Source organism: Saccharopolyspora sp. NPDC000995 (assembly GCF_053599315.1).
Map to the genome: position 1 here is coordinate 56,044 of NZ_JBSFLZ010000002.1, position 56,595 is coordinate 112,638.

Below are 56,595 nucleotides of genomic sequence, written 5' to 3' on the forward strand. Positions count from 1 at the left end.
ACCCGCCTGCCCCCCGCCGACGTCGAGGGCTCCGACGTGCGCGCGCTGCGCTTCCAGCAGGTCTTCCGCGGCTACAAGGCGTCGGAGGTGGACTGGGCGTTGGAGCGCCTCGCCGGGGAGCTCGACGAACTGCACGGCCGGATCGCGGTGCTGGAGCGGCAGCTCGACGCGGCCGGCGAGCAGCTGCAGGAAGCCCGCGCCGGGCGTCCCGACGAGCCGGAGGACTGACCGGTGCGCCCGGTCGAGCTGCGGTTGAGCGTGCCGGTCGACGCGCCGCCCGAGGTGGTGTGGGCGGCGGCGACGGACTGGGCGCGGCAGGGCGAGTGGATGCTGGGCACCGAGGTGCATGCGCTCGGCGGTCCCGGCGGGCCGGGGGCGCAGCTGGTGGCGGTGACCGGCTACCGCGGGTTTGGCGTCGTGGACCGGATGGAGATCGTCGAATGGCGGCCGCCGCAGAGCTGCCGGGTGCGCCACCACGGGCAGCTGATCGTCGGGGACGGCGGATTCGATGTGGTCCGCTGCGGGAACGAGGCATCGACGTTCCTGTGGTGGGAACGGCTGACCCTGCCATTCGGCGGCGCGCTGGTCTGGCCGGTGGTGCGACCGCTGTTCGTCTGGGGCATGCGCCGGTCGCTGAGCGCCTTCGCGGTGTTCTGCCGCGACTACGCGGGTGGTGGGGAACGTGGCTGAGTCCGATGCGGTGGTCGGGGCGGACGGCTGGGCGCGCTGCCCATGGGGCGTGGGGCCCGCCGACTACACCGAGTACCACGACCGCGAGTGGGGAATCCCGCTGCACGGCGGTCCGGAGCTGTTCGAGCGGATCACCTTGGAGGCGTTCCAGTCCGGGCTGTCCTGGCTGACGATCCTGCGCAAGCGGGCGGCGTTCCGGCTGGCGTTCGCCGGGTTCGACCCGGAGCGGGTGGCGGCCTTCGGCGACGCCGACCGGCACCGGTTACTGGCCGACGCGGGCATCGTCCGGAACCGGGCGAAGATCGACGCGGCGATCCGCAACGCCGGCGCTGTGCTCCGCCTGGACCGCCCGCTGGACGAGCTGCTCTGGTCGTTCGCCCCCGAACGCCGCGAGCGGCGTCCGGCCACGGCCGGCGACATCCCGGCCACCACCCCGGAGTCGACGGCGATGGCGAAGGAGCTCAAGCGCCGCGGCTTCGCCTTCGTAGGCCCCACCACCTGCTATGCGCTGATGCAGGCCACGGGCATGGTCGACGACCATTTGGCCGACTGCTGGCGCGCGAACTGATGAGAATTGCTAGCGCGCCCCGCGCAGCGGTGCAGGTAGCGCTCCAGCGCCCGCCGGGTGGACGCCCAGGAATTTCTTCTGGGCGCTGTGGCCCGCACGTACCCACGGGCGCTGAACTGCGAAAATGGCTGGCTCAGCGGCCGGTGAAGCGGGGGGTGCGCTTCTCGACGAAGGCCGCGACAGCCTCCCGGTGGTCGGCCGTCGCCCCGGCCTCCGCCTGCGCGCCAGCCTCCACCGCCAGCGCCTCGGCCAGGCCTTCGGCCGCCGCCGCCAGCATCGCCTCCTTGATGCGGGCGTAGGCGCTGGTCGGCCCGGCTGCCATCCGGGTGGCCAGTTCGGTGGCCGCCGCAACGGCTTCGCCGGCGTCCACGACCCGGTTCACCATGCCGATCCGCAGCGCGTCCTCGGCGGCCACCGGCTCAGCAAGCAGCAGCATCTCCATCGCCCGGCCGTAGCCGATCAACCGGGGCAGCGTCCAGGACGCGCCGGAGTCCGTGGACAGCCCGACGTTGGCGAAGGCCATCAGGAACTTCGCGTTCGTCGCGGCCACCCGCAGATCGCACGCGTAGGCCAGCGATGCGCCCGCCCCGGCCGCGGTGCCGTTGACCGCGGCGATCACCGGCTTCGGCATGCTCGTCACGGCCCGGATGATCGGGTTGTAGTGCTCCTCGACCGTGTTCAGCGGTGCCGGGTGGCCGGAGTTCAGCAGCGCGACGTGCTCCTTGAGGTCCTGCCCCGCGCAGAATGCCTTCCCCGCACCCGTGATCACCACCGCCCGCACCGAGTCGTCGGCGGCCGCCTCCCGCAGCGCGGCGATCAGCGCCTGCTTGAGGGCGACGTCGAACGAGTTGAACGACTCCGGCCGGTTCAGCGTGAGCAGACGCACACCATCGGTGTCCTGGGTCAGCAGTACGTCGGTCACTTCGCACTCCTTGCCTTGGGGTCCGTTGTGGCGGGTCGCCGGACTGCTACTCGATGTTTCCAAAGTGGACGCCGCGGATCTCGCGAAGTCCCGAGTAGACAGTGTTCTGGCTGGTCCCCCGGGTTTTGGTCGAGCGCCACCGGGACCGGTCGGCGACCACGGAGGGCCCGCCGACCCCGGCCCGCAGCGGGGTCGCTGCCAGGTCGTGGGCGCTCGCGCCGGAACGCACCGAAACAGCCCGCACGGGCGGTGAGTCTGCCAGCCCTCGCGGGCATTCGACCAGCGCACGGGCGACACGAGTTGATCGGCTCGGTTTCGTCCGCGCCTCGGGATGGGGGAGAATGGGGAGGACCCGAGCTGGTTGTGGCGATCAGCGGGGGATGAGTTCACGGAGGGAGCACGCTATGGCGGCCATGAAGCCCCGGACCGGTGACGGTCCCCTCGAGGTGACTAAGGAGGGACGCGGCATCGTGATGCGCGTCCCGCTTGAGGGTGGTGGGCGGCTCGTCGTCGAGATGTCGGTCGAGGAGGCCAAGAACCTGGGCGACGCCCTGGAGTCGGCCACCGGCTGAGGCCGCCAGCTGGCGATCGGGGAAACACCGCGAGCCGGTGCACCCAGCGTCCGAGGCGACAACGTAATCAAGTCGACGGCGAGTGGCGAGCGTTCTTCGCCGCGGTCGGGCCCCGGTGCCGTGGTGGCGCCGGGGCCGTCGTCGGCAGCAGGCGACTCCTTGGACCGCCCCGTGATCACCCGGCATGCCGCCCCTGCGGCCCGGACCGGGTGCGCATCGTGCCCGGGCCTGCGAGAACGGTAGCTTCGGAGCTGTCGTTGAACCCGTTGTGCGGGCCGCACGAGCCGACCGGCCGTTTCAAGGACAGACAGTCGAGTGCGCGCGGCGAGCCCGTGCAGGAAGGTCTTCTCGTGTCCGGTGCTTCAGTGTTCCGTTCCGCCCAGCCGGCCCGCGACGCGGACCCGGCACTGCCCGTGATCCCGACGTCACTGGTCGAAGTGGACGTCGTGCAGCGGTGGCAAGACGGCGTGCACGGCGCGGTCCCCGTCTTCGATGGCGAGGCGGGGCCGGACCTGGCCGCCGCGGCCGAATCGTTCGATGTGGACATCGCAGTGCTGCAGGCCGTCGGCGCGACCGCCGCCGCCGGTGACGTCCGCGCGCTTCCGCTGCCGACGGGCGGCGTCGGCTGGGTCGTGGGCGTCGGCTCCGGGGAGGCCATGAAATGGCGCAGCGCCGGGGCGGCGCTGGCGCGCGCGTTGCGCGAGAAGCTGGGCGAGGCAGCGGAGTCAGAGGACGAGATCGGCGATTTCGGGGACGCCTCCGACGCGGACTACCTCCAGATCCGGCTGCCCGACAACGTCGACGGCAACGCGGTATCGGCGCTGACGCTGGGGCTGGCGCTGGGCGGATACCGGTTCCGGGTAACCGCCAAGCCGGCGCCGCCGCGCCTGCGGAAGGTCTTGCTCGTGGCGCCGGAGGGTGCCGACCAGGCCGCGCTGGGCGAGCAGGTCCGGTGGACTCGCGAGCTGGCGGCGGCCACCGCTCTGGCCCGCGACCTCGCCAACGCGCCCTCGAACATCAAGGACCCGGCCTGGTTCACTGGGGTCGCCGCTGAACTTGCCGCCGACGTCGAGAACCTGACCGCCGCGGTGCGCGACGAGAAGTGGCTCGCCGACAACGGTTTCGGCGGGATCCTCGCGGTCGGCGGCGGCTCGTCGCGGCCGCCCAGGCTGCTGGAGCTGACCTACCGGCCGCAGGATGCCCGGGGTCCGCACCTGGTGCTGGTCGGCAAGGGCATCACCTTTGACACCGGCGGCATCTCGATCAAGCCCGCCGAGGGCATGCATCTGATGCGCACCGACATGTCCGGCGGCGCGTCGGTGATCAGCGCGCTGCTGACCATCGCGCGGCTGGGGTTGCCGGTCCGGGTGACCGGCCTGGTGCCGTCGGCGGAGAATCACGTTTCCGGCAGCGCCTACCGGCCCGGCGACGTCGTCCGGCACTACGGCGGCACCACCACTGAGGTCGCCAACACCGATGCCGAAGGCCGGATGGTGCTCGCCGACGCCATGGCCTACGCCGTGGACCGGCTCGAGCCCGATCTGCTGGTGGACGTCGCGACGCTGACCGGGGCGATGAAGGTCGCCTTGGGGTTGCGCACCGGCGGGCTGTTCGCCACGGACGACGAGCTGGCCGACCGCATCCGCGAGGCCGGGGAGCGGGTCGGGGAGGCCTGGTGGCGGATGCCCCTGCTGGAGGACCACGCCGAGGACGTGAAGGGCCAGCTGGCCGACGTGAAGCAGGCCCCACCGGGGCCCGGCGGAATCACTGCTGCGCTGTTCCTGCGCGAGTTCACCGGCGGTCTGCGGTGGGCGCACCTGGACATCGCGGGCCCGGCCCGGGCCGACAAGGACTACGCCGAGGTGGTGCCGGGCGGTACTGGTTTCGCGGCTCGCAGCCTCGTCGAACTGGCCGCGAACCTCTCGGAGTGACCCCGGCGAGTTGAGGCACGATTTCAATGGAAATCGGACCTTCCATTTCCATTGAAATTGCGCTGGCCCAGGACGAAATCGCGAAACGTGCGGACCGCTGGAGGCAGAGTTCGGCCGGCCGGCCAGGCGAGTCCGATCGTGCGGTGCGCCGGCGGATCCAGCGGTATCTCGCCGGTGCCCGGTGCCGGGCCGTTGTCCCCCGGCGGCAGCAGCGCCACGCCGAGCCCGGCGGCGACCAAACCCCGCACCGTGTCGACCTCTTCGCTCTCGAACGCCAGTCGCGGCTCGAAGCCGGCGCGCTCGGCCAGGCCCGTGAAGATCTGCCGCAAGCCGTAGTCGGGGCGGGTCGCGACGAAGTCGTCCTCGGCGAGTTCGGCCAGCCGCAGCTTGCTTCGCCGGGCCAGCCGGTGCCGCATGAACAGCACCGCGACCAGCGGTTCCTCCCACAGCGGTGCGGTTTCCCAGCGCGGATCGCCCTCCGGTAGGGGTGAGGTGAGGCAGAGGTCGACCTCGCCCGACCAGGCCCGCGAGAGCATGGCGTCCCGCGGGCCCTGCACGAGCCCGAACCGCACGTGCGGGTGCTCGTCGCGGAAGTCGCGCAGCAGCGGCGGCACCAGGGTGCTGCCCATCGTGTGCTGGAACCCGAAGGTGACGTGCCCGCGATCGGGGTCGACTTCCTCGATTACGGCGCGGCAGCCCGCCTCCAGCCCGCGCATCGCGTCTTCGGCGGCCTCCGCGAGCAGGGCGCCGGCGCGGGTCAGGTGGATGCCGCGACCCTGCCGCACGATCACCGGGGTGCCGAGTCGCTCTCCCAGCTTCGCCAGAGTGCGGCTGACAGTCGGCTGCGGGACCCCGAGGGACTCGGCCGCTCGTGTGAGATGGCCCTCGGCGGCGACCGCCCGCAGCACGGCGAGCGCCGGGGCGAGATGGGCCGCGAGCTGCGGCGCGTCGTCCGGCACGGCTGATTGATTCATCATCGCATCAATGATGCTGCAAAGCTGAATTGGACGCATTAATTAGGCCTGCTTACGTTCGAGCTCGTGAATCTCGTCGATCCGGCCCGAATCCGCAAGATCCGCATCGCCCTGCTGCTCGGCGCATTGGCGATGTTCGCCCTGCTCTACGCGCCGCAACCGGTGCTTCCGCAGCTGGCCGACGTCTTCGCGCTGGACCCGGGCACGGCGGCGCTGCTGGTTTCGGCGAGCACGCTCGGGCTGGCGGTCGCGGCGATTCCGCTCGGCACGCTGTCGGAGGCGGTCGGCCGCCGCCGCACCATGATCGTGGCGCTGCTGATCGCCGAAGTCCTGGGCCTGCTGCTGCCGTGGGTGCCGTTCTTCCCGGTGCTCGTGGCCGTCCGGCTGGTCCAGGGCGCGGCGATCGCGGGCCTGGCCGCGGTCGCGGTCGCCTACCTGGCCGACGAGACCGGCGGCCAGCACCTGGGCACGACGATGGGCCTCTACGTCGCGGGCACCACCATCGGAGGCATGTCCGGTCGGCTGCTGGGCGGAGTGGTCGGCGACTTCGCCGGCTGGCACGGCGGGATGTTCGCGGTGGCGCTGCTCGCTGGGGTGTGCACGGTGCTGTTCGTGGTGCTGCTCCCCGCCGAACGCAACCACCACCGGCAACCGTTGCGCTGGCGACCGCTGCTCGGCGGCTTGCGCGCCGCTGTCAACGACCCGGTGCTTTACGCGCCGTATCTGGTCGCTGCGCTAGGCATGGGCGCATTCGTCACCGTCTACAACGTGCTCGGCTTCCGCCTCACCGCTGCGCCATTGCTAGTGCCTCCGGCGTTCGCTGCGCTCGCGTTCCTCTCCTATGCGGCCGGAACGGTCACCTCTGCGCTCGCCGGTCGCGCCGCGGATCGCTGGGGACGCAAGCGGGCTGTGTTCACCAGCTTGGCGGTGACTGCGGTGGGATTGCTGCTGATGCTTACCGGCAACCTGTTCGTGATCGTGGTGGGCCTGGTCGTGTTCACCGGCGGGTTCTTCGCCGCGCACTCGGTGGCCAGCGGCTGGGTCGGGGCGCGGGCATCGGCGTCTGCCCGAGGCCAGGCGTCCGCGCTGTACCAGTTCGCCTACTACGGCGGCAGCAGCGTGGGAGGGGTGGTGGGCGGTGCCGCCTACGGCGCGTGGGGCTGGTCTGGCATGACGGTCCTGCTGTGCTGCTGGTTGGCGGTGGCCGCGCTCGCCGTCGGCCTCGCGGTTCCCGCGCGCAGGCGCGTGCCGTCACGCAGGCTTCGTGAAGCCACGATCGGCAAAACGTGAAGGGCTGCCCGGTCAGGTCGCGTCGGAGTCGTACGGGGGGCGCTCGCCTGGGGCGAGCGGACGCTGCTCGGGCTTCGCCGGGTCCGCCGGCTTCGGCTGGTAGCCGCTGCCGTTCGTGCTGCCGTTGGTGTTGGTGATGCCGTCGAGCGGGTTCTCTCCGTCGAAGAGGTGCTTGGTCACCGCCGTGCGCGGGTTGAAGTTGCGGATGCCGCGCAGGTCCTCCAGCGGCTTGCGCAGCTCGTCGAACTCCGGGCCGAGCTCGGACTTGATCTGCTCGCGGGCGCCGGTCGCGTACTCCTTGACCTGGCGGACCGTCTTGCCCAGCCACGCCGCGCCCTGCGGCAGGCGCTCCGGGCCGAGGATGAACAGCCCGACCACGACGAGAACCAGGAGTTCGGGCCAGCCGATGCTATCGAACACCTCTCGACTACCTCCGGGGCTTCGCGGGCTCGCGGACCAGCACCGCATGAGCTGGCAACGCCCCCAGAGTACCGACCGGGTGGTAGCCGCAGGAGGGGGAAGTAGCCCAGCCACTGGCCTTAACGAACTGTTAGCTGCGCGTTCGGCGGGGAACCAGCGCTGGAGGCCGGAACCTCGGAGGTCGTCCAGCCCGCGAAATTTCCTCGAGGGCCTCCGTCGGCGGACCCGTGGCGGTGGCCGGGGCGCGGATGTGGCGATTTCGCGCTGCGACCCGTTCTCCGCGCCTGGCGGGCGGCGATTTCGTTCGTAATCGCCACCTGGGCGCGCCCACTCGCGCGGTCCCGCGCACCGGGTGTGCCCATCCGAGAACCGGGCGACCCGTGCGCTCATTTCAGGGTCACGTCAAGGACCAGTTCGCGGCCCTGCCGGACCACGGTCACCGGCACGCGCTCGCCGACCGGGTGCCGGTCGACGGCCACGATCAGCTCGTCGGCGCCAGCGACCTTGCGCTCGCCGACCTTGATGATCACGTCGCCTTCGGCGATCCCGGCCGCCGCCGCGGCACTGCCGTCCTGCACGTTCTGCACCTGGGCGCCGTCGGCGAGCCCGTCGCTGACCGACTTGGCGTTGACACCAAGGTTGGCGTGCTGCACGTTGCCGGTACGGATCAACTCCTGGGCGATGCGCCGGACGTCGTCGATCGGGATCGCGAAACCCAGCCCGATCGAACCGCCCTCACCGCCAGCACCGAGGGTGCGGATCGCGCTGTTGATGCCGACCACCGCGCCGTTGCCGTCGACCAGGGCACCGCCGGAGTTGCCGGGGTTGATCGCGGCATCGGTCTGGATCGCGTCGATAACCGCGTTGGTGTCGGTGCCCTCACCGGCCAGCCGCATCGGGCGGTGCACCGAGCTGACGATGCCGGTGGTCACGGTGCCGGCCAGGCCCAGCGGCGAGCCGATGGCGATCACCTCGTCGCCGACCGCCAACCCGTCGGAGCCGCCGAGCTGGGCCACCGTCGGGTTGGATACCTCGACCTTGATCACCGCCAGGTCGGTCTTCACGTCCCGCCCGACGATCCGCGCCGGGGCCCGGGTGCCATCGTGGAAGACCGTGGAGACCTGCGCGTTCGGGGTGTCGGCGGCCATCGAGATGACGTGGTTGTTGGTGACCACGTATCCGTTGCCATCGATGACCACCCCAGATCCGCTGCCGCCCTGCGCGCCGACGCGCACCTCGATCGACACGACGGCCGGAACGACGCGTTGCGCGACCGCGGCTACGGTGCCCTTCGGTCGATCCTTGCCCTGCTCCACCTCGGCGAGGGTGACGTCGGGGTTGGTGAGCGGGTTGCCCTCCTCGGCGGTGATCCGGCCGAGGAGGCCGCCGGCTACGCCGACGAGCAGGGCGACCGCGGCGAGGATCGCGAGCGCGCGCGGGTGCACCCGGCGACCGAACAGGACCTCGCGGGCGCTCAGCAGCGGACCGGTTTCGGTGCTGTCGGGCTTGTCCGCTGGTTCTTCGACGAGGGCGGGCGGGCCGATCATGGCGGCCGCGGCCGGGTCGCGCCACGGATCGCGCTCGCCTGAGTTCCACAGCGCCGGCTCGTCGGCCGGCTCGGGCGTCATAGGCTGCTCGCCCGGCGCCCGCTGGAGGCGTTCGCCGCTGCGCGGCGGGCGGCTGAATGCTTGGGCCAGGGCTTCAGGCGGGGGCGGGGTCTGCTCGATGCCGCGCACCGGCAGCTCGCGCCGGTTCGAGTCGAAGCTGCCGGCCACGCCCTTCGGACGGCCGAACGCTGAGCTCTGCGACGGGTCGACCGAGGGGCGGCGCAGCGGGCGCGGGGCGAGGCGGGGCGGTGAGGCGTGCTGCCCGGGGTGCGGTGGTTCGGCCGGCCTGCCGTGCACGGCGGTGCTGTCCGGGTCGGCTTGCTCGCCGTGAGCGACGTGGGGTGGTTCGGCCTGTCCGTTCTGCACGGCTGGGGGCGGGGTGACCGGTCCGGCGGGCATTCCCCGGGTGGGGTTCGTCGCGCCCTGCCACGGATGCACGGGTTGGGCGGGTCGCCCGTGGGGCTCCTGCTGGCCTGCGTGGGGTTGATCCCGACGTCCCTGGTCGGCGTCGGAGCCCTGCGCGGGCCTTCCTGGCTGATCGCTCATCGCTCCCCGGGCATGCGGTCGGGACTCGTCCGTTCGAGTGGATCACACGGGCGGTGTGCCCGTGCCACCGGCATGTGAGCCCACTGCCGGCACGCCCATTTTGCCGGGCGACCGGTGAAGTTCGTGTGGGAGCGGGCGAAGTCGCTGTCTTCGCCGGGAGGAGCGCTCAGTTCCTCGGTGGGGCGGGGGCCGCCCTCGTCGGTGCCGGGGGCACGGACGAGGGCGGATGGGCCGCGGCGACGTGCGGAGATGCCGGATGGTCAGCGCTCGGCTCGGCGGGCAGCGCTTCGCGCGACGAAGCCGGTACGACGGCCTTCGTGAACGCCCCGCCGGGTAGCGGGTCTGGTGCGCTCGGGATCGGCTGCCCGTTTTCGTCGGTCGGCAGGTTCATGAAGGCGAGGGCGCCCAGCACCAGGCCGGAGAACACCACGCCGGCGCCCTGCCGGGTGCGGCGGCCGACCCGCCGCGACGGGGCGTCGTCGTCATGTGCAAAAGGGGACGCGCTGCCGAAGGGCTGTTGGGTGCCGCCCAACGGCCTGCTGGACCCGAGCGCGACCCCGTCGCCGAACCGCTTCGCCCGGTCCGGGCGGGCCACGGCGACCAGTTGGCCGTCGTCGGTCAGCGCCAAGCCGTCCGGCTGACTCGGCAGTTCCGCGTGTGTGGGAATGGCCTGCAGGGCCTGCAGGAACTTCGGTGAGATCGACGGTGTCTGGGCCGCCTGGACCGCGGCGCGGGCCTGCCGCTGCGCGGCAGCGTCCGCGGTGCACGCGGGGCAGTGGGCCAAGTGCGCTACGGCGCGATCGTGGGCGCTCGGTCTGAGCTCCCCGTCCACCAACGCGACGATCGCGTCCAGCGCGAGGTGCTGCTCCGGCAGCCCCCACCCACGCAAAACCGTCATTCGTCAAACCTCCCGGGGATGCTCGCGGCGAGCTTCCAAGGTGGCTTTCAACATCTGGCGCCCGCGGTGGATCCTGCTCCGCACAGTACCGAGCTTCACGCTCAAGGTGGCGCCGATCTCCTCGTAGGAGAGCCCCTCGACGTCGCAGAGCACGACCGCCGCCCGGAACTCCGGCGGCAGCTCGTCCAGCGCCGCCTGCAGGTCGGGGTCGAGGTGGGTGTCGTTGAAGACCTGCTCCGGACTCGGACCACCGCCGGGCAGCCGGTCGGTGTCCTCGGGCAGGCCCTCCATGTGCAGGCGGGACCTGCGGCGGGCCATGTCCAGGAACAAATTCGTGGTGATCCGATGTAGCCACCCCTCGAACGTTCCCGGCTTGTACGACGCGAGCGACCGGAACACCCGGATGAAGGTCTCCTGGGTCAGGTCTTCGGCATCGTGCTGGTTGCCGGTCAGGCGGTACGCCAGCCGGTAGACCCTGTCGGCGTGCTGCCGGACCACCTCGTCCCACGTCGGCGGGGTCCAGGCGATCTCTTCCGCGGTGGGCGAGACGGTGCTCTGCTGGACGCTTGGGGCCACACTCATCGGCTGTGTTGCCATTGGGCGAAAAGCCACCTCCTGTGCGGTTGCATCTCCAAGAACGGACATGTCGCCTCCGTTGTTCCCGGCGTTGTCGTCGAGGAGACGCCGATGGGTGTCGGTTGTGACGTGCTTACTCTCGTATGCCCTGGTGAGGTAGCGATTAAAGACGCCTGAGAACTGGCTGAGAACTCGATGTGATCCAGGTCTCATCGCGGCCTGCCGGGAACGGCCCCCTAACGAATTCGGGCGCGCGGAACATCGACTTGGGCAACGCCGATAACCTTTCGCGTTGTGATACCCGAGACGCCCGTGGGTGCCGGGCCCGTGGGCCGCGAGCAGGCGCGATCCCGCTTGTCCGGTGCGCCGACCGGCGGTCCGACGGACACATCAGTCGGGGCGTCGCCGCTGCACGTGCTGCGGTTCCTGGCGGCGGCGTTGCGGGCCAAGGCCGTGGTGGAGGTCGGCACCGGGTCGGGCGAGAGCGCGTTGTGGCTGCTCCAGGGAATGGTCCCGGACGGCGTGCTGACCTCGATCGACGCCGACGCGGCGGCCCAACGCGCGGCCCGCGCCACGCTGCGGGAGGCGGGCGTGCCGCCGGGCCGGACCCGATTGATCGCCGGCCGGGCGGTCGACCTGATGCCGCGGCTGACCGAAGGTGGCTACGACCTGGTGTCGGTGGGCATCGCGACCACGGACTACCCGAGGTACCTGGAGCTCGGCGTTCGGCTGCTGCGCCCAGGCGGGGTGATCGTGTTCGCGGGTGTTCAGCTGGCCAGCCCGGACACCCGGAGCGCCCTGGCCCTGGCCCTGCGAGACCTGGTCCGCTCCATCCAGGAGGATGACGACCTCATCCCGGTCACACTCCCCACCGGCCCGGGCCTCCTCGCGGTAGCGAAGCACACATAAACCCCAACCGAGTAATTTTTTCGAGGTGAGGGGCACCCTTGAGCGGCATAGTCATCGGCATAGTCGCCCAAGGGTGCCCCTCACCTCTCACCCGGAAGCGTGGTGATCAGGCGGGGGAAACGCTGAGGAGCTTGCCCGCGAGGCCGCGCGCTCGCGTGGACAGGCGCTTTGCGATGTCGTTGAGGACCACCGCCGCCGGCGAGTCCGGGGCCTCCAGGACCAGCGGGGTGCCGTTGTCGCCCGCTTCGCGCAGCCGCGGGTCCAGCGGCACCTGGCCGAGCAGCGGCACGTCCGAGCCGATCGAACGGCTCAGCGACTCCGCTACCAGTTGGCCGCCGCCCGAGCCGAAGACCTCCATCCGCTGGCCGTCCGGCAACTCCATCCAGGACATGTTCTCCACCACGCCGGCCAGCCGCTGCCGGGTCTGCATGGCGATCGCCCCGGCCCGCTCCGCGACCTCGGCCGCCGCCTGCTGTGGGGTCGTGACCACCAGGATCTCCGCGTTCGGGATGAGCTGGGCGGTGGACAGCGCGACGTCGCCGGTGCCGGGTGGTAGGTCGAGCAGCAGGACGTCGAGGTCGCCCCAGAAGACGTCGGACAGGAACTGCTGCAGCGCCCGGTGCAGCATCGGCCCGCGCCAGACCACCGGCGTGTTGCCGGGGGTGAACATGCCGATGGAAATGACCTTCACACCGTGCGCCTGCGGAGGCATGATCATCTTCTCCACCTGGGTGGGCTTGCCGCCCGCACCGAGCATCCGCGGCACCGAGTGGCCGTAGATGTCCGCGTCGACCACGCCGACCGACAGGCCGCGCTTGGCCATCGCGGCCGCGAGGTTGACCGTCACGCTGGACTTGCCGACCCCGCCCTTGCCCGAGGCCACGCAGTACACCCGGGTCATCGAGCCGGGTTCGGCGAACGGGATGCGCGGTTCCTCGGCGCTGCCGCGCAGCATCTTGCGCAGTTCGGTGCGCTGCTCGTCGCTCATCACGTCGAGTTCGACCTGGACCGAGCTGACGCCCTCGACGGCGGACACGGCGCTGGTGACCCGCTGCGTGATCGTCTCCCGCATCGGGCAGCCCTGGACCGTCAGGTACACCTCGACCGCCACGGCGCCGCCAGCGCCGATGGACACGCTCTTGACCATGCCCAGGTCGGTGATCGGCCGGCGGATCTCCGGGTCCTCTACCTGGCTGAGGGCCTTCCGAACGGCGTCCTCGGTGGGCGCGGACTGCGTACTGGTCACGGTTACCTCGGCAAGCTGAAGTTGCGGACGTGGTCGGTGGTCGCTTCGGACGACGCCGTGCGCCGACCTCGAAGACTCTCACACCGGCTGTTGGCAATCCCAATGCTACGGACCGGTAGCCCGTCGGGGACAGGGTCGCCCGCGCTGGTCAGGTGGGGCTCGCCGAGCAGAAGGCGATTCTTGTTCGGGGGCACTGCGCAGTCGAGTGAACGCGTTCCGTAATATCAATCTTCGTGGCGGAGACGGCGCTTGATCGATTACCGACTCGAAGTGAGTTGTTGGCTTACCGCAGTTTCCTCCGCGCGCACGCCAGGGTAACGCGCTGCCTGGAAGGCGACCTGATCGCCGAGCAACGGCTCACGCTCGCCGCCTACGACGTCCTCGAGGCGCTGGCAGAAGCCCCCGAACAGCGGCTGCGGATGACCGAACTCGCGGACGTCGTGCTGCTGTCCCGTTCCGGGGTGACCCGGTTGGTCGACCGCCTCGAACGGCTCGGGCTGGTGCGCCGGGTCCGGGTCGATTCGGACGGGCGCGGTGTGCAGGCCGTGATCACCGAACGGGGCGAAGCGCGGTTGCAGCTCGCGGCGGCGACGCACCGCACCGGGGTGGCGCGGTACTTCCTTTCCGCGACCGCGGGCGAGCTGGAGGCGCTGATGCGCACCTGCGAGAGGCTGGCCGACGGGGGTGTGCCGTCGCCGCCGGGGCAGCGTGCGCAAGCATGAGGTCGTGCACGATGCGAACTCCACCGCTCCCGAACAGCTGATCCAGGCAGTCGGCCTGGTCCGGTTCGTGAACCGGCGATTGCTGCTGGTCCGCGCCGACTACCAGGCCGCGTTCTACCTGCCCGGCGGCAAGATCGATCCCGGCGAAACCGAGGTGCAGGCCCTGTGCCGGGAGGTACGCGAGGAGCTCGGCGTCGGGCTGTTGGGGGCGGACTTCTTCGGACGCTACGTCACCGACGCCGTCGGTCAGGGAGATGGCGTGCAGGTCGAGCTCAGCTGCTACACGGGCGAACTCGATGGGGTCCCCGAGCCGGCCGCCGAGATCGCCGAACTCGCCTGGTGCACCCGCGAGGAGTACGCGGCCCACGAGGTCACGGCCCCGGCGATCGTCGCCCTCTTCGCCGACCTCGACGGCGGTTTCAATGGAGAACAGCGTGCTGGTTCCCGTTGAACGTTCTCCAACCTCTTCTTGCGTTGCGGTGCCAGCGGAACCTCAGCGGGCTTCTCGACTCCGGGGACCAATCGCGGCGTCCGGGCTGTCCTCACGACAAGGCCGCTGAGAACCCGCGGCGGTGCAAGCTGCGCGGGCGGGCCAAGGCGGCTACGCCGCTTGCGGCAGCCTGGTGGGACTTCCAGCATCGCGGCGCGGATCGGCCAGGACGAAAATGGCTCAATGGAAATCGCACTGGGTTCAGATGTCGTCGGCGTCTCGGAAGCTGGTGCGGATTCGGCGTTTCTCGACTTCGCTGCGCAGGCCGGGGACTTCCTCGCGGAGCCGATCCAACTCGGTGCGCAGGTAGTCGCGGGTGGCCACCTCGCCGATCGCCAGCCGCAGCGCGGCGAGTTCGCGGGCGAGGTAGTCCGTGTCCGCCTTGGTCTGCGCCGCCCGCACTCGGTCTTCTTCCAGCGAGACCCGGTCCCGGTCGTCCTGCCGGTTCTGCGCGAGCAGGATCAGCGGGGCGGCGTAGGAGGCCTGGGTGGAGAAGGCCAGATTGAGCAAGATGAACGGGTAGGGGTCCCACTGCAGGCTGACCGCGAACAGGTTGACTGCGATCCAGACGACCACGAACACCGTCATCCAGAAAAGGAACTTGCCGGTGCCGAGGAACCGGGCGATCCGCTCCGAGATCTGCCCGAACAGCTCCGGGTCGAACGAGACGGTGAAGTGGTGCGGCGGGCGGGGTTGGTCGAGTCGGCGGTGGGTCAGCAGCTCGGGCATCAGAGCATCTCCTGGTCCGTCGGGCCGGTCTCCGGTTCGGGAAGTCCGCTTTCCCGCCAGTTCTCCGGCAGCAAGTGGTCGAGCACGTCGTCAACGGTGACCGCGCCGATGAGGTGCTCCCCGTCGTCCAGCACCGGCCCGCACACGAGGTTGTAGGCGGCGAAGTAGCGGGTGACGTCGGCCAGCGACGCCCCGGCGGGGAGGCTCGCGAGATCGGTGTCCAGCGCGCCGGCGACCAAAGTGGACGGTGGTTCGCGGAGCAGCCGCTGGATGTGCACGCAACCCAGGTAGCGGCCGGTCGGGGTGGCCGACGGCGGGCGGCAGACGAACACCAGGCTGGCCAGCGCGACCGGCAGGTCCGGGTTGCGCACCATCGCCAGCGCTTCGGCGATGGTCGCGTCCGGTCCGACCACGATCGGTTCCGGTGTCATCAGGCCGCCTGCAGTGTCGAAGGAGTACGCCATCAGCCGCTTGACCGGTGCCGATTCCTCCGGTGCCATCAGCCCGAGCAGCCGCTCCTTGTCCACTTCGGACAGCTCGGTGAGCACGTCGGCCGCGTCGTCGGGGTTCATCGCCTCCAGCACGGCCGCCGCTCGCTTCTCGTCCAGGTATGCCAGCAGGTCCTTCTGGTCCTCGTCGGGCAGTTCCTCGACGACGTCGGCGAGACGCTCGTTGTCCAGCGCCTCCGCGACTTCGTAGCGGCGCTTGGACGGCAGCTCGTGCAGGGTGCTCGCGACGTCGACCGCGCGCATCGTTTCGAACATGGCGAGCAGCTGCTGCACGCCCTGCGGGTGACCGCTGAGCTCCGCGACCGCCAGCCCGGTGACCTGGTCCCAGTCCAGCACCTGGGTCGGGCCGCGGCGGCCGAGCCGCCCGGTGCGCTCCCGAACCGCGAGCTTGGCCAGCTGCCAGTCGCGGGTGCGGATCTGCTCCATCGCGACGTCGACCAGGACCGCGGGCGCGGCGGTGGAGTCGATGACGACCCGGGCGTCGAGTAGCTGGCCGAGCACGAGCAGTTCGTTGGGGCGCTGGTGGAACTGGCGGAGGTTCACCTTGCCGGTCGCCAGCGTCACGGCGCTCGGTTCGACGCGGGTGACCCGCAGCATCGGCACGAAGATCCGGCGCCGGGTTGGCAGCTCGACGACCAGTCCGAGGACGCGCGGAGGCTGCCGCCGGACGCTGAGCCCGGCGACGAGGTCGCGCACCCGGCCGATCGATTCGCCGTCCGGCCCGAACACCGACAGGCCGGCCATCCGGGCCGCGAAAACCCTGGTAGCGGCTGCCACGTGGATCAGGCTAGGCACTTGCCGTGCCCTCCGCTGCCCGGGTGCAAAGGCGCGGCGCTGCCGCTCGGGAACGCCGACTGTGCCGCCGGGCACTTGTCCGGCCCACGCGGCGGCGGGCGTGGTACACACGCAGCGACTCGCGATGCCAGAGGAGGACAACGTGGACGGTCGACGTGCCCGGCGGAGCTGCCTGGCGGTGCCGGGGTCCAGCGCGAAGATGATCGACAAGGCACGCGGGCTGGCCGCCGACCAGTTCTTCCTGGACCTCGAGGACGCGGTGGCGCCGCTGGCGAAGGCGGAGGCGCGCGACCAGATCGTACGCGCGCTCAACGAGGGCGGCTGGGGCGAGAAGATCCGCTCTGTGCGGGTCAACGCGCTGGACACCGAGTGGACCTACCGGGACGTGGTGACCGTCGTGGAGGGCGCGGGCGCCGAGCTCGACACGATCATCCTGCCGAAGGTGAGCACCCCCGAGCACGTGCGCTGGCTGGACCTGATGCTGACCCAGATCGAGCGGGCCGTCGGGCTGGAGCTCGGCCGGATCGGCATCGAGCCGCAGATCGAGGACGCTCGCGGCCTGGTCGAGGTGGATGCCATCGCCGCCGCTTCTGGGCGGGTGGCGGCGCTGGTCTACGGGCCCGCCGATTTCATGGCCTCGATCAACATGCGGTCGCTGATCGTCGGTCACCAGCCGCCGGGCTACGACGTCGGAGACGCCTACCACTACATCCTGATGCGCATCCTGACCGCGGCCCGCGCGGCCGGGGTGCAGGCGATCGACGGGCCGTACCTGCAGATCAAGGACGTCGAGGGACTGCGCCGGGTGGGTGGCCGGTCGGCGGCGCTGGGCTTCGACGGCAAGTGGGTGCTGCACCCGGCGCAGGTGGACGCGGTCAACGAGCTGTTCTCGCCGCGCCAGCAGGATTACGACCACGCGGAGAACATCCTGGACGCCTACGAGTGGCACACCTCGGCGGCCGGTGGCAAGCGGGGTGCGGCGATGCTCGGTGACGAGATGATCGACGAGGCGTCCCGCAAGATGGCGCTGGTGATCGCGGGCAAGGGCCGCGCGGCGGGCATGACCAGAACCGACCGCTGGACACCACCGGAATGAGGGCTTCGGGGCTGTTCTCGCCAGGCGATGTCTGAGCACCCGCGCCGGTGCGAGTTGCGGGTGCGCCAAGCGCCAGCGCCGCCGGTGTCAAAGGCGAAAGCGTGAACCGAGGGATTTTCGCTTGTCAGCGCCCGTGAGTGGCTTTTGGGGCTTTAGCGCCCGAAACCACTCGCGGGCTTTTGTTCGCGGAAACGGAGTTTCCGGTGCCGTTGGCGTGGTGGCGTTGCACCGTCGGGGTTCGGTTCGTTGGCGGAAGGGTTGAGTTCACCCTGTTGCGGCTCGGTAGCGCTGATCCGCGCGGTAGGTTTCGGATGATCCTCAGACGTCGATCGAGAGGGCGGGCTCCGAGGTGGCCACCGCGGCAGGAGCGGAGAACGAGCAGGAACTGCGCTTGGCGCTGGCGATGCGCGGCGGCGCGAGCATGGCAGTGTGGATCGGCGGCGCGGTCGCCGAGATCAACCGGGTCCGCGAGGCGGTGGCGGACTCCCGGGCACAGGCGGACGGCGATTCGGCCGATACCCATCCGTGGGCGGCGCTGGCGAAGCTGTCCGGCTACGACTCCGTCGCGGTGGACGTGCTCGCCGGGGCCTCGGCCGGTGGCCTCAACGCGACGCTGCTGTCGGCGACGCTTGTCTACGGCATGCCCTTCGACCGGATGCGCGAGGTGTGGGTGCGGCTGGGTGACGTGGAGGCCATGTCCCGGCCGGTGCCGAAGTTCTGGCAGCATCGCCCGCCGTCGTTGCTGGAGGGCGATCGCTACTTCCGCGCCGAGCTCGCCGACGTCATCACCGACAACGTGCCAGTGGCGGCGGAGTGCCCCGGCAACCAAGCCGACCTGTTGCTGACCGCCACGCTGCTGGACCCGATGCTGGAGCAGCGCTTCGACGGCCGCTCCGGGCCGATGCTGCAGGAGCGGCGCACGGCGTCGTTCCGGTTCCACCATCGGGGGAAAGCCGGCGATCCGCTGTCGGATTTCGGCGCGGGCGACGACTTCGCGGCCACGGTGCTGCGGCTCGCCCACGCCGCCCGCTCGACGTCGTCGTTCCCGTTCGCCTTCGAGCCCGCGCAGGTGCGCTCGTCGCTCGGCGAGCCGCCGGACGGTGAGCCGAACATGATCGGGTTGTTCTCCGAGACCGCCGCCGATCCGTTGCTCCCGCCGTTCCGGGTCATCGACGGCGGCGTGCTGGACAACATCCCGGTGACGGCGGCGATCGATGCGATCACGGCCGCGCCCGCGGACCGGCCGACCCACCGTTGGCTGCTCTACCTGAACCCGGACCCCGTCGCTTCGCACGGCCAACGCCGCGAGCCCGGGCTGGCCGTGCCGGTGACCGCGACGGCCCTGAAGGCCCGGCTGTTCCAGGAATCGTTGCTCGCCGACCTCGACGCGCTGGACGAGCACAACCGTATAGTCGAGCGAACAGCGTTGCGCCGCAAGGCGTTGTTCGCCCCGTTGCGCGCCGCGCCGGACGACGAGCGGGCGTCGGTGCTGGCGCAGCACGTCGACGCGGTTGCGCCGGACAACGCGGTAGTGCGCGCGGAACTGGACGCCCAGGCGGTGTACCGGCTGCTCACCGAGCCCTCGGGCACCGAGGACGGCAAGCTGCTGCCGCCCGTGGTCGGCGATCCGCTCGCGGAGTGGTCGGCGCAGGCGAGGACGCAGCTCGCGCGACGCCTTTCGGCTGGGCTCGGGAGCGACGCCAGCACGCGGGTCTTCGACGATGCGCGCGGCCTGCTCACCGCAGTGCAGGAATGCCTCGGCTGGGCGTGGGACATCGAACGTTGGGCGCGGTGCAGGCGCGAGATCGGGCGTTGCAAGTCCGTGCTGTACCGGCTGCGGAGCTTCGGCGAGGTGCTGGAGGGACATGCCGACCGGTACTGGATCAACGGCGCGAAGCTGGAACCGATCGTCGATACCGCCGAACTCGACGAGTGGGTGCAGCGCGTGCTGCGCCGCCGGACCAGGTTGCAGCACCGGTTGCCGTCCCCGATCCAGCCGCTGCTGGCCGCGGTCCTGCGCGCCGTTGAGGAAGGCGAGGACTTCCAGCGGGAACTCGCGGAGTTCGCAAGCGAGCTGATGTCCATCGTGGAATCGTCGGGTGCGGACGCGGTTCCGGACGACGCCGGGGTGGACGCGGTCGCCGAGGCGCGCACGGTGCTGCACCGGGTCGTGGACCGGCTGGCCGCCGCGGCGCCACCGCGCGAGCGCGTCGACGAACCCCAGCAGATCGGCTACTCGCTGCTGGAGCGCAGCGACCGGCGACCGGCGACGTTGCGGCAGCTGGTGGTCCTCACCGCTCCGCTGGATGTCGGCCGGGTCCCGGGAACGCGGATCAACCTGCTGCGCGTGGTCAGCGACGAGCAAAGTCCGCTGCCGTTCACCGCGCTCCGGCGCGACGAAGCTGCGCCGCTGCGGATCGCGGACAAGATCCGCGGCCTGGACGTGGGCAACTTCGGCGCGTTCCTGTCCGCGAAGTGGCGGGCGAACGACTGGATGTGGGGGCGGATGGACTCCGCCGCCGCGCTGGTCCGGTTGCTCGCCGACCCGACGCGGTTGGCGCAGCGCCACGGCGGCTCGGAGGAGCTCGGCGACGCGCTGCAGGCGATCGTCTCCCGCCCGACGGAGGCGGAACTCGGGGAGCTTGGCGAGGAGCAGGCCAAGCAGTGGCGCGGGTTCCTGGCCGAGGTGTGGGCGAGGCACGCGGGGGAGGTGCGCGCCGAACTCGACGCGCTGTTCGCCAACCCGGACGACGAGCACGCGCTGACCGAGACCCGGCGGCTGCTCACCGAACGTCTGCAGTGGACCATTGCCGCAGCGGAAGTCCCTTTCGTGGCAAGTGTTTCGCCCGGGGCCGACCCGGACGGCGGTCGCAAGCCGCCGTTGCCCGCGCCTGCACAGCTGTCCAGCCAGGTGGAGCGCTACGACGTCGGCCGCCAGCGGTTCGCCGACCTCGGCGAGCCGCGGGCGCTGTCGATGGCGACGCGCTTCGGACTGCTCGCCTACCGCGCCGCCCGCCCCTCCGGGCGCGGCGTGCTGCCGTGGTTCGGGCGTCGGGCGATGACGCTGATCAAGCCGCTGCTGATGGCGATCTTGTACGCCGTCGCCGCCCCGCGCCGCGCGGCGCTGCTGGGCTTCCTGGCGGCCAGCGCCGTGACGTTCACCGGCATCGGGCTGGGGTCGCTACCCGGGGCGCAGATCCTTTCCGCCGAGCAGCACGAGTCGGCGTTCCAGAGCTCGTTCGTCGTATCAGCCGGTCCGTTCGCGCCAGGTGCGGCGGAAGCGCCGATGCTCGCCCCGGCCGTCGCCTGTCCGGAATCCGGCACCGGCTCGGATGTCGCGTGCGCGGACAGCTTCGGTTGGTTCGGCGGAGTGCCCGGGAACTGGCTGGTCGTGGCCGACTTCTCCGGTACGTCCTTCGGCGCCGGCGCACTGCTGGCGATGCTGTTCACCGTGGTCTTCGCCGTGTGGTCGGGGTGGCGCCTGGCGCACCGGTTCGGCCGCGGCTTGGCGCGCTGGCTGCCCTCGGCGTTCATCGCGGCGGCGCTGCTGGCGGCCGAGTTCTGGCTGTTCACCACCGGATTCCGGCTCGGCCCCCTCGGGCTGGCGCTGGTCGCAGCGCTGCTGACCTGGCCCGCAGCGGTGGCCTACCGCAGCGTCGCGCGCGTCGGTGCATCGGTGCTGACGCTGCTGGTGTTCGTCGGCGTCCTGTGGCTGTGCGAGCCGAACGCCTTCAGCGGCGGGGGCTGGATCGTCCTGTCGACGGGCTTCACTGCCTACGCCCACATCGTCCTGGTCGGCACCGTCGACGTCCTCGCGCCGCGGCCCAGGCGACGTGCCGATTTCGCGCCGAAGGCGCCGCCACGGACGATGGCGCCCAAAGCGGAGCTCTCCGACCTCGCCTGAGCTTGAGTTTTAAGGCCTTCGGTACGTGGTGTGATCTTGGTGCTGATCGTGCAGCATTGCGGGTGGCGGAATCTCAGATAACTCGACCGGGATCCGCAGGGCTTTGATGGTGCCGACGCGATCTACGGCTCGGCGGGCGACTACACCTGGGGTTTCGTGGTCCTGGCGTTGGCCGCTGCGCGGTGTGCGGCGCTGACGTTCGCAGTCGTCCGCCGGGAAGGAGCCGAGTGACCTCCCGGACTTCGAATGCGCGCGATCGTGCGGACGGACATGATCTCCGGGAGAACCCCACGGGGTAGCCTGATGGGGTAGGGGACAATACGCCGGAATCGGGCTCGCCCGCCTCCCCGCGGTCCCCGCCATGGCAGCAATCAACGGAGGTGTCAGCGGTGTCCAACCCGTTCACCGGCTCCGGCCGGCAGGCGCCGGGCACACCCAACCTGCCCACCCCGCCGAGCGGCTGGCCGATCGGCTCCTACGGCACCTACGAAGAGGCGCAACGCGCGGTCGACCACCTGGCGGACAGCGACTTCCCGGTCCAGGAGGTGACCATCGTCGGCGTCGACCTGATGCTCGTCGAACGGGTGACCGGGCGGCTCACCTGGGGCAGGGTGCTTGGCGGCGGCGCGGCGTCGGGAGCCTGGTTCGGCCTGTTCGTCGGCCTGATCCTGGGTCTGTTCACGCCACAGGGCAACTGGTTCGGCCCGGTGCTGGTGGGCCTGGGCGTGGGCATCGTGTTCGGTCTGCTCTTCGCGGTGCTCGGCTACGCCTTCACCCGGGGACGCCGGGACTTCTCCTCGGCCAGCCAACTGGTCGCGGGCCGCTACGACGTGCTGGCCCAACCCCGCCACGCAGAACAGGGCCGGGACCTGCTCGCCAAACTCGCCATGCGCCCGCCGCCGGCGCAGTGAGCCAACGAACGAGACGCGGACCCGGGATCCAGCAGGAGCCAGGGTCCGCTTTGCGTTCTCCCGGAATTCGCGCTGCCGGGGTCCTGCGCGTCGGAAGGACGCGTCAACCAGGCGATATGCGGCGATCGGCGCAGCGCGGTGGGGCTTTCGGCGGAGATCGCGGGTGTCCGGTTTCATCGACTTTCACGTGTTGGCAACAAGGCTTGCCGTGACTGATCAAGAGGCTTAGCTTGCCACCACTGGCTCAACGCCGGTGGTGGCAGGCGACAAAGCGTGGGCACCCCAATGCTTGGTCGTGGCTGTGACCGGCAATTGGAAGGACCGACCGTGAGAGTTCGCCGCACCCGTAGAGCGGCAGTGCTGGGCGCGTCGTTGGTGTGCGCGTCCGTGCTGACCGCATGCGCACCGGTCTCCGGCGCGAACACTGTGAACCTCTACAGCGCCCCCGAGGAGAACCTGCAGCAGAACGTGGACCGCTGCAACGCCCAGGCAGGTGGGTGGTACCAGATCGTCTACCACAAGCTGCCCCGCGACGCCGACGGCCAACGGGAGCAGATGGTGCGCAGACTGGCCGCCGGGGACACCGGCATGGACATCCTCTACCTGGACGTCACGTGGACAGGCGAGTTCGCCGAGGCGAACTGGATCCGGGAGTGGACGGGGGAGAACAAGGCCGAGGCGGAGCGCGGCACGCTGCATGGGCCGCTCGAAACGGCCACCTGGGAGGGCAAGCTCTACGCGGCACCGAAGAACACCAACGTGCAGCTGCTCTGGTACCGCAAGGACCTGGTGCCCGAGCCGCCGAAGACCTGGGCCGAGATGATCTCGACCGCCCAGCGGCTCAAGCAGGAGGGCAAGCCGCACTGGATCTCGTTCACCGGCGCGCAGTACGAGGGCCTGTACGTGCACTTCAACACGCTCGTTCAGTCGGCGGGCGGGCAGCTCATCTCCGATGACGGCAAGCGCGCGGTGGTCGACGCCAGCGCGGTGCGGGCGCTGCAGGCGTTGCGCGACCTCGGCACGGCGGGCGTCACCAGCGCGTCGATGAACAACGCGAAGGAGGACGACGCCCGGCAGGAGTTCGAGACCGGGCAGTCCGCGTTCGAGGTGAACTGGCCGTTCGTCTACCCGTCGATGCAGGAGAAGAAGCCCGACCTCGCCCGCAACGTCGGCTGGGCGCGGCTGCCCGGCCTGCTGCCGGGGGTGCCGAGCAAGTCCACCATCGGCGGCGCCAACTACGCGATCAGCAGCTATTCGACCAAGCCGGGCCTGGCCTTCGACGCCGCCAAGTGCCTGCGCAGCCCGCAGAACCAGAAGTTCTCCGCCATCAACGACGGCGTGCCACCCACGATCGAGTCCGTCTACTCGGATCCCGAGGTCGCCGCCGCGTACCCGATGCGGGACACCATCCTGGAAGCGCTCAAGGACCCGGGTGTGCGATCGGTGACGCCGGCCGCGCAGAACGTCTCCACGGTGCTGTCCAACATGCTGTCCCCGATCGCGGAGATCGACCCGCAGAGGACTGCGGACCGGATGCGCACCGAGGTGCAGAACGCCTTGGACTCCAAGGGAGTGATGCCGTGATGGTGCGGAGGAGCCAAGCGGAACCGGTAGCGGTGTCCGACGGCAAGGGGGCGATCAGCGAGGGCAAGAAGGCCGAACGCAAGCTCGGCTGGCTGCTGTGCGCCCCGGCCGCGCTGGTGATGATCGCCGTCACCGGCTGGCCGATCCTCTACGCGCTGTGGCTGTCGTTCCAGCGCTTCGACCTGAAATACCCGGACCAGCGCGAGTTCGTCGGGCTAAACAACTACATCACGGTCTTGGGCAACGGCTACTGGTGGAGCGCGTTCTGGGTGACAGTGCTGGTCACCGTGGTCTCCGTGGCGATCGAGTTCGCACTCGGCATGGGGTTGGCGCTGATCATGCACCGGGCGCTGGTCGGCCGCGGCATCGTGCGCACCGTCAGCCTGATCCCGTACGGCATCGTCACCGTCGTCGCGGCTTTCAGCTGGCGCTACGCCTGGACGCCGGACACCGGCTACCTGGCCAACGCGATCACCCCGGACGGCGCGCCGCTGACCGAGCACGCCAGCGCGCTGGCCATCGTGATCGTGGCCGAGATCTGGAAGACGACGCCGTTCATGGCGCTGCTGCTGATGGCGGGCCTGGCGCTGGTGCCCGACGACCTGCTCAAGGCGGCGGCGATGGACGGCGCCGGACCGTGGCAGCGGTTCGTGAAGGTGATGCTGCCGGTGATGAAGCCGGCCATCCTCGTCGCGCTGCTGTTCCGCACCCTCGACGCGTTCCGCGTTTTCGACAACATCGTGGTGCTCACCTCCGGCGCGCAGGACACCTCGTCGGTGTCCGTCCTCGCCTACAACAACCTGATCAAGGGGCTGAACCTCGGCATCGGCTCGACCATGTCGGTGCTGATCTTCATCGCGGTCGCGCTCATCGCGTGGATCTTCGTCAAGCTCTTCGGTGCGGCCGCACCCGGTAGCGACGACAAGGGGAGGCGTTGATGGCCGGCGTCGGCGGGGCGGAGACCCCCGCGCGGAAGACCAAGTGGGCGCTGCTCAACATCATCGTGATGGTGTACGCGCTGGTGCCGGTGCTGTGGATCCTGTCGCTGTCGTTCAAGAGCCCGGCGACGCTCTCGGACGGCAACCTGATCCCGCGCGAATGGACCCTGGAGAACTACGCGGCGATCTTCCGCACCACCGAGTTCACCCGCGCGCTGCTGAATTCGATCGGCATCGCGCTGATCGCCACCGCGATCGCCGTGGTGCTGGGCACCATGGCCGCCTACGCGATCGCCCGGCTGGACTTCCCAGGCAAGCGGCTGCTGGTCGGCGCGTCGCTGCTGATCGCCATGTTCCCGCAGGTGTCGCTGGTGTCCCCGCTGTTTGAGATCGAGCGGACGCTGGGCCTGTTCGACACCTGGCCCGGCCTGATCCTGCCGTACATCACCTTCTCGCTGCCGCTGGCGATCTACACGCTGTCGGCGTTCTTCCGGGAGATCCCGTGGGAGCTGGAGAAGGCGGCCAAGATGGACGGCGCCACGCCCGGGCAGGCCTTCGCGAAGGTGATCGCGCCGCTGGCCGCGCCGGGCGTGTTCACCACCGCCATCTTGGTGTTCATCTTCTGCTGGAACGACTTCCTGTTCGCGATCTCGCTGACCTCGACGGAGAATTCCCGCACCGTGCCGGTGGCGCTGAAGTTCTTCACCGGCGACTCCCAGTTCGAGGACCCGACGGGGTCGATCTCCGCGGCCGCGGTGGTGATCACCATTCCGATCATCCTGTTCGTGCTGTTCTTCCAGCGACGCATCGTGTCCGGACTGACCTCCGGCGCAGTGAAGGGGTAACCGAAGTGGCCGAGATCGTGCTGGACAAGGTGACCAAGCGATACCCGGACGGGGCGCTGGCGGTCAACGAGGTGAACCTGGAGATCGCGGACGGCGAGTTCGTGATCCTGGTCGGCCCCTCCGGCTGCGGGAAGTCCACCACGCTGAACATGATCGCGGGGCTGGAGGACATCAGCGGCGGCGAGCTGCGCATCGGCGGGGAGCGGATGAACGAGCGTGCGCCCAAGGATCGCGACATCGCGATGGTGTTCCAGTCCTACGCGCTGTACCCGCACATGACGGTGTTCGAGAACATGGCTTTCCCGCTGCGGCTGGCCAAGGTCGATTCGCCGACGGTGAAGTCGAAGGTCGAGGAGGCGGCGAAGATCCTCGACCTATCGCAGCACCTGGACCGCAGGCCCGCCAACCTCTCCGGTGGGCAGCGGCAGCGGGTGGCGATGGGACGGGCGATCGTCCGCAGCCCCAAGGCGTTCCTGATGGACGAGCCGCTGTCCAATTTGGACGCGAAGCTGCGGGTGCAGATGCGGACCTCGGTGTCGAAGCTGCAGAAGCGGCTGGGCGCCACGACGGTCTACGTCACGCACGACCAGACCGAGGCGATGACCCTCGGCGACCGCGTGGTGGTCCTGCGCGGCGGGGTGGTGCAGCAGGTCGGCGCCCCGCAGCACCTCTACGAGCACCCGGCGAACTTGTTCGTCGCGGGCTTCATCGGTTCGCCGGCGATGAACTTCGTCCCGGTTGAGCTCGCAGACGGCGCCCTGCACAGCGCGCTGGGCGACGTGCCGCTGGGCGACCGGATCCGCACCGCGCTGGAGTCGGCGGACGCACCGCGCGAACTGGTGCTCGGCATCCGCCCGGAGCACTTCGAGGACGCGGCGTTGCTCGACGACACCGCCCGTGCGGCGGGCGCGACGTTCGCCGGCGAGGTGGACGTGGTGGAGGAGATGGGCTCGGACAAGTACGTGTACTTCACCCTCCACGGGGGACGGGCGAGCACGGCGGAACTCGACGAGCTCGCGGCCGACAGCGGCAGCGCGGAGGTCCCGACCGACGAGGGCCAGGTCGTCACCCGCCTCTCGGTCGAATCGGCGGCCCGAGAGAACCAGTCCCTCACGGTCTGGTTCGACCCGGACAAGATCCACCTCTTTGACCCCGCCACCGGCCGAACCCTCACCTGACCTACCGATCGAGGTGAGGGACACATCTGACCGGCCCAGTCGGTCGGAGGTGCCCTTCACCCGTCGTTACCCGATGGGGATCAGGGGCGGCCGAGCTCCTGGGTCCAGTAGTGGCGGTAGCGGCTGTGGGGGGTGGCTGCGTGCCCGACGCCGAGGTCGGTGAAGGCGCAGTCGAGGATGTTGTCCCGGTGTGGCTCCGCTTCCATCCACTGGCGGAACGTTTCGTCGGCGGTTTCGCCGCCCGCAGCGATGTTCTCGCCGACGTAGTCGCTCGAGAATCCCGCGGATCGGGCGCGCTCCGCGGGGGTGCGACCATCGCTTCCGCTGTGCCCGAAGAAGTCCTGGTGCGCCATGTCCACGCTGTGCCCGGCAGCCGCCTCGCTCAGGTCACCGTTGAGGCGCATCGCCGGGCATCCCGCACGGGCCCGTTCGGCATTGGTCAGTTCGAGTATTCGCTGCTCCGGCGAAGGCTTCTGGGCCGCCAAAAGTGGCGACCCAGCGCACAGCAGCGCCAGCGGTACGGCCATCCCGCACATCATCATCCGTTCGACCAGCGACATCTGTGATCACTTCCCAGCATCGCGACGATTGGCTGGGGAGTTTGTAACGGCGTCGCGGCGTCGGCACCCGGCGGTGTCGCCGGAACCGGTTACCGGCCAGGCGTACCGAATTCAGCCGAAGTGGACGGTTGGGAAACGGCGGGGTTCCGAGTCAGATCTGGTTCGCGATGAGCACGAACAGGATGACGATCCACCCCATGATCAGCGCGACGAGCAGGGTGAGCTTGTTGGCGGCCAAGCGAGTCATGGCGGTGCCTCCCAACGTGAAAGAAACGAAGATCTAAAAGAGATTCGCTTTCACGATGTGGCCCGCGGTGCTTCCCAGCAGGCGTCAGCGCGCGACGGCGCGCGGCGCGGCGGGAACCGCGTCCCACATCGCGCCGGGTTTTCGCTGCACCCATGCAGTGTGCCGGAACAACTGCTCGGCGATCTCCCGGCGCGTCACGGGACTTCGCCGCGGGAAGACCGGACCGGTGAGGAGCCGATGCCGGATCCGCCCCTGGTGCTGTGGAAGACGGTGCATGACAACCTCCTCACGCGTTCGCGCCGCCCAAAGGGAAAGGGCGGTGGTCGATGAAAAGTGGAACGGCACCCGGCTGACGGCCGGGTGCGAAGCAACCCCGCACGGCATATCGCTGGCGGCATCGGAATCGTTACAACGCGCGATCACAGCCACTTGTTCCGCCGGAAGATCTTGAACAGGGTGATGCAGGCGCTGAGCATCACCATGAGGGCCAGCGGATACCCGAAGGTCCAATCCAGCTCGGGCATGTGCGTGAAGTTCATGCCGTAGATCCCGGCGATCATGGTCGGCGTCGAGACGATCGCGACCCACGCCGAGATCTTGCGCATGTCGGTGTTCTGCTGGAGCGTGATCTTGGCCAGCGTGGCATCCACCAGAGTGGTCAGCAGCTCATCGAAGGAGCCGACCATTTCGGCGACCTTCGCCAGGTGGTCGTCGACGTTGCGGAAGTAGGACCGAACTTCGTCGGCCACCATCGGCGTGTAGCCCTCCGCGAGCCGCTGCATCGGCTTGGTCAGCGGCAGCACCGCCCGCCGCAGCTCCATGACCTCGCGTTTCATCAGATAGATCTGCTCGGCGTCGATCTTGGTGCGCGGCTCGAAGACCTCGGCCTCGATCTCGTCGATGTCGTCCTGGATTGCCTCGGTGACCTCCAGGTAGGTGTCCACCACGTGGTCGGCGACGCCGTGCAGCACCGCCGACGGTCCCAGCGCGAGCTGCTCCGGGTCGGCCTCCAGTTGGCTGCGCACAACTCCCAGCCCCGCGTGCTTCCCGTGCCGCACCGTGATGACGAAGTCGCGCCCGAGGAACACCATCAGCTCGCCGGTGTCGACGATCTCGCTGGTCGCCGACCGCGTCTCGGTATCGGTGTAGCGGACCGTCTTCAGCACCATGAACAGCGTGTTGTCGTAGCGCTCCAGCTTCGGGCGCTGGTGCGCGTGCACGGCGTCCTCGACGGACAGCTCGTGCAGGCCGAAGGTGTCGGCGATACCGTTGATCTGCTTCTCGGTGGGTTCGTGCAGCCCGATCCAGACGAAGCCGGAGCCGCGCTGCCGCACCTCTTCGATGGCGTCGACGTGGTTCCACGAGCCTTCGACGCGGTGCCCGTCGACGTAGATGGCGCAGTCGACGACGTACGCGGAAACCGGTGCGGGCGGGCGGCTGGCCGGTCGCGGACCGCGACCGTTGCGGTTGCGCAGGCCGAGCGAGGGCAGGTTGGGCACGGCGACCTCCAAGGGTCCTGGGCGCAGCACCCCGGGGGTGGAAGATCCGGGTGAACGCCGCGCGGATGGCGTGCTGAGCGGACTTTGCTCGCTGCTCGCGCATCCCGGCCGGCTTGGCGGGCGGTGCCTAGCGGCTGGCCCTTCCGGCGAGGATGCGGTTGGTACTGCACGGAAGCGCGCTATCGGCACTGCTGTCCACGATCCCTCACCTCCCGAAGGTCATCCACCGATGCGGTGGTCCCTGAGTCAGCCAACCGGAGACGATACTCCGTCCGAGTGGATCGTTGGCAACGGCTCGCGTTCGACGTCACAACTGGCCGGAACATGCTGCATGAAATGGGCGAATTGGCCGGATTAGCCGAATCGAATCGGGATTCGCGTTCGGCTCGGACCGGGCATGCGAACGTGCCTCGGTCAAGCCGTCGACCGGGTCTTTGACGGATTGCCCCGATCGCATTTTTTCGCCGTCACTCGTTGCGGGGTAAACTACCCCAGGAGCGCAAGGTCTCCGCCAAGCTTTCGGTCAGCGCGTCATTTCGCTCAAGTGTGGCGAAAGTCGCATGATCGGCCCAGATTGCGTCCGCGGCGTCGTCACCAGCGGAAAGATTCTGTTCAGTACTCCGACAGGAGTAATCCAGGATCTCGTAGGTGCCGAGCGGCGCGGGGCGGAAGATGCGGCCGACGAGGGCGCCGATGGTGACGGAGAGTCCCGTTTCTTCGCGGACTTCGCGTTGTACCGCCGAATGGTCGGTCTCGCCGGGCTCGACCCGGCCACCCGGCAGGGACCACTTCCCCTTTCCGGGTTCATGTGCGCGTTTGACCAGTAGCAACCGGCCACCAGGATCGTGAATTATCGCGCCGACGCAGCGGATCACGGGATTTTCCGATACCATCATCGACACGGAGGGTAGTTGATCCGGGGCTGCCCGGAAACAACTGACCCAAGTGCGGTACAAAGCTGCCGTAAAGCGGCGGAGTGCGGTACAACGGATCAGCAGGCGCCTGCGCTACTCAAAGGCATTTGGACGGGGTGCGTCACAGTGAACATGAAGAAAATCCTCACGTGGGCCGGGGTTGCGTTCCTCCTGTTCTTCCTGTTTTCCGCGCCAGTGGAAGCCAGCGGTGTCATCAACGGCATCCTGGAGAGTTTGCGGGGAGCAGCTGAGGCCGTCATCACCTTCATGCAGAACCTCTTCCAGTAAAGCGCGAGCCGCGGGAGGCGGGTGCCTTGTTCGCTCCGAGGGATCCCGATGAGTACCTGCTGGACACCGAACGCCGGGTGATCCGCGTTCGGCGGCACTGGGCGACCCTGGTGTGGGACCTCTTCGAGGCGACCGGCTTGCTCGTGGGCCTGGTGATGGTGTCCTACCTGGTGCCCGAAGGCGCCGGTGGGCTGGTCCAGAACATCCTCTGGTACGCGGGGCTGATCACCCTGATCCGCTTCGCCTACCAGGTCCTGGACTGGTACGTGGAACGCGTCGTCGTGACCGACAAGCGGTTTCTGATCACCTCCGGCATCTTCACCACCAACGTGGCGATGATGCCGATCACCAAGGTCACGGACCTGACGTTCGCCCGCACGATGATGGGCCGCATCCTCGGGTACGGCACGCTCGTGGTCGAGTCGGCTGGACAGATCCAGGCGCTCAACCGTATCGAGTACGTGCCGAACCCGACCGAGGTCGAGGACGCGATCTCGGCGCTCGTCTTCGGGGACAAGAAGGGACAGCAGCAGGACCGCTTCTCGATGCTCAAGGCGCGGCGCGCCGCGGTGGGCAAGAGGAAGGCCGCCAAGCTCTGACGGGCTGGTCGACCGGGGTGTGCAGGCGTACCCGGGCCGACCGGTCGGGTGTCGCTCGGGCCTGGCTCAGAACCATCGGTCACACTGGTGGGTGTGCGAATCGACCTGCACACGCATTCCAACGAGTCCGACGGGACCGACACTCCGGCCGAGCTGGTGGCGACCGCGGTCGCGGCTGGCTTGGACGCGATAGCGATCACCGATCACGACACCACCGCTGGATGGGCGGCGGCCGAGCAGGCCGTGCGCGATCTCGCGGAGCCTGGTCGGTTCCGGCTGGTACCGGGCGCGGAGCTGTCCTGTGCGTGCCCGGACGGCAACGGTCGGAACATCACCGTGCACCTGCTGGCGTACCTCTTCGACCCCAACTCCGCCGCACTCGCGCAGGAGCAGTCGCGGCTGCGCGCGGAGCGGCGGGAGCGTCTCCACGAGATGGCGCGGCACATGGCCGCGGACGGGTTCCCGGTTGACCCCGACGAGATCATGGCGGGACTTCCGCCGGACTCGCCCGGCGGCCGTCCGCACCTGGCCCGCGCGCTCGTCAACGCCGGCACGGTGGTCAGCGTCGACGAGGCCTTTGCCAAGTTCCTCGGTGGTAGCGGTCGCTACTACCTGCCACGCACCGACACTCCCGTGCGCCGTGCTATCGACATGATCACCGAGGCTGGCGGTACGACCGTGCTTGCGCACCCCTTCGCGACCGCGCGCGGCCCGGTGGTCACCGCCGACGTCGTCGCCGAGCTCACCGAGCACGGGCTGGCCGGGATCGAGATCGACCACCCCGACCACGAACCGGAGACACGGGTGCGGTTGCGCGGGCTGGCCGCGGAACTGGACCTGATCCCCACCGGCAGCAGCGACTACCACGGCACCAACAAGACGATCCGGATCGGCCAGGAAACCACCCCTCCCGATTCGCTGGATCGCCTGGTGGCGCGGTGCAGCGGCAGCAAGGTCATCGGCTGACGGGGCGGATCATCTTGGGAACGGGAAAACTGCGTACTGTAGGGGCGTGCAGGGGCAGCTCGGTCTAGAAGGTATTCCCAGCAAGCTGGTGCGGGTCACTCCGGCCAGACTCGCGACCTGGGCGCAGTGCCCCCGGAAGTACCGCATGACGTACCTGGACCGGCCGACACCGACGCGCGGTGGTGCCTGGGCGAACGCCACTTTGGGCGCCGTGGTGCACAACGCGCTGCGCGCGTACTTCGAGTTGCGAGCCGATCAGCGCACCCCGGAACGCGCTGCCGCGTTGGTGCGAGAGCACTGGAAGGCCGACGGTTTCGCGAGTCCGGAGCAGGCCGGTGACTACCGGCGCCGGGCGCAGGAGTGGGTGGGCTCCTATATCGAGCAGTTGGCGCCCGACGTCGTGCCGCTCGCCGTCGAGCGGTGGGTGTCGGCGCCGATGGGATCGATCATCGCCGAAGGGCGGGTGGACCGGATCGACGAACGGCACGGCGAACTCGTCGTCGTCGACTACAAGACCGGGCGGCACGGGCTGCGCGTGGACGATGCGCGGCAGTCCCTGGCGCTCGGGCTGTACGCGTTGGCAGTGGGCAAGAACCTGCGCCAGCCGTGTCGTCGGGTCGAGCTGCACCACCTGCCGACCGGGACGGTTGCGGGTTGGGACCACACCGCGGAATCGATTGCGGTGCTGCAGGATCGAGCCGAGCAGCTCGCCGGGGAGCTCCAGGCCGCGACGGACGCCTTCGACCTCGGGGCCGACCCGCAGGCGATGTTCCCGACGAGGGCCGGGCGGCATTGCTCGTGGTGCGACTTCCGGGCTCACTGCGAGGAAGGCCGGCAGGCCGCGCCGAGCCTGCCGCGTTGGGCTTTGCTGGGGGAGTGACGACATGCGACCGGAGGACAGGCCGATGCGCACGCCCGCATCGCAACGAGCGCGGCCACCCCGCACGCGACGGCTGCTGGAAGCGGGTGATCTTCCGCAGCAGCGGCGCCGCCGTCACGCGCTGAGCCAGCCGAAGCCAGCCAGCCGCGCCGGAGCTGCTTTCCGAGGCCTCACCGGCGCTTTGGCGGTCGGCATGCTGCTGCTCGCGCTCGGGCTGGTGGCCGTGCAGTTCTGGGCGACGAGCCACGGGCAGCAAGGCCCCGGGCTGGCGGCGGTGATCGCTCAGCTGGTGGCGTCGCTGGTGGCCTTGGCACTGCAGGCGGTCGCGGACCGCCGCCGCGACGCGCGGGCAGGCCTGGCGGCCTTGGGCGCGTTCGTGGTCGTGATCGGCTCGCTGTGGTTCTGGTGGTGGGCTTGATCCAGGAGTTCTGAGATGCAAACAGGAATTTGCGTCGAGACCTGCTGGTCCTGGGGGTTTCAGCGGAGGGCGACCAGGGTGTCGCCGCGTTGTTCCAGGAGCATCGGGCCGACGGTCGCGAGCTGGATCGGGCCGGTGTAGCCGCCGCGGCCCACCGGGATCACTCGTTCGGGGTGCCCGGTGGCGGCATCCAGGACCGCGAGGCCGCCCGGCACCGGCACCAGCAGCTTCCCGCCGAAACCGACGCCCGGGCCGAGCGTGTCCGGTGCGGTCCACAGTGGAGTGAGGGTGCTCGGGTCCAGGGCGATCGTGTCGACGCCGGTGTGCCAGTAGATGCGGCGACCCTTCACGGTCGACTCGACTTGCACGTTCGCCCGGAGGTCGGGGGTGCCGACGCGCACCGGGAAGGTGGTCACCACCGAGCCGTTGTTGTTGTAGACGACGACCTGTGAGCGGTCTCGGAGAACCACGGCGACGTGCTTGTCGTTGACCGCGACGATCCCGGCGGACATGCTGCCGAGGATCACGCTGAAGATTTCCTCGGGCTTCTCGTCGTCCTGGGGGTGGGTCTTCAGGACGGTGATCCGGCCCTGCTCACCAGGGCAGGACTCGACGGCCCCGATCCGCTCGTCGCCGACCCCGATCGAGGAGTATGTGCATTCCGGGCGGGTCAGGTTGTTGCCTGGGTTCTTCACCGCGGGCGGCATGCCGAACTGCTGGGTGCGCACAAGGTCCGAGCGCCAGGACTCGAAGGAGCGTTGCCCGGTGGCCGTCACGTAGGGGCCGTCGGCGAGCAGCTGCGTGCCGAATTCGGCGTCGGCATTGCGCTGCGGCCCGCGGACTCCGGTCGGCCCGCGCAGCGAGGTGACCTCGCTGCAGTTCGCCGACTTGCGGAAGACCGCGATCGCGCGGTCCCACTCCGCGCCGACCGTGCACAGTGGGATGTCGCGGGCGTAGCGCCAGACGACCTGGCCGGTCAGCGGGTCATGGCCGAGCACCTCGTTGCCGGATCCGGTGACCACGGCGGGCCCGGCGACCACCGGGATCGGGGTGGCGAGGCTGGTAGCGCGCCAAGCCTCGGTCAGCGTCGGCGGAACCCCGGTGGCTGCGGGAGGTTCCGGGATCGGCTGGGCAGCCGTTTCGGAAACGGTGGCGCGCGCATCGCTGTTGAACCAGAGCACGGCACTGCCGACGAGCACGGCCACGGCGATCAACGCCACCACGGCGAGGTCGGTTCTCGTGCGCCGCTCCGGCCGGACCAAAATCACTCCTTGATCGCCCTGGCTGTTACCGGGTCGAGCTTACGGTGCACGGCACCGCGTCGGTCAGCTCGAACAACGCATCCGCCCGCCCGGTCAGACACTCGTAGAACCGTTGGCGGAACCCGGACAGCTCCCCGAGCACATCAGCTTGGCTGGTGTCGTGCCCACTCATCATCGAAGCCCTTGGTTGTGATCTTCCGTCTGTCGCAAGAGCCATGATCAACCAATAGCTTCATCCATGATCAACCTGGACCCCACCACGGTGCTACCTGGTTAAAGAACAAGCTTTCGTCTTGCGTGGCGGTGCGGGTGGCGGATCCTCAGACGGCGCTGGTTCGCGCGGCTTCAGGGCTTCTGCTCAAAGCTCGACCCGCGAGCCGTCGGAGCGCTTCGCGCTCCATCCGGCTCACGGGTCTCGACTCGTGGCTACGCGGCGCCGCCTTCGGCGTTGCCGCTGCGCGCGGCATCGCCGATGTCGCCGGTCAGCTCGCCTGGGCGGCGCCTGCGGCGCCTGCGGCGGGGGCGTTCGCCAGCGTCGGCTTCGCCTCCTGGGGCGGGCGTTTCCGCCTGCGGCGGGGCGGCTTCAGCACCGCTGCGGGTGCGGCGGCGCTGCCGCCGCCGGGCGGGCCGGGTTTCGGCGTCGCTGTCCTGCCGGGCACCGGTTTCGGCGTCGCCGGTGCGCTGGTCCGCTCCGCCGCGGGTGCGGCGCCGGTTGCGGCGGGGCCGCTTGGCTTCGCCCTGCGTTTCGGGTTCGGCGTCCAGGCCCGCGCGGGTGCGCCTGGCCAGCGGCAGCCGGCCGGTGACGTCCGCCGGGATGTCGAGGTCGCTGAACAGATGCGGCGAGGTCGAGTAGGTCTCGACAGGCTCGGGCTTGTCGAGGCCGAGCGTGTCGCTGATCAGCTTCCAGCGGGACTCGTCGTCCCAGTCGACCAGCGTGATCGCGACGCCTTCGCGCCCGGCGCGGCCGGTGCGGCCGATGCGGTGCACGTAGGTCTTCTCGTCGTCCGGGCACTGCAGGTTGATCACGTGGGTCACGCCGGCGACATCGATGCCGCGGGCCGCGACGTCGGTGGCCACCAGGATGTCGACCTTGCCGGAGCGGAACGCGCGCAGCGCCTTCTCGCGCGCGCCCTGCCCGAGGTCGCCGTGCACCGCGCCGGCCGCGAAGCCGCGCTCGGTGAGTTCGTCGGCGAGCTTCTGGGCGGTCCGCTTGGTCCGGCTGAAGATCATCGCCAGGCCGCGATCGGTGGCCTGGAGGGCCTTCGCGATCAGCTCGACCTTGTCCATGGCGTGCGCCCGGTAGATGAACTGCCGGGTGCGCTCGTGCACCGCGCTCTCGTCGGCCTGCTCGGCCCGGATGTGCGTGGGCTGCGTCATGAACGTGCGGGCCAGGGTCAGGATCGGGCCCGGCATGGTGGCCGAGAACAGCATCGTCTGCCGCTGCTCGGGGACCATGTGCAGGATGCGCTCGATGTCTGGCAGGAACCCGAGGTCGAGCATCTCGTCGGCCTCGTCGAGCACCAGCCCGCGGACCTTGCCGAGCACCAGGTGGCGCTGTTCGGCCAGGTCGAGCAGGCGGCCCGGGGTGCCGATGACCACGTCGACGCCCTTGCGCAGCACGGAGATCTGCTCTTCGTAGGGGCGGCCGCCGTAGACGGCGACGGTGCGCACCCCCAGGTGCTTGCCAGCGTCGGTGAGGTCGCGGGTGACCTGCAAACACAGTTCGCGGGTCGGCACCACGACGAGCGCCTGCGGGGTGCCGTCGCCGGGCAGCTGCAGGCGGTGCAGCAGCGGGACACCGAAGCCAAGGGTCTTGCCGGTGCCCGTGCGGGCCTGGCCGATCAGGTCTTCGCCCTGCATAGCCAGCGGCAGGGTCAGCTCCTGGATGGCGAAGGTGCGCTCGATGCCGGCTTCGCGCAGCGCGCGAACGATGTCCGGGTGCACGTCCAGCTCGGCGAAGGTCGGGGTGTCAGGGTCGACGGCGGTGCCGGCCTTCAGGGGTGCGGCATCTCCGCCTTCGGGGGCACCGGACTCGCGGTGCTCCAGGTTCGTGATGTCGGGGCTTCCGCCCCCGCTGTGATCTTCGAGGCCGTCGGGGGCCTGGCTGTTGGTGAACGTCAGAATGATCGCCTCTCTCGGTACCTGCGCGCACGCGTCCCGGTCAGGGCCGATCCGTGGCGACGTCCTCCAAGCACGGCGGCTCGCTGGTCGCGGCCGCTTTTCGTGCTCGTGGTCACCGACGTGATGGTGCGCGCCCCTATTCGCTCAGCGGTTATCCGCTGTTGGTTCGTTCTTCTTGGCGTCGCATGCGCGCCAATGCCGACGAGCGGATCGCTCGGGCCGCGTTCGCGCCGGCAGTGGTTCGGGGGCCGTCCCGCTCGGGCGCGAATCGCCCAGATCGTGACGTTCGGGGAGCCAGCCCCACGGTGTACGACCGGATCGTCGACCGCGCCGCCGGACGCCGATGCTCCTCCGAGCCCAAGGATACCTGGTCGCCAGCCGTTCTCGCCGTGGTGCGTATTACTCGGGCGTGCCGCCGGTTAGGCTCGCAGCCATGAATGAGGCTGACCAGCGCGCCACGTTGCCCGGTGAAAGTGACGAGCGTTACGAGGAAGGCGTCGTGGATCTGCTCGCCGCGCTGGCCTACGGAGAGCTGTCGGCCTTCGACCGCCTTGCCGAGGACGCGCGCACCGCGCCCACGCTGACCGGCCGCGCGGCGCTGGCTAGCATGGCCGCCGCGGAGATCGGCCACTACCGGCTGCTCGAAGAGCACCTGGCCGGGCGTGGCGTGGCGATCGACGAGGTGATGCAGCCGTTCGCGGCGCCGTTCGCGGCGTTCAACGAGTCGACCGCGCCGCATTCGTGGTTGGAATCACTGGTCAAGGCCTACGTCGGGGATGGCTTGGCGGCCGATTTCTACCGTGAGGTCGCGGAGTGGCTGGACTCGACCTCGCGGGGGCTGGTGCTGACGGTGCTCGCCGACACCGGTCACTCGGCGTTCGCCGAGCGCGAGGTGCAGGCGGCCTGCGCGAAGAACCGCAAGCTGCGCGACAAGCTGACCCTGTGGGGGCGGCGGCTGCTGGGCGAGGCCATGACGCAGGCGCAGCGGGTGGTCGCGGAGCGCGACGCGCTGGCAGAGCTGATCATCAAAGGATCCGGAGACCTCACGGGAATAGCGGCGATGTTCCGGCGGCTGCAGAACAACCACACCAAGCGGATGGCTCGGCTCGGTCTGGGCTGACGAACCCCACTTCCAGGCCCGCCTTGCGTGGCCGTGCGGGTGGCGGAACCGCGGACGCCGTCTGGTCTCCGGGGATTCCCGGAGACCAGCCGGAGGAGTACGCGGCTTCGGGGCTGTCCTCGCCAGACGCCATCTGAGAACCCGCGGCGGTGCCGTTCGCGCAGGTGGGCTGAGCGGCTACGCCGCTTCGAAGGCAAGACCAGGTTCTGGGACATGCGCTAGAACTGCCGGCCCTCGGGGCTGACCTCGTTCGGAGGTGCGCGCTGGATCCGCAGCGGAACATCTGCTCGCCGGGCTTCGTTGCCCGAACGCGACGGGACCTGGGATAGCCTTGCCGCATCCCATTGGATACGAGTGCAAACGGAGGTTCGGCGTGGAGGTCAAGATCGGCGTCGTGGACAGCCCGCGCGAGCTGACGGTCGTCAGCGGACAGTCCCAGGAAGAGGTCGAGTCGCTGGTCGCCGACGCGCTGAAGAACGCTGACGGCGTGCTTGCGCTGACCGATGAGAAGGGGCGTCGCATCATCATCCCATCCACCAAGGTCGCCTACGTCGAGATCGGCCCGGCGGCGTTGCCGCGCGTCGGCTTCGGCGTCAGTTAACCTGGTTCTTTCCGCGTGAGGGACACCCTCGGCCGAGGGTGTCCCTCACGCGTCACCTGACCGGCGGTCAGTCCAGGTCTGTGGGGTTCGGGGAGGGCGGGCAACCGGTGCCGGTGATCCGGAAGCGGCACCGTCGTCTTCGTTTTCGGAGGGGCCGGTGGTGTTCGCCGGGCACTCGATAGGCGGCATGATGATCATGGCCCTTGCCGAGCAGCACCCGGCAGGCGTTGGCCGGGCATGAACGGCACGGCGCGCTCGCGGCGATGCGGTCCATCCCGACGGTCGTGCAGTCCGGGCTGTCCGACCGCTTACCAGGGGCCAAGCCGCTGATCTACGCGGGGCGGGGCACATGCCGCCGCTGGAGCGGTCCGATGAGGTCACCGATACCAATACGCGGCGTCCGGTTGTCCTAGCGAGAGGACCGCTCCAGAACCCGCGGCGGTGCCGGTTGCGCGGCCCGCCGGGGTCAGGGGTTCTGCAGGGGGAAGCCCGCCAGACCCTTCCAGGCGAGGGTGGACATCAGGCTCACCGCTTCGTCGCGGGAGATCGTCTCCCGCGCGTCCAGCCAGTACCGCGCGGTCACCTGGCTGAGGCCGACCAGGCCCACCGCCAGCAGCCGCGCCCGCTCCGCGTCCAGCCCCGCGTCCGCCGTGACCGCCTCGGTGATCGCGTCGATGCACCCGGACAGGGCGCCCTCCACCGCCTTCTCCACAGCCGGTTCGCCGCGCAGGTCCGATTCGAAGACCAGCCGGAACGCCTGCCCCCCGCCGGCCACGAACTCGTACAGCGCACCGATCGCGGCCCGCACCCGCAGCTTGTTGTCCGGGGTGGACTCGATTGCTTCGCGGACCCGGCGCACCAGCTCGTTCCCGTGCGTCTCCAGCAGCGCGAGGTACAGCTCCAGCTTGCCCGGGAAGTGCTGGTAGAGGACCGGCTTGCTGACCCCCGCGCGCTCCGCGATGTCGTCCATCGCCGCCGCGTGGTAGCCGTTGTGCACGAAAACGTACTGAGCCGCTTCGAGCAGCTGTGCGCGGCGTGCGTCACGGGGCAACCGGACGCCTCGGCTCGGCTGCGCGGTCTCGGTCATCCTCGCCTCCACCCAATTCCTTCCACTCGCTCGGCGGCCTTCCGGCCACCCAGTGGGGCCTGACTCTACTCGCCGGTAGAGGTAGGTCGCGAAATCCGGGCTCGCGCGGACCGCCATGCTGTAGGTGTGACCACGACGACACCTGCTGCTTGGCCGCACCGGCGAGCCCTGCCAGACCGATACGACCTGACGAGGGTGCCGCTGGTGGCGGACGGCATCCCGCCGATCGACCTGGCCGCGAAGCCAGCGCCCGGCCGGCACGTCGAACTGGACACTCGCTGGGGTCCGATGCGCCTGCACCTGCGGGAGACGCCGGGGCCGTCGCGGAAGGCCGCGACCGCCGTGCACCTGCACGGGCTGGCCGGGTCGTCGACGAATTGGACCGATCTGGCCGGGCTGCTCGCCGGGCACCTGCGCAGCATCGCCCTGGACCTGCCGGGCTTCGGGCGTTCCGAGCCGCCGCCCGGGTTCGGCTTCACCCGGCAGGCCAACGCCGACGTGGTGATCCGCGTCCTGGAACAGGTCGGTGCCGCGCCGGTGCACCTGTCCGGGAACTCCTTCGGCGCCGCAGTGGCCATCGAGGTGGCGGCGCTGCGCCCCGACCTGGTCGCGTCCCTGACGCTGATCTCGCCCGCCATGCCGGACCTGCGGCTGGACCCGCGGCGGCTTTCCGACCCGCGGATCGCGGTGGCCATGGTGCCGGTCCTCGGGGCCCGCACACGGCGGGGGCTGGCGGCGGTGACGCCGGCCGCCCGGACCGAACAGCTGCTTCGGTTGTGCTTCGCCGAGCCGGACGCGGTGCCGCCGCACCGGCTCGCGGAGGCGGTCGCGGAGTTCGAGGAACGCAGCCGGCTGCCGTGGTCCGGTCCGGCGCTGGGGCGGACCACGACGGAGTTGCTACGTTCGTGGCTTGTCCCGCCCGCGCGCTCGCTGTGGCGCCGGCTTCCCGAGATCGCCGCGCCGTCCCTGGTCGTGTGGGGCAGCGAAGACCGGGTGGTGACGGTCCGCAAGGCGCCGCGCACCGCGACGCTGCTGCCGCGTGGCCGACTGCTCGTGCTGCCCCGAACGGGGCACGTTGCCCAGATGGAGAGGCCACGGATGGTCGCCCGGGCGCTGCTCGGACTGGTCCAGGCCGACTCCTGGTAGTGACCAGTCTGCGTCACTTCGTGTGGTCCTCGGTGCTTCGGTCACCCGGAGTGGCCAGTGGTGGTCTAGGGTGCCATGGGCCCTGTGGCACGCTTAGGGCGTGAACCGCCCGCCGCAGCGATCTCGTGCGTCCGCGTCCGACCGCCGACCGGCGGGGCGGACGAGTGTCCACGCAGGCTCCGGAGATCGCCGCCGAGGCGAGCCGCTGGCCGCGTCGTGGCACCCCGTCTCCGAGTCGCCGGAGTCCGAGCACGTCGACGACGCTGCAGAACCCGACGAGGACGTCAAGCCCCGGCCGCGCCGCCGCCGGGGGGCGCACTACCGCTACGGCTGGCGGATCTACGCGGTGCCGCTGCTGATCGTGGTCAGCGCACTCGCAGTCTTCCAGACTCTCCGCCCCTCCGAACGCAGCTCGGCCAGCGGACTCCTCGACCCGATCACCTCCGACGCCCCGGAGGAGCCGATCGTCACCGAGGCGCCGCCCGGGCAGACCTTCGGGCCCTCGCTTTTCTCCGCCGACCTGCCGCCCGGCGGGCAGATCCCGGAGACCGGCGCGCGCACCTACCAGGTGCTGCCCGGCACCTCCCCGGTGATCGGCTCCGGCCAGCTGTACCGGTACACCGTCGAGGTCGAGGTCGGGATCGAGGCCCAAATCGGAAACCCGAACACCGAGTTCGGCAACCTCGTGCAGGCCACGCTGTCCGATCCGCGCAGCTGGACGAACCCGCAGGCCGGCGGGATCTCGTTGCAGCGGGTGGACGCCAGCGGCCCGCGCCCGGACTTCCGGGTCATCCTGGTCAGCCAGCAGACCGCCCGCGAAGCCTGCGACTACCGCAACGGCGTGCCCTACGACAGCTCGTGCCGCAAGGGCGACATGGTCTACCTCAACGGGGCCCGCTGGGTTCGCGGCGCGGTGTCGTTCGAAGGTGACATCGGCAACTACCAGCGCTACGCGATCAACCACGAGGTCGGGCACGTCTTCGGCAACAGGCACGTCGGCTGCCCCTCTCAGGGCGGGCTGGCGCCGGTGATGATGCAGCAGTCCTTCAGCGTGTCGAACAACGAACTGCACGAGCTGAACAAGATCGCCGACCAGGGGACGGAGATCCCGGCCGACGGCTTCGTCTGCAAGTACAACGCCTGGCCGTTCCCCACGGCCGGTGCCGGCGGCTCGTGATCCCGCGGTCGAGGCGCCTGTTCGTCCCGGATCGTGGGAGTAGTTTGGGTTGCGGAAGTCCATCGGGGAGTCTTGCGTTGCAGATTCCGTGAGGTCCCGTTCGGGTGTCCTCCGGGGACGCTTGAGGTGCCGCTGCCACGCTCCGAGCGCAGCCGGCACCGACCATTGAGGAGGAGCTGGGAATGTCCGGCGCATCGTCGCTGCCGCCGCTGGTCGAACCGGCGTCGGAGCTGACCAAGGAAGAGGTCGCGCGCTACAGCCGCCACCTGATCATCCCGGATGTCGGGATGGAGGGGCAGAAGCGGCTGAAGAACGCCAAGGTGCTGGTGGTCGGCGCGGGTGGGCTTGGCAGCCCGGCATTGCTGTACCTGGCCGCGGCCGGGGTGGGCACGCTCGGCATCGTGGAGTTCGACGAGGTCGACGAGTCCAACCTGCACCGCCAGGTCATCCACGGCCAGTCCGATCTCGGGCGGCCCAAGGCGGAATCGGCCCGCGACTCCATCGCCGAGGTCAACCCGTTCGTCAAGGTCAACCTGCACCAGACGCACCTGACCTCGGAGAACGCGCTCGACATCTTCCGCGACTACGACCTGATCCTGGACGGCACGGACAACTTCGCCACCCGGTACCTGGTGAACGACGCCGCCGTGCTGCTCGGCAAGCCGTACGTGTGGGGCTCGATCTTCCGCTTCGAGGGCCAGGCCAGCGTCTTCTGGGACCAGCACGGGCCGAACTACCGCGACCTGTACCCGGAGCCGCCGCCGCCCGGCATGGTGCCGTCCTGCGCCGAGGGCGGCGTCCTGGGTGTGCTGTGCGCGTCGATCGGTTCGATCATGGTCAACGAGGCCATCAAGCTGATCACCGGCATCGGGGAGACCCTGCTTGGCCGCCTGATGATTTACGACGCGCTGGAGATGACCTACCGCACGGTCAAGATCCGCAAGGACCCAAACCCGACGCCGATCACCGAGCTGATCGACTACGAGGCGTTCTGCGGCGTGGTGTCAGACGAAGCCCAGCAGGCGGCGGTGAACAGCACGATCACCCCGCGCGAGCTGAAGGAGATGTTCGACCGGGGCGAGAAGTTCGAGCTCATCGACGTCCGGGAGCCGCACGAGTACGAGATCGTCAAGATCGAGGGCTCGAAGCTGATCCCGAAGGACCGCATCCTCTCCGGCGAGGCACTGGCCGAGTTGCCGCAGGACCGCAAGATCGTCCTGCACTGCAAGTCCGGTGGCCGTTCCGCGGAGGCGCTGGCGGCGCTGCACCGGGCGGGCTTCGCCGACGCGGTGCATGTCGGCGGCGGCGTCCTGGGCTGGGCCAACCAGGTCGATCCCAGCCTGCCGACGTACTGATCTCCGGTCGTTGATCGGTTTTCGAGGGCCGGTGGACGGTGTATCCGCCCACCGGCCCGTGGTACGTCGGCATGTCGTGTTCGCGGCGCACGGAGTGGCCTGCTGCGGAAAGCGCAATCATCGAGGTAGCGTCTCGCCCGTGAGTCATACGCCGGAGCCGCCACCGCCGCACGTGCGCGCGGCATTCGGCGCGCGCGTCGAAGAACCCGAGCCGCTGGACGGTGCGGTTGCCTGGCGGTGCGGCGAGATCGTACTCAAGCCCGCCGTCAACACGGCCGAGGCCGCATGGGTGGCGCAGACGCTGGACCTGCTGGAGCCCGACGAGGTGCGGGTGTCCCGCCCGGTGCGGTCCACCGACGGGCGCTGGGTGGTGTCCGGCTGGTCGGCCAGCCGGAACCTCGCCGGGCAGGCGGAGCCCCGGCACGACGACGTGGTGGCCATGTCGCTGCGGCTGCACTCGGCGAGCCGGTTCCTGGCCCGGCCGAGGTTCCTGCAGGCGCGCCAGGACATCTACGCCTTGGCCGATCGGATGGCCTGGGGCGAAGAGGAATACGTGCTGCCACAGGAGAAGGGCGGCCGGCTCTACGACGTGCTCGCCGGGTCCCGGCGGGAGGTCCAGCTGCGGCCGCAGGTGGTGCACGGGGACCTGTTCGGCAACGTGCTGTTCACAGAGGACGCGTCGCCCGGCATCATCGATTTCAACCCGTACTGGCGGTCGGCGGAGTGGGCCGCGGCGGTGGTGGTGATCGACGCTTTGGCGTGGGGTGGTGCCGACCCGGCCATAGTGGAGCGCTGGTCGCACCTCGCCGATTGGCCGCAGGCGCTTTTGCGGGCCCTGCTGTTCCGGCTCGCGGTGCACGCCCTGCACCCTCGCGCGTCCTCGCAGACCCTCACCGGGCTCGAGCGCGCGTCCCAGATGGTTCTCGAAGTTCTCTGAACCCCTGCTCTTCTCGCGCTGTGTGAGGATTGGGGCGTGCAGGGATTGTTGAGCGGCTTCACCGTCGGCGTGACGGCGGAGCGCAAGGCCGCTGAGATCGGGGCGTTGTTCACCCGGCGCGGTGCCCGCGTGCTCTTCGCGGCGGCGATGCACACGGTGCCGTTGCCCGAGGATGGCGAGTTGGCCGCAGCGACCGAGGACGTCCTGGCCGCGCCGGTCGATCACGTCGTCGCGGTCACCGGAGTCGGGTTCCGGGGCTGGTTCGAGGCGGCGCAAGCCAACGGCGTCGGCGACCGGTTGTTGGCGCATCTGCGCTCGGCCGAGGTCCTGGCGCGTGGTGCGAAGGCGCGGGGCGCGGTTCGCGGCGCCGGTTTAATGGAGTCGTGGACCTCGCAGTCGGAGGAGTCGGCCGCGGTCTTGGAGCACTTGCTGGCACGCGATCTCAGCGGGAAGCGGGTCGTGCTCCAGGTGCACGGCGATCCGATGTTGCGGTTCCGCGAGGCCTTGCGGGCGGCCGGTGCCGAGGTGGTGCCGGTGACCGTATACCGGTGGACGGATCCGGTGGACCTGCCCGCGCTGGACCGGTTGATCGACGCGGTGGTGCGGGGCGACGTGGATGCGCTGCCGTTCACCAGCGCTCCGGCCGCGACGAACCTGCTGGCACGTGCGGATCGCACCGGGCGGGGCGAGTCTTTCCGAGAAGCGTTGCGCAGCAGGGTGTTCATCGCCTGCGTCGGACCAGTCACGGCAGCGCCGATCGACGCCGCGGGCCTGCCGTACGCCATGCCGGACCGCGCCCGCACTGCCTCCCTGGTGCGGTTGGTGGCCGACGAATTGCCGAAGCGCAAGGGGAAGTAGTTTGTCCAAAAAGGACAGTTGTGTGCTTGCGGTTCGGGGTCAGGCGCCCCAGCGGTAGTGGCACATGTCGATGCGGGCTCCGTCGGCGAGAACGCCTTCGGCTCGCAGGAGTTCCAGTTGGCGGCGGCGCAGGTGGTCGGCGACCGTGCCGTTGGAGCGCAGGACGCGATGCCACGGCAGATCGCCGCCGTCCTCGGCGAGGATGCGGCCCACCAGTCGCGCCGAGCGCAGGCCCGCGAGCTCGGCCACGTCGCCGTAGGACAGCACCGATCCGGGCGGGATCGACGCCACCACGGCCCGCACCTGCTCCACAGTCTCCTCGTCCACTTGCCCGAAGGTACTCCAGCCGCAGGGGTGCGCCGACGGGCCGCGTCGGCCCGGCGAAAACGGCGTTTGTGCAGGTAGACCACGAGTGCGTTGCGCCCGCCATGGCCCCAGCAGCACTCGCGGGCCCTGACCAGCGAGAACGTTCGATCCTCGGCGACGATCAGCGCTGGAAGCCCGCCACGATCTTGGTGAACTCCCACGGCTGCTGGTCGATGCCGCTGCAGGCGTCCGCGCCGCCCCCGTCGCACGGGCGGTCCCGGTTGAGCGACCAGAAGGTGAAGCGGCCGAGGCCCTTCTCCTTGGCGTAGTCGGCCATCTTCTCAAACGCGGCCTGATCGACGGTCTCGCCGGCGTCGGTCTTGCCGTTCATCGACGAGATGCCCGCGTGCGCGTAGGCCTCCGCGTCGCTGTAGCCGAAGGTGCTCTTGAGCACCGCCTTCAGGCCTTCGGTGGCTTTGATCGTGTCGGCCGCCATGTCCGAACCGCCGAAGTTGAACGGCATCTGCGTCCACACGTCGACGTTCGAGCCGATCTCGTTGGCCCTGCTGATCATCCGCTTGCCCACGTCGTTCGGACCGGTGTTCAGCGTCGGGAAGGTGACCACGGTCTGCAGGCCCGGGTTGGCCTTCTTGGCGATCTTCAGCGCCTCCAGCACCCGGTCCTGCACACCCGGGGTCTCGAACTCGCTGGCCTCGATGTCGATGTCGATGGCCTTGAGCCCGTGGGCGTCGATGACCTTCTGGTAGGCGCTGGCCAGCGACTGCGGGTCCTTGCATAACTCGCCGAGCTTGTTGCCGGCCCAGCCGCCGATTGACGGGACGACGTCGCCGCCGCCTGCGCGGATCTCGTCGATGACGGCCTTCTCTGCGTCCAGTGGGCGGGTACCGTCCCAGGCCGGGTTGCAACTGCCGTCGGAGAGGATGAAGGCCAGGGTGAAGTCCTTGATGCCGGTGGCGCTCATCACCCCGCCGGGCTTGGGCGGGTTGCCCCAGCCGTTGTAGAGGTATGGGGACGCGGTGACCGGTGAGGCTGTGGTGTTCGAGGCCGAGGTCTGCGCGCTGAGTGCGGGCACCGCGCCGATGGTCAACGCACCGGCGACCGCGGCGCAGCCGAGCAGGCTTTTGCCGACCTTGCTCACGGTTCCTCCATAAGGTTGGTGTTGTCCGGGGTTCGATCGCGCCCGAGGCGCGATTCCGCTGTTCATAGCCGAAAGGCACTGTGACGATCATCACGTTGCCAGAGGGAAGAATTGGTTTGTACCACCAAAAGGTTCCGTTAAATTCCCGTTGAGCGGGAGCTATCCGCGAGCCCTGCGCGACCTTGTCGTCGGCGCGTGATTCCATCGATGCGTGCCATCTCCGACCACGCCCGTCCTCGTTCGCCGAGCTGAAACCGCCCGTCGGCGGACGAACTGGGACGCAGCCGGGCAGCGGGCGTTGGCGCATCGCTACGGCCTCCTCCGGATCCTCGGTGGACCAGGCACTGGCAAGAGCACGCTGATCGCGCAGCTGGCCGCCGACCGCATCCGCAACCACGAGGTGTCGCCGGAAAACGTCCTGGTCCTGACCGGGAGTCGGCGCGCTGCGGCCTGGATGCGCACCGAGATCACCAGGTTGCTCACCGGTTCTTCGGAAGAACTGCGCACCGCGCCCGAACCGCTGGTCCGGACCGTCCACTCGTACGCCTTCGCGGTCTTGCGGTTGCAGGCGGTGCGCGACCAGCTACCGCCCCCGCAGCTGCTCAACGGCCCGGACCAGGACGCGCTCGTGCGAGACCTGCTGGCCGGAGATGTCGAGACCGGTGCGCAGGGCTGGCCGGAGACGCTGCGACCGGCGTTGACCGTGCCCGGCTTCGCCGAGGAACTGCGGGACCTGCTGCTGCGCGCTGCGGAACGCGGCGTCGGGCCCGAGCAGCTAGTCAACATCGGCCGTAGGCACAACCGTCCGGAATGGATCGCCGCCGGTGGGTTCGCGCGGCAGTACGAGCAGGTCACGCTGCTGCGCGGGGCGGGCGGTTCGCAAGCCCCGGCACTGGACGCCGCGGAGCTGGTCGGCTCGGCGCTGCTGGCGTTCGACACCGATCCTGGGCTGCTGGCGGCCGAGCAGGACCGGGTGCGCTTCGTGCTCGTCGACGACGCTCAGCACCTGGACCCGCAGCAGTACTGGCTTCTACGGCGGCTCGGGGACACGGCCACCGAGTTCGTGCTGGCCGGCGACCCCGACCAGGCCGTGTACTCCTTCCGCGGCGCCGACCCGCGTTGCCTGCTGGACGCCGACCCGGACGGCACGAACACCGAGGTCCTCACCGTCGACCACCGCATGTCCAAGGCGGTCCGGGAGGCGGTGCAGCGGCTGACCTCGCGGCTGCCGGGGTCGGGCCCACAGCGCGAGCTGATCGAGCCCGAGAACGGGCGAGGTGGTTCGGTCCAGGTGCGCCTGCTGGCCACCGAAGCGCAGGAGGCCGCGTGGGTGGCGGATCAGCTCCGCCGAGCCCACCTCCTCGACGAGATCGCCTGGTCGGAAATGGCGGTCGTGGTCCGGTCGACCGGCCTGTCGCTTCCGGTGCTTCGCCGTGCGTTGCTGGCCGCCGGTGTGCCCATCGCGCTGCCGGTCGACGACCTTCCGCTAGCGCAGCGCAATGCCGTCCGGCCGCTGCTGACACTGCTGCGCTGCGCTGCGCGCCCGCAGGCGCTCGACGCGGACGCTGCCGCCCAGCTGCTCGCCTCGTCGCTCGGCGGCGCCGATCCGCTCGCACTGCGGCGGCTTCGCCGGGGGCTGCGCCGACTGGAGCTCGCCGCAGGCGGGAGCCGGGCGAGCGGCGAGCTGCTGGTGGAGGTGCTGCAGGACGGCGATCGCCTCGCTGCTCTCGAGGATTCCGCAGCCGCGCCCGCTCGCCGCCTCGCGGCGCTGCTGCGCACCGCGGCCGACTCCGTCGCCGCCGGGCACACCGTGGAAGAAACGCTGTGGCGGGTGTGGAAGGCCAGCGGTCTGGAGAAGCGCTGGGTGTCGCAGTCCGAGCGGCACGGCGCGGTCGGGGTGCAGGCCGACCGCGATCTCGACGCCGTGGTGTCGCTGTTCGACGCGGCCGCCCAGTACGTCGACAGGTTGCCGGGTGCGGACGTCGCCAGTTTCGCGGATTACCTGACCAGCCAGCAGATCGCGGGTAGCTCGCTGGCGCCCACAGCCCCCCGGGACAACTCCGTGTCGGTGCTGACGGCGCATGCCGCCAGCGGCCGGGAGTGGGAGGTCGTGGCGATTCCCGGTGTGCAGGAAGGCATTTGGCCCGACCTGCGGCTGCGCGGATCGCTACTCGGCGTGGAGCGGCTGGTCGACGTGCTGTCCGGGGTGGACGCCGAGCGCGTGTCGGCCACCGCGCCGCTGGTGGCCGAGGAGCGGCGGCTGCTGCTCGTCGCGGCGAGCCGGGCGCGGCGTAACCTGCTGGTCAGCGCGGTGCGGGGGGAGGACGAGCAGCCTTCGCGGTTCCTGGACGAGCTGGAAGGCGTGGTCAGCGACCCCGATGCGGTGGAGCGGCCGATCGCGCGCCCGGAACGCGGCTTGGCGCTCGGGGATCTGGTCGGCGAGCTGCGGCGGGTGGTGTGCGACGCGGATACGCAGCCGCGGCGGCGGCAGCGGGCGGCGGCGCAGCTCGCGCGGCTGGCCAACGCCGGGGTTCCGGGTGCCAGCCCGGAGGCCTGGTACGGGTTGCCGGCGAGCTCCAGCTCAACGCCGCTGGTGACCGGTGACGATCCGGTCAAGGTGTCGCCGTCCACTGTGGACATTTTGGCGAAGTGTCCGCTGCGCTGGATGGTCGAGCGGCACGGCGGCCAGGACACGGCCGAACTCGCCTCCGTCACCGGCACCCTCGTGCACGCGCTCGTGCAGGCCGCCGCCGACGGCGCGGACACCGACCAGCTGCACAAGGCCCTGGACGACGCCTGGGAATCCGTGGACGCCGGTGCGCCATGGTTCTCCCGCAAGGAGCGCAAGCGCGTGGAGGGCATGCTCGAGGCGTTCCTGACCTGGCTGGTCCAGTCGCGGGCCGAACTCACGCAGGTCGGGGTGGAGAAGGACCTGGACGTCACGGTCCCGGGCCGGGAGGGCGGGCCGTGGCTGCGACTGCGCGGACGCGTGGACCGGCTGGAGGTTGATGCCGACGGCCGCCCGGTGGTGGTCGACGTCAAGACCGGGAAGACACCGGTCAGCAAGGGCGATGCGGAGGAGCACCCGCAGCTGGCGGTGTACCAGCTGGCCGCCGCGCTGGGCGCGTTCGGCGCGGACGAGGAACCCGGCGGGGCGCGGCTGCTGTACGTCGCGAAGTCGGACCGCAAGGGCGCGGCCACCGAACGCGCCCAGCAGGCGCTGGACGCCGAGCGGATCGAGGTGTGGCTCGACGTGGTGCACACCGCCGCCGCTTCGAGCCTCGGACCTGCCTACGTGGCCAGCGAGAACTCCGACTGCGATCGTTGTCCGGCCCGCACCTGCTGCCCGGTCCACCCGGCCGGAAGACAGGTCGCGCAGTGACTCCGAGAGTGCTTCAAATGGTTCCCGTAGCGGTGCGGGTAGCGGCCCCCTGGGAGTTGCGGACGCCGCCTCCGTCCGGGATCGCCGACTCATGAATGCCAATTCCCCACGTCGAGGCTGTCCTCCCGAGGCGACCTCTGAGAACCTGCGGCGGTGCGAGCTGAGCCCCACACCACAAGCGGCTACCGCCGCTGGTAGGCCGGAAATCAGTCCACACCGGATCGCGCAGGCGCTCGGGCTGCACCCGCCGACCCCCGAGCAGGCCGCCGTGATCGCCGCGCCCGCCGAACCGGCGCTGGTCGTGGCCGGTGCGGGCGCTGGGAAGACGGAGACGATGGCCGCCCGCGTGGTCTGGCTGGTCGCCAACCAGCTGGTGACGCCCGAGCGCATCCTCGGCCTGACGTTCACCCGCAAGGCCGCGCGGCAACTCGCCGACCGGGTGCGCGCCCGGCTGCGCCGCCTCGGCGGGTCCGGGCTGCTCGACGAGGTCGATCCCAGTGGGCAGCTGCGCTCCGCGGTGCTCACCGAGGAGCCCACGGTGCTTACCTACCACGCCTACGCGGGGCGGCTCGTCGGCGAGCACGGCCTGCGGGTACCGGTCGAGCCTGGTGCGCGACTGCTGACTGAGACGGCGTCCTGGCAGCTCGCGCACAACGTCGTCGCGACCTGGACCGAGGACATCGACACCGACAAGGTTCCGTCCACTGTGACCGGTTACCTGCTGTCGCTGGCCGGCGAGCTCGCCGAACACCTGGTGAGCCCGGACGACCTGCGCACACACGCGGAAAAGATCTGCCGCGCGGTCGAGAGCGCGCCGCGCGCCAAGGGGCAGCGTGCGAACCTCCCGCAGGACTTGGTGAAAGTCGTTGCCGCGCAACGCTTGCGAGTCGCGCTGATGCCGCTGGTCGAGGAATACGCGCAACGCAAGCGGCGCGAAGGCGCGATGGACTTCGCCGACCAGATGTCGCTGGCCGCGCTGCTTGCCGCCGAACATCCCGAAGTCGTCGACGGCGAACGCGCCCGGTACGGCGCGGTGCTGCTGGACGAATACCAGGACACCGGCCACGCGCAACGGGTTCTGCTGCGCTCGCTGTTCGGGCGCGAGCGCCCGTTGCCGGTCACTGCGGTCGGCGACCCGGCGCAGGCCATCTACGGCTGGCGCGGCGCGAGCGCGGCGAACCTCCCGCGCTTCACCACCGACTTCCCGCGAATCGAGGAAGGCCGAAAGGCCCCGGCGCACCGGTACGGGCTGCTGACGAGCTTCCGCAACCCGGCGGAAGTCCTGCATAGCGCCAACGCGGTTTCGGGGCCGCTGCGCGAAACCGGCCTGGAAGTCGACGAGCTGCGCGCCAGGGACGGCGCCGAGGCCGGAGATATCCGGCTGGCGCTGAGCGAACACGTGCGGGCAGAACGCGACTGGGTCGCCGACCAGGTCACCGCGCAGTGGCAGGCGACGCTGGACGAGACGGGACGGCCGCCGACCGCGGCGGTGCTGGTGCGCCGCCGCGCCGACATGACCGACATCGCGGCGGCGCTGCGGGAACGCGGTCTGCCGGTCGAGGTCGTCGGGCTCGGCGGGCTGCTCGACGAGCCCGAGGTGCGCGACCTGGTCAGCGCACTGCGGCTGCTGGTGGACCCGCTCGCCGGGACGGCAGCGATGCGGCTGCTCACCGGCTCGCGCTGGCGCCTCGGGGCGGCCGACATCGCGGCGCTGTGGGATCGCGCGCGGGAGATCGGTGCGCAGGCCTTCAAAACACCGGAGTCCGCCGATCCCTCTGCTGTGGTCACCGCGGCGCTGCCGGGCGAGAACGCGGAGCAGGCCGGTCTGGTGGATGCGCTCGACGATCCCGGCGATGCGCAGCGCTATTCCGGCGACGGCTACCGGCGCATCCGACGCCTCGGAGGCGAGCTCGCCACCTTGCGGCGCCGCCTCGACCAGCCGCTGCCGGAACTCGTCGCGGACGTCGAGCGGACGTTGCTGCTGGACATCGAGAGCATGGCGCGGCCGGTCGGCGCGGGGCGGATCCACCTCGACGCGTTCGCTGACGCGGTCACCGATTTCGCCACCGCGAGCCCATCGGCCACGCTACCCGCGCTGCTGGACTACCTGGAAGCGGCCGAACGTGCCGAAGACGGCCTGGAACCAGGCGAGGTCGAGGTCGCCGAGGACCGCGTCCAAGTGCTCACCGTGCACGCGGCCAAGGGCCTGGAGTGGCAGGTCGTCGCCGTGCCGCACCTCGTCAACGACGTCTTCCCCGGCAAGCGGAAGTCCTCGTCGTGGCTGCGCTCGGTCACCGAACTGCCCGCCGAACTGCGCGGCGACGCCCAAGACCTGCCTCGGCTCGACGTCGACCGGCTGACGGGGCTCGACCGCAAGGAACTCACCGAGGTGCTTGGGATCCACGACGAGGAGTTCGAGGAGCGCCGGCTCGCCGAGGAGCGGCGGCTGCTCTACGTCGCGGTGACGCGCTCGGAGCGGACGTTGCTGCTGTCCGGGCACTGGTGGGGCGAGAACGGCGACCGGCCCAAGGGGCCGTCGGGCTTCCTGCGGCAGCTGGCCGAGGTGCTCCGCGGGTCCGGGACCGGGGACATCGACCTGTGGACGCCGGAACCCGACGAGGACGCGACGAACCCGCTCGCCGACGCCGTGCGGTGCGCGGAGTGGCCGGTGGACCCGCTGGGTCCGCGCCGCGCGGCGGTGGCAGAAGGCGCGGGGCTCGTGCGGGCCGCGATGTCCACTGTGGATGATGCGGGGCCGGAGGAGGACGACGAGGACGGGTGGTCGCGGGACGTCGACGTGCTGCTGGCCGAGCGCGCGGCGGCGGCGCAGCGGCGGGAGCAGGTGCGGCTGCCGGACCACCTGTCGGTGAGCCAACTCGTCGAACTCGCCGGTGATTCCGACAGCCTTGCCCGGCGGCTGCGCCGACCGCTGCCATTCCCGCCGAACCCGATGACCCGCCGCGGCACCGCGTTCCACGCCTGGCTGGAGCACCGGTTCACCTCGACCGCCCTGCTGGACTTCGACGAACTTCCCGGCGCAGCCGACGAATCCGCGCCGGTGCACGAGGACCTGGCCGAGCTGCAGCGGGCGTTCCTCTCCGGAGCCTGGGCCGACCGCACGCCGCACCGCGTCGAGGTGCCGTTCGAGACACAGGTCGAAGGCGTGGTGCTGCGCGGCCGGATGGACGCGGTGTTCGCCGACGCCGACGGAGGCTGGACGGTCCTCGACTGGAAAACCGGCGCGGTGCCGGGAGGCGACCAGGTCCCGGCGCTGTCGGTGCAGCTCGCGGCGTACCGGCTGGCCTGGGCGGAACTGTCCGGAACGCCGCTGTCGAAGGTCCGCGCGGCATTCCACTACGTCCGCCACGACTACACGCTCCGCCCGGCCGACCTCCTCGACGCCGACGGCATCCGGAACCTCATCGCCTCGGTCCCCGCCGCGCAGTGACGGTTTGGCCTGGCCAGGGTCGTGCGCGCTTTTCGGCGCCACGGCACCCGAAGGCACCCTCGGACCTCGAGCCGCGGACACGGCGGCGTCGTCGGGATCACCTGCCGCACCGGGATGACTACACGTTCGGGTGGCGGAGCTTGAGATCGCGGTCCGCGGCGGTCGACTATGCCCGCGATGAACACGGACTGGAAGCTCAAGACGCCACCGGAATCCGAAGTGAACGTCGACACCGACGTCCTGGCGATGCGTGCCCCGCTGGTGCGGGTGCACCGCGACGAGGAAGGCACCTGGTCCTTCGACGGGCCCGGCCGGAACCCGAGACCGTCGAAGAAGACGATGCTCAGCGCCGTCGTCGGGGCCTGGCCGCACGTCGCCGCGCTGTCCGATCTGGACACCGGCGGTGCCGCGGTGTGGTCATGGAAGCAGCACGGCTGGGCCAGCGAGGTCCAATGCCGATGCGGCAGCTGCGAACAGCCGGTCGCCGCCGACATCGACCGCAACAACTGGCCGACCGAACTGCAACCGCAAAGCATCCTCAGCGTCGAGCAGGCCGCGCTGTCCGGCCAGGCCCCGCTGACCGACATCATCTCCACGCCCGGCGGCATCGCGCTGCTCGGCCCCGGTGATCACCGGCGCACCGCCGACCTGATGACCCCGGTCGCGCTGGCGAACGTGATCCGCCGCTGGCCGCACACGATGCAGGCTTTGCGCGCGCTCAAGGAGAGCCGCGGCATGCGCTGGAACCCGGAGAACCTCAACTGGCACGAGTACGTCCTCGCCTGAACCCGAGTTACGTCTCGGTGCGCTCGGGACGGCTTTTCCACGAGCGGCGGAAGAGAAAGCGCCTGACGTTCCGAGCCGCGGGGCGTCAGGCGTTCTCCGTGAGTTGGGGGAGTTCGAGGATCCGCGAGTACAGGACTTCGAGTAACCAGCGGCCGAACATGGACGACCCGAACTCCGCGGTCCGGTCCTCCGGCGCGACCACCAGCTCGGCCGGCCCCTCGAAGCCGGCGTTGACCACACCGACGCCGTAGTAGTCCAGCTCCAGCATCCGCAACGGCTTGTACGCGGTGTCCGGGGGCAACACGACGGCGCAGGGGGCCAGCGTCAGCAGCGTCCCGCACGCGTGCAAGGCGTGGCGGGCACGCGACACCGGCACCAGGAGCCCGAGCAGGTCGACCGCGGCCACCGGCACGTGATCGTGCATGCAGGGCTCGGACCAGGACCGGAACCAGGTCGGGTTGAGCTCCGGCCCCCAGCCGTGGTGGCTGCGCCACTCGTGGACGTCGCGCCGGATCCGGGCCACGGCGGCGAAGCGCGCACCGAGGACCTCGACGTCTGGGATCAACTGGCCGTCCCACCCCAGGGCACGAGCCGCGTGCTGAAGTTGCTGCACCGCTGCATGGTATGCCGCCGCGCCGCGATGTCGGAGACAAGGTCTTGCGGCCTGCAGGAGAAGTCGTCGTCGAAACCACGGGAGCCGCATCGCACCGGACGCCCGGGCAGCGGTTACTGTTCTCCGCCGTGAGTGGTAAGAACGTGCGCGGGTCGTCTTGCGTGGCGGTGCGGCCGGTGGGGGCATGATGCGGCGCAGTCCGAAGCAGTTGGCGCACCCCTTCATCCGCGGGCGCTCCGACGAGGAGGAGCTGACCAAGCGACCCGACCACGCGCTCGTTGGCGTGATCCGGATGCCGGGCAGCACGACCAGCCCGGTCCGGTCCATCATCCGCCGGATCATCGGCGCGATGCTCGCGCTGGCCGCCACGGTGTTCATCGTGTTCATCGGCAGGGACGGTTACCGGGACTCCGCTGGCGGCGAGCTGGACCTACTGGACGCGGTCTACTACGCGACGGTGTCGCTGTCGACCACGGGCTACGGCGACATCACCCCGGTCACCCCGCAGGCGCGACTGGTGAACGTGCTGGTCATCACCCCGCTGCGGGTGCTGTTCCTGATCGTGCTGGTCGGTACCACACTGGAAGTGCTCACCGAGCGCTCCCGGCAGGCTTTCAAGATCCAACGCTGGAGGTCCAAGGTGCGCGACCACGTGGTCGTCATCGGATACGGAACCAAGGGCCGCTCGGCCGTTACCGCGCTACTCGGCGACGGAGCCGAGCCCGGCCGCATCGTGGTCGTCGACACCGACCAGCGCGCGCTCGAAACCGCGTCCGCGCAAGGCCTGGTCACCGTCAACGGGTCCGGCACCCGCTCGGACGTGCTGCGGGTGGCGGGCGTGCAGCGCGCGCGGGCGATCGTGGTGGCACCTGCCCGAGACGACACGGCCGTGCTGGTCACCCTGACCGCGCGGGAGCTCGCGCCGAAGGCGCAGATCGTCGCGGCGGTGCGGGAAGCCGAGAACGTCCACCTGCTGCGCCAGTCCGGCGCGGATTCGGTGGTGGTGTCCAGCGAGACGGCGGGCCGCCTGCTGGGCATGGCGACCTCGACGCCGTCCGTGGTGGATATGTTCGAGGACCTGCTGACCCCGGACGCCGGACTGGCGATCGCCGAGCGGGAGGTCGAGCCCCAGGAGATCGGCGGCTCGCCGCGGCACCTCTCGGACATCGTGCTCGGCGTGGTGCGCGACGGTCAGCTGTACCGGGTGGACGCGCCGGAGGCCGACGCGATCGAGGAAGGCGACCGGCTTCTCTACGTCAAGAAGGTCACGCCCGCGGACGCCTGAGGCCAGCAAGCCGCTTGTGAACGCCCGGAAGCCTTATCACCGACGGTGTTTCGGATGCTGCTGGGAGTGACCCTGCTGCCGCTGACTGGCTTCTGCCAATATCGGTGTCGTGGGAAGGCAACGAGGTTCGGTGTCGGTGGCGCCGATCCTGCTTGTCCTGGGATTGCTGGGCATCGCGGTGGCCGCCGTGACGTTGTGGCCACTGGTGACCGCGGCCGGCGAGGACCGGACTGCGATGCGCGCGGCGACGGCGACAGTCGTCGAGTCCCGGCCGTGCGGCGCGGACTCGGCGCGGGATCTAGTCGAGGTCCGGGTCGACGCCGTGACGCGGCAAGCACCGTTCGACGGCTGCGGCCACGCCCGCGGCCAACAGCTGCCGGTGCTGGTGCCTGCCGACCCGGGCAAGGACTTCGTGGTCCGCCCCGCAGGAGCCGAATCCGACCTGAAAGCCCAGACGCAGCGCGCCAATTGGGTCCTGCTGACCCTCGCCGCCGTCGCAGGCGGGGGCTACGGCCTGATGCTCGGCCGACGGTGAGCGGAAACGTCAGTCGACATCGGATGATGCCGCCAGCCAGGTGTTGCACTCCGTGATCCGGTTCTTTCGGAACCCCTGCTCGACCCAGGCCGCGTTGGTCGCCATGCTGCCGTGATCGGGCACATCGCTGTGCTCGTCGCCGCGGCCGGAGGAGTCCTCCAGCGCGGGGAAGATGTAGTCGTTGCTGACACCGCCG

Annotated in this window: 54 protein-coding genes (2 of these 54 cut by a window edge); 33 read left to right on the forward strand and 21 right to left on the reverse strand. The window is 70.1% G+C overall.

The window, feature by feature from the left end; all coding sequences use genetic code 11:
- The 3 genes in view from ACWDKQ_RS01620 to ACWDKQ_RS01630 are tightly spaced (at most 3 nt apart) and all read left to right on the forward strand, a layout consistent with a single transcriptional unit that may run on beyond the window.
- A protein-coding gene (locus ACWDKQ_RS01620; protein WP_450136830.1) for a DivIVA domain-containing protein crosses the window boundary here: on the forward strand, positions 1-228 show its 3' portion. It extends 123 nt beyond the left edge of the window; 228 of the gene's 351 nt are visible here — the last part of the coding sequence; its start codon lies beyond the left edge, outside the window; it ends in the stop codon at positions 226-228.
- A gap of 3 nt (positions 229-231) precedes the next feature.
- Positions 232-690: an SRPBCC family protein gene (locus tag ACWDKQ_RS01625; RefSeq protein WP_450136831.1), complete on the forward strand. Its 459-nt coding sequence runs from the start codon at positions 232-234 to the stop codon at positions 688-690.
- Positions 683-1,258, forward strand: a complete 576-nt coding sequence (locus ACWDKQ_RS01630; RefSeq protein ID WP_450136832.1) for a DNA-3-methyladenine glycosylase I — start codon at positions 683-685, stop codon at positions 1,256-1,258. The genes ACWDKQ_RS01625 and ACWDKQ_RS01630 overlap by 8 nt, the downstream gene beginning before the upstream one ends.
- Positions 1,259-1,391: 133 nt before the next feature.
- Here ACWDKQ_RS01630 and ACWDKQ_RS01635 read toward each other — a convergent pair whose 3' ends face one another.
- Positions 1,392-2,180, reverse strand: a complete 789-nt coding sequence (locus tag ACWDKQ_RS01635) for an enoyl-CoA hydratase-related protein (protein ID WP_450136833.1) — start codon at positions 2,178-2,180, stop codon at positions 1,392-1,394.
- Positions 2,181-2,584: 404 nt separating this feature from the next.
- On the opposite strand from ACWDKQ_RS01635, the gene ACWDKQ_RS01640 reads away from it, so the two are divergent.
- Both ACWDKQ_RS01640 and ACWDKQ_RS01645 read left to right on the forward strand, forming a co-directional pair.
- Positions 2,585-2,752, forward strand: coding sequence for a DUF3117 domain-containing protein (locus ACWDKQ_RS01640; protein WP_009949794.1), 168 nt, complete (start codon positions 2,585-2,587; stop codon positions 2,750-2,752).
- A gap of 350 nt (positions 2,753-3,102) precedes the next feature.
- The gene (locus ACWDKQ_RS01645; protein ID WP_450136834.1) at positions 3,103-4,683 is read left to right on the forward strand and encodes a leucyl aminopeptidase; all 1,581 of its coding nucleotides are present in this window, start codon (positions 3,103-3,105) and stop codon (positions 4,681-4,683) included.
- A gap of 23 nt (positions 4,684-4,706) precedes the next feature.
- Here ACWDKQ_RS01645 and ACWDKQ_RS01650 read toward each other — a convergent pair whose 3' ends face one another.
- Positions 4,707-5,657, reverse strand: coding sequence for a LysR family transcriptional regulator (locus ACWDKQ_RS01650; protein WP_450136835.1), 951 nt, complete (start codon positions 5,655-5,657; stop codon positions 4,707-4,709).
- 66 nt (positions 5,658-5,723) lie between these two features.
- On the opposite strand from ACWDKQ_RS01650, the gene ACWDKQ_RS01655 reads away from it, so the two are divergent.
- A complete protein-coding gene (locus ACWDKQ_RS01655) occupies positions 5,724-6,947 on the forward strand; it encodes an MFS transporter (protein ID WP_450136836.1) in 1,224 nt (407 codons plus the stop codon).
- A gap of 12 nt (positions 6,948-6,959) precedes the next feature.
- Here the strand turns inward: ACWDKQ_RS01655 and tatB are convergent, their stop codons facing one another.
- The 4 genes from tatB to sigE form a co-directional block, all read right to left on the reverse strand.
- Complete coding sequence (gene tatB, locus ACWDKQ_RS01660) at positions 6,960-7,367, reverse strand: Sec-independent protein translocase protein TatB (protein WP_450136837.1); 408 nt, start codon at positions 7,365-7,367, stop codon at positions 6,960-6,962.
- Positions 7,368-7,753: 386 nt separating this feature from the next.
- Positions 7,754-9,373: a trypsin-like peptidase domain-containing protein gene (locus tag ACWDKQ_RS01665; protein ID WP_450136889.1), complete on the reverse strand. Its 1,620-nt coding sequence runs from the start codon at positions 9,371-9,373 to the stop codon at positions 7,754-7,756.
- Positions 9,374-9,686: 313 nt separating this feature from the next.
- The gene (locus tag ACWDKQ_RS01670) at positions 9,687-10,418 is read right to left on the reverse strand and encodes a zf-HC2 domain-containing protein (protein ID WP_450136838.1); all 732 of its coding nucleotides are present in this window, start codon (positions 10,416-10,418) and stop codon (positions 9,687-9,689) included.
- 3 nt (positions 10,419-10,421) lie between these two features.
- A complete protein-coding gene (sigE, locus tag ACWDKQ_RS01675) occupies positions 10,422-11,000 on the reverse strand; it encodes an RNA polymerase sigma factor SigE (RefSeq protein ID WP_450136839.1) in 579 nt (192 codons plus the stop codon).
- 306 nt (positions 11,001-11,306) lie between these two features.
- Between sigE and ACWDKQ_RS01680 the strand changes: the two genes are divergently transcribed.
- Entirely contained in the window at positions 11,307-11,903 is a 597-nt protein-coding gene (locus tag ACWDKQ_RS01680; protein WP_450136840.1) for an O-methyltransferase, read from the forward strand.
- A gap of 106 nt (positions 11,904-12,009) precedes the next feature.
- On the opposite strand, the gene ACWDKQ_RS01685 is transcribed toward ACWDKQ_RS01680, so the two are convergent.
- Positions 12,010-13,149, reverse strand: a complete 1,140-nt coding sequence (locus tag ACWDKQ_RS01685; RefSeq protein WP_450136841.1) for an Mrp/NBP35 family ATP-binding protein — start codon at positions 13,147-13,149, stop codon at positions 12,010-12,012.
- A gap of 275 nt (positions 13,150-13,424) precedes the next feature.
- Between ACWDKQ_RS01685 and ACWDKQ_RS01690 the strand changes: the two genes are divergently transcribed.
- Together ACWDKQ_RS01690 and ACWDKQ_RS01695 are read left to right on the forward strand one after the other, a co-directional pair.
- Positions 13,425-13,871 (forward strand): MarR family winged helix-turn-helix transcriptional regulator, encoded by a 447-nt coding sequence (locus tag ACWDKQ_RS01690; protein WP_450136842.1) that lies wholly within the window; start codon positions 13,425-13,427, stop codon positions 13,869-13,871.
- A gap of 4 nt (positions 13,872-13,875) precedes the next feature.
- Complete coding sequence (locus ACWDKQ_RS01695) at positions 13,876-14,322, forward strand: NUDIX hydrolase (protein WP_450136843.1); 447 nt, start codon at positions 13,876-13,878, stop codon at positions 14,320-14,322.
- A gap of 240 nt (positions 14,323-14,562) precedes the next feature.
- On the opposite strand, the gene ACWDKQ_RS01700 is transcribed toward ACWDKQ_RS01695, so the two are convergent.
- Entirely contained in the window at positions 14,563-15,090 is a 528-nt protein-coding gene (locus ACWDKQ_RS01700; RefSeq protein ID WP_450136844.1) for a DUF1003 domain-containing protein, read from the reverse strand.
- Positions 15,090-16,376, reverse strand: coding sequence for a magnesium transporter MgtE N-terminal domain-containing protein (locus ACWDKQ_RS01705; RefSeq protein WP_450136890.1), 1,287 nt, complete (start codon positions 16,374-16,376; stop codon positions 15,090-15,092). The genes ACWDKQ_RS01700 and ACWDKQ_RS01705 overlap by 1 nt, the downstream gene beginning before the upstream one ends.
- A 142-nt stretch (positions 16,377-16,518) precedes the next feature.
- On the opposite strand from ACWDKQ_RS01705, the gene ACWDKQ_RS01710 reads away from it, so the two are divergent.
- From ACWDKQ_RS01710 to ACWDKQ_RS01740, 7 genes are all read left to right on the forward strand, one after another.
- Positions 16,519-17,490 carry an HpcH/HpaI aldolase/citrate lyase family protein gene (locus ACWDKQ_RS01710; protein ID WP_450136845.1) on the forward strand — a complete coding sequence of 324 codons (972 nt, stop codon included), beginning with the start codon at positions 16,519-16,521 and terminating at the stop codon, positions 17,488-17,490.
- A 349-nt stretch (positions 17,491-17,839) separates the two neighbouring features.
- Positions 17,840-21,394: a patatin-like protein gene (locus ACWDKQ_RS01715; RefSeq protein WP_450136846.1), complete on the forward strand. Its 3,555-nt coding sequence runs from the start codon at positions 17,840-17,842 to the stop codon at positions 21,392-21,394.
- Positions 21,395-21,783: 389 nt separating this feature from the next.
- Positions 21,784-22,305, forward strand: a complete 522-nt coding sequence (locus ACWDKQ_RS01720; RefSeq protein WP_450136847.1) for a general stress protein — start codon at positions 21,784-21,786, stop codon at positions 22,303-22,305.
- Between the two features lie 285 nt (positions 22,306-22,590).
- Positions 22,591-23,889 carry an ABC transporter substrate-binding protein gene (locus ACWDKQ_RS01725; protein WP_450136891.1) on the forward strand — a complete coding sequence of 433 codons (1,299 nt, stop codon included), beginning with the start codon at positions 22,591-22,593 and terminating at the stop codon, positions 23,887-23,889.
- Positions 23,889-24,827: a carbohydrate ABC transporter permease gene (locus ACWDKQ_RS01730; protein WP_450136848.1), complete on the forward strand. Its 939-nt coding sequence runs from the start codon at positions 23,889-23,891 to the stop codon at positions 24,825-24,827. The genes ACWDKQ_RS01725 and ACWDKQ_RS01730 overlap by 1 nt, the downstream gene beginning before the upstream one ends.
- Positions 24,827-25,672, forward strand: coding sequence for a carbohydrate ABC transporter permease (locus tag ACWDKQ_RS01735; RefSeq protein WP_450136849.1), 846 nt, complete (start codon positions 24,827-24,829; stop codon positions 25,670-25,672). The genes ACWDKQ_RS01730 and ACWDKQ_RS01735 overlap by 1 nt, the downstream gene beginning before the upstream one ends.
- 5 nt (positions 25,673-25,677) lie before the next feature.
- Entirely contained in the window at positions 25,678-26,850 is a 1,173-nt protein-coding gene (locus ACWDKQ_RS01740; protein ID WP_450136850.1) for an ABC transporter ATP-binding protein, read from the forward strand.
- Between the two features lie 80 nt (positions 26,851-26,930).
- On the opposite strand, the gene ACWDKQ_RS01745 is transcribed toward ACWDKQ_RS01740, so the two are convergent.
- The 4 genes from ACWDKQ_RS01745 to ACWDKQ_RS01760 all read right to left on the reverse strand — a co-directional run bounded on the left by ACWDKQ_RS01745 (position 26,931) and on the right by ACWDKQ_RS01760 (position 30,049).
- A complete protein-coding gene (locus tag ACWDKQ_RS01745) occupies positions 26,931-27,410 on the reverse strand; it encodes a CAP domain-containing protein (RefSeq protein WP_450136851.1) in 480 nt (159 codons plus the stop codon).
- Positions 27,411-27,741: 331 nt separating this feature from the next.
- The gene (locus ACWDKQ_RS01750; protein WP_450136852.1) at positions 27,742-27,933 is read right to left on the reverse strand and encodes a hypothetical protein; all 192 of its coding nucleotides are present in this window, start codon (positions 27,931-27,933) and stop codon (positions 27,742-27,744) included.
- A gap of 143 nt (positions 27,934-28,076) precedes the next feature.
- A complete protein-coding gene (gene corA, locus ACWDKQ_RS01755; protein WP_450136853.1) occupies positions 28,077-29,156 on the reverse strand; it encodes a magnesium/cobalt transporter CorA in 1,080 nt (359 codons plus the stop codon).
- Positions 29,157-29,623: 467 nt separating this feature from the next.
- Positions 29,624-30,049 (reverse strand): NUDIX hydrolase, encoded by a 426-nt coding sequence (locus ACWDKQ_RS01760; protein WP_450136892.1) that lies wholly within the window; start codon positions 30,047-30,049, stop codon positions 29,624-29,626.
- Positions 30,050-30,196: 147 nt separating this feature from the next.
- On the opposite strand from ACWDKQ_RS01760, the gene ACWDKQ_RS01765 reads away from it, so the two are divergent.
- The 5 genes from ACWDKQ_RS01765 to ACWDKQ_RS01785 all read left to right on the forward strand — a co-directional run bounded on the left by ACWDKQ_RS01765 (position 30,197) and on the right by ACWDKQ_RS01785 (position 33,221).
- A complete protein-coding gene (locus ACWDKQ_RS01765) occupies positions 30,197-30,358 on the forward strand; it encodes a hypothetical protein (RefSeq protein ID WP_010694016.1) in 162 nt (53 codons plus the stop codon).
- A 26-nt stretch (positions 30,359-30,384) separates the two neighbouring features.
- On the forward strand, positions 30,385-30,957 hold the full coding sequence (locus ACWDKQ_RS01770) for a PH domain-containing protein (RefSeq protein WP_450136854.1): 573 nt from the start codon (positions 30,385-30,387) through the stop codon (positions 30,955-30,957).
- Between the two features lie 84 nt (positions 30,958-31,041).
- Positions 31,042-31,923, forward strand: a complete 882-nt coding sequence (locus ACWDKQ_RS01775) for a PHP domain-containing protein (protein ID WP_450136893.1) — start codon at positions 31,042-31,044, stop codon at positions 31,921-31,923.
- A 46-nt stretch (positions 31,924-31,969) separates the two neighbouring features.
- Complete coding sequence (locus ACWDKQ_RS01780; protein ID WP_450136855.1) at positions 31,970-32,803, forward strand: RecB family exonuclease; 834 nt, start codon at positions 31,970-31,972, stop codon at positions 32,801-32,803.
- A gap of 25 nt (positions 32,804-32,828) precedes the next feature.
- On the forward strand, positions 32,829-33,221 hold the full coding sequence (locus ACWDKQ_RS01785; RefSeq protein ID WP_450136856.1) for a hypothetical protein: 393 nt from the start codon (positions 32,829-32,831) through the stop codon (positions 33,219-33,221).
- Positions 33,222-33,280: 59 nt separating this feature from the next.
- Here the strand turns inward: ACWDKQ_RS01785 and ACWDKQ_RS01790 are convergent, their stop codons facing one another.
- The 3 genes from ACWDKQ_RS01790 to ACWDKQ_RS01800 all read right to left on the reverse strand — a co-directional run bounded on the left by ACWDKQ_RS01790 (position 33,281) and on the right by ACWDKQ_RS01800 (position 36,655).
- Complete coding sequence (locus tag ACWDKQ_RS01790) at positions 33,281-34,483, reverse strand: Rv3212 family protein (RefSeq protein WP_450136857.1); 1,203 nt, start codon at positions 34,481-34,483, stop codon at positions 33,281-33,283.
- A 25-nt stretch (positions 34,484-34,508) separates the two neighbouring features.
- Positions 34,509-34,655 carry a hypothetical protein gene (locus tag ACWDKQ_RS01795; RefSeq protein WP_450136896.1) on the reverse strand — a complete coding sequence of 49 codons (147 nt, stop codon included), beginning with the start codon at positions 34,653-34,655 and terminating at the stop codon, positions 34,509-34,511.
- Positions 34,656-34,909: 254 nt separating this feature from the next.
- Positions 34,910-36,655, reverse strand: coding sequence for a DEAD/DEAH box helicase (locus tag ACWDKQ_RS01800; protein WP_450136894.1), 1,746 nt, complete (start codon positions 36,653-36,655; stop codon positions 34,910-34,912).
- Between the two features lie 382 nt (positions 36,656-37,037).
- Between ACWDKQ_RS01800 and ACWDKQ_RS01805 the strand changes: the two genes are divergently transcribed.
- Together ACWDKQ_RS01805 and ACWDKQ_RS01810 are read left to right on the forward strand one after the other, a co-directional pair.
- On the forward strand, positions 37,038-37,724 hold the full coding sequence (locus tag ACWDKQ_RS01805; protein WP_450136858.1) for a ferritin-like fold-containing protein: 687 nt from the start codon (positions 37,038-37,040) through the stop codon (positions 37,722-37,724).
- 373 nt (positions 37,725-38,097) lie between these two features.
- Positions 38,098-38,325 (forward strand): DUF3107 domain-containing protein, encoded by a 228-nt coding sequence (locus tag ACWDKQ_RS01810; protein WP_450136859.1) that lies wholly within the window; start codon positions 38,098-38,100, stop codon positions 38,323-38,325.
- A gap of 466 nt (positions 38,326-38,791) precedes the next feature.
- Here ACWDKQ_RS01810 and ACWDKQ_RS01815 read toward each other — a convergent pair whose 3' ends face one another.
- Entirely contained in the window at positions 38,792-39,412 is a 621-nt protein-coding gene (locus ACWDKQ_RS01815; protein WP_450136860.1) for a TetR/AcrR family transcriptional regulator, read from the reverse strand.
- 126 nt (positions 39,413-39,538) lie between these two features.
- Here ACWDKQ_RS01815 and ACWDKQ_RS01820 point away from each other — a divergent pair, with 126 nt between their 5' ends.
- From ACWDKQ_RS01820 to ACWDKQ_RS01840, 5 genes are all read left to right on the forward strand, one after another.
- The gene (locus ACWDKQ_RS01820) at positions 39,539-40,558 is read left to right on the forward strand and encodes an alpha/beta fold hydrolase (protein ID WP_450136861.1); all 1,020 of its coding nucleotides are present in this window, start codon (positions 39,539-39,541) and stop codon (positions 40,556-40,558) included.
- A gap of 100 nt (positions 40,559-40,658) precedes the next feature.
- Positions 40,659-41,735, forward strand: coding sequence for a DUF3152 domain-containing protein (locus ACWDKQ_RS01825; protein WP_450136862.1), 1,077 nt, complete (start codon positions 40,659-40,661; stop codon positions 41,733-41,735).
- Positions 41,736-41,917: 182 nt separating this feature from the next.
- Entirely contained in the window at positions 41,918-43,090 is a 1,173-nt protein-coding gene (gene moeZ, locus ACWDKQ_RS01830; RefSeq protein ID WP_168586715.1) for an adenylyltransferase/sulfurtransferase MoeZ, read from the forward strand.
- A 139-nt stretch (positions 43,091-43,229) separates the two neighbouring features.
- Entirely contained in the window at positions 43,230-44,027 is a 798-nt protein-coding gene (locus tag ACWDKQ_RS01835) for a TIGR02569 family protein (protein ID WP_450136863.1), read from the forward strand.
- A 36-nt stretch (positions 44,028-44,063) separates the two neighbouring features.
- Entirely contained in the window at positions 44,064-44,885 is an 822-nt protein-coding gene (locus tag ACWDKQ_RS01840) for a uroporphyrinogen-III synthase (RefSeq protein ID WP_450136864.1), read from the forward strand.
- A gap of 39 nt (positions 44,886-44,924) precedes the next feature.
- Here the strand turns inward: ACWDKQ_RS01840 and ACWDKQ_RS01845 are convergent, their stop codons facing one another.
- Both ACWDKQ_RS01845 and ACWDKQ_RS01850 read right to left on the reverse strand, forming a co-directional pair.
- Positions 44,925-45,212: an MGMT family protein gene (locus ACWDKQ_RS01845; RefSeq protein WP_450136865.1), complete on the reverse strand. Its 288-nt coding sequence runs from the start codon at positions 45,210-45,212 to the stop codon at positions 44,925-44,927.
- 160 nt (positions 45,213-45,372) lie between these two features.
- The gene (locus ACWDKQ_RS01850; protein WP_450136866.1) at positions 45,373-46,350 is read right to left on the reverse strand and encodes a chitinase; all 978 of its coding nucleotides are present in this window, start codon (positions 46,348-46,350) and stop codon (positions 45,373-45,375) included.
- 211 nt (positions 46,351-46,561) lie between these two features.
- Here ACWDKQ_RS01850 and ACWDKQ_RS01855 point away from each other — a divergent pair, with 211 nt between their 5' ends.
- The 3 genes from ACWDKQ_RS01855 to ACWDKQ_RS01865 all read left to right on the forward strand — a co-directional run bounded on the left by ACWDKQ_RS01855 (position 46,562) and on the right by ACWDKQ_RS01865 (position 53,966).
- On the forward strand, positions 46,562-49,732 hold the full coding sequence (locus ACWDKQ_RS01855; RefSeq protein ID WP_450136867.1) for an ATP-dependent helicase: 3,171 nt from the start codon (positions 46,562-46,564) through the stop codon (positions 49,730-49,732).
- Positions 49,733-49,823: 91 nt separating this feature from the next.
- Positions 49,824-53,180, forward strand: a complete 3,357-nt coding sequence (locus tag ACWDKQ_RS01860; RefSeq protein WP_450136868.1) for an ATP-dependent helicase — start codon at positions 49,824-49,826, stop codon at positions 53,178-53,180.
- A 177-nt stretch (positions 53,181-53,357) separates the two neighbouring features.
- Positions 53,358-53,966: a hypothetical protein gene (locus ACWDKQ_RS01865; protein WP_450136869.1), complete on the forward strand. Its 609-nt coding sequence runs from the start codon at positions 53,358-53,360 to the stop codon at positions 53,964-53,966.
- Between the two features lie 85 nt (positions 53,967-54,051).
- Here the strand turns inward: ACWDKQ_RS01865 and ACWDKQ_RS01870 are convergent, their stop codons facing one another.
- The gene (locus ACWDKQ_RS01870; RefSeq protein WP_450136870.1) at positions 54,052-54,579 is read right to left on the reverse strand and encodes a hypothetical protein; all 528 of its coding nucleotides are present in this window, start codon (positions 54,577-54,579) and stop codon (positions 54,052-54,054) included.
- A 292-nt stretch (positions 54,580-54,871) separates the two neighbouring features.
- Here ACWDKQ_RS01870 and ACWDKQ_RS01875 point away from each other — a divergent pair, with 292 nt between their 5' ends.
- Both ACWDKQ_RS01875 and ACWDKQ_RS01880 read left to right on the forward strand, forming a co-directional pair.
- Positions 54,872-55,864, forward strand: coding sequence for a potassium channel family protein (locus ACWDKQ_RS01875; RefSeq protein ID WP_450136895.1), 993 nt, complete (start codon positions 54,872-54,874; stop codon positions 55,862-55,864).
- Positions 55,865-55,994: 130 nt separating this feature from the next.
- Positions 55,995-56,399, forward strand: coding sequence for a hypothetical protein (locus tag ACWDKQ_RS01880; RefSeq protein WP_450136871.1), 405 nt, complete (start codon positions 55,995-55,997; stop codon positions 56,397-56,399).
- A 9-nt stretch (positions 56,400-56,408) separates the two neighbouring features.
- Here ACWDKQ_RS01880 and ACWDKQ_RS01885 read toward each other — a convergent pair whose 3' ends face one another.
- Positions 56,409-56,595: the 3' end of a neutral zinc metallopeptidase gene (locus tag ACWDKQ_RS01885; RefSeq protein WP_450136872.1), read on the reverse strand. 818 nt of this gene lie beyond the right edge of the window; 187 of the gene's 1,005 nt are visible here — the last part of the coding sequence; its start codon lies beyond the right edge, outside the window; its stop codon occupies positions 56,409-56,411.

What these genes read in the sequence shown, in the direction of transcription:
- ACWDKQ_RS01640 (WP_009949794.1), top strand. Translation starts at nt 2,585, where the DNA reads ATGGCGGCCATGAAGCCCCGGACCGGTGACGGTCCCCTCGAGGTGACT.
- ACWDKQ_RS01650 (WP_450136835.1), bottom strand. Translation starts at nt 5,657, where the DNA reads ATGAATCAATCAGCCGTGCCGGACGACGCGCCGCAGCTCGCGGCCCAT.
- ACWDKQ_RS01665 (WP_450136889.1), bottom strand. Translation starts at nt 9,373, where the DNA reads ATGCCCGCCGGACCGGTCACCCCGCCCCCAGCCGTGCAGAACGGACAG.
- ACWDKQ_RS01670 (WP_450136838.1), bottom strand. Translation starts at nt 10,418, where the DNA reads ATGACGGTTTTGCGTGGGTGGGGGCTGCCGGAGCAGCACCTCGCGCTG.
- sigE (WP_450136839.1), bottom strand. Translation starts at nt 11,000, where the DNA reads ATGAGTGTGGCCCCAAGCGTCCAGCAGAGCACCGTCTCGCCCACCGCG.
- ACWDKQ_RS01700 (WP_450136844.1), bottom strand. Translation starts at nt 15,090, where the DNA reads ATGCCCGAGCTGCTGACCCACCGCCGACTCGACCAACCCCGCCCGCCG.
- ACWDKQ_RS01710 (WP_450136845.1), top strand. Translation starts at nt 16,519, where the DNA reads ATGCCAGAGGAGGACAACGTGGACGGTCGACGTGCCCGGCGGAGCTGC.
- ACWDKQ_RS01725 (WP_450136891.1), top strand. Translation starts at nt 22,591, where the DNA reads ATGCTTGGTCGTGGCTGTGACCGGCAATTGGAAGGACCGACCGTGAGA.
- ACWDKQ_RS01730 (WP_450136848.1), top strand. Translation starts at nt 23,889, where the DNA reads ATGGTGCGGAGGAGCCAAGCGGAACCGGTAGCGGTGTCCGACGGCAAG.
- ACWDKQ_RS01735 (WP_450136849.1), top strand. Translation starts at nt 24,827, where the DNA reads ATGGCCGGCGTCGGCGGGGCGGAGACCCCCGCGCGGAAGACCAAGTGG.
- ACWDKQ_RS01745 (WP_450136851.1), bottom strand. Translation starts at nt 27,410, where the DNA reads ATGTCGCTGGTCGAACGGATGATGATGTGCGGGATGGCCGTACCGCTG.
- ACWDKQ_RS01750 (WP_450136852.1), bottom strand. Translation starts at nt 27,933, where the DNA reads ATGCACCGTCTTCCACAGCACCAGGGGCGGATCCGGCATCGGCTCCTC.
- ACWDKQ_RS01760 (WP_450136892.1), bottom strand. Translation starts at nt 30,049, where the DNA reads ATGGTATCGGAAAATCCCGTGATCCGCTGCGTCGGCGCGATAATTCAC.
- ACWDKQ_RS01785 (WP_450136856.1), top strand. Translation starts at nt 32,829, where the DNA reads ATGCGCACGCCCGCATCGCAACGAGCGCGGCCACCCCGCACGCGACGG.
- ACWDKQ_RS01795 (WP_450136896.1), bottom strand. Translation starts at nt 34,655, where the DNA reads ATGAGTGGGCACGACACCAGCCAAGCTGATGTGCTCGGGGAGCTGTCC.
- ACWDKQ_RS01805 (WP_450136858.1), top strand. Translation starts at nt 37,038, where the DNA reads ATGAATGAGGCTGACCAGCGCGCCACGTTGCCCGGTGAAAGTGACGAG.
- ACWDKQ_RS01815 (WP_450136860.1), bottom strand. Translation starts at nt 39,412, where the DNA reads ATGACCGAGACCGCGCAGCCGAGCCGAGGCGTCCGGTTGCCCCGTGAC.
- moeZ (WP_168586715.1), top strand. Translation starts at nt 41,918, where the DNA reads ATGTCCGGCGCATCGTCGCTGCCGCCGCTGGTCGAACCGGCGTCGGAG.
- ACWDKQ_RS01860 (WP_450136868.1), top strand. Translation starts at nt 49,824, where the DNA reads ATGAATGCCAATTCCCCACGTCGAGGCTGTCCTCCCGAGGCGACCTCT.
- ACWDKQ_RS01865 (WP_450136869.1), top strand. Translation starts at nt 53,358, where the DNA reads ATGAACACGGACTGGAAGCTCAAGACGCCACCGGAATCCGAAGTGAAC.
- ACWDKQ_RS01875 (WP_450136895.1), top strand. Translation starts at nt 54,872, where the DNA reads ATGCCGGGCAGCACGACCAGCCCGGTCCGGTCCATCATCCGCCGGATC.